The following is a 57,671-nucleotide window of genomic DNA, read 5'->3' on the forward strand; positions in this document are numbered from 1 at the left end:
CCAATTCAACTTGATTAATGTTCTCTGCGTTATAAACGTTTTCATCAATTCCAGGTACTGGGGCGAAACCACGTATCTGCGGAAAGAAATAACCTCTTGAAAAATTCGCATAAAGATTCGTGGTCTCCGTCAGCTCGTACAAACCAGCTAAAGAAACTGCCCAATCGGAGGCACTCACACTGCTCCTTAAAAAATTACCGTTTTCGGCCTGTACGTCACTTAGCTCAGTAGTGAGTTCAGGGTTATCGTAAACGGTTTCTGTAGACACTTGCCCTCTATTGATTTCACCATCTGTGGTTTCCCATCGAAAACCAACATCAAAACGCCATCTATCAAATACCATTTCGTCTGATATATATAGCGCAACTTTATTTTGAGACAAAAAGTTGTTGGCAGTTTGACCGATACGATTGTAGATACCTCCATCAGAATAGATTACATTACTCCCATCAGCGGCGGTATAGCTCAGATTCACCAATCTAGGATTGTTGTTGAATTCAGTTAATGCTCTGAATTGATAATTGACATCCTCGGCTTCGGTTCTTGCGATGAAAGAACCTACGGTAATGTTGTGACTTCCGCCGTTAGAAGTATTGATGGTTTTGATCAATGAAGCTTCACCAGAATAATCGGTCATTGGTCTTAAACGATCTACATGTAGATTGTCTACCACCAAATCAGATCCGTTTATTTGTCCACCAGCGCCTCCTTGATAGGTCGCCGAAAAGCCTTGATTGTCAGGAGCTATACTTGCAATATAATTATCTAAAGTAATAGGGTTTCCATTAGCGCCATTTCCACCCACGTACAATGCAAAATTATGATCGTAATTAGCATACCGCACTTTTGCCTTAAACCGCAGATCATCGGTAAAACTATAATTAAAATCTCCCATAAGATAACCACCAGTGGTAGAAACTCCATCAGCAATTGGGCTTTTGTAAACACCTCCTGGTGTGTTGAAAGAGACGTTAGCCAAATCCCCTGTTAACAATTGAGAAACAGGTTCTCCGTCGTTTCCAGCGATTCGTTCTCTAGTTCCACCTGCTAATGGCAATGGAAGGAAAAATTGTGCATTGTCATTTATAAATTGTCCGTGCAATGTAAACGATCCTTTCTCAAATTTCTTTTTGATATTCCCTCTAAATTGGACACCACGTGTGGTCAAACCTGTTTCAACAGGACCTCTGTCATGTCGTACAAAACCTGTGAAGGCATAAAAAGTATTGGAATCTTCGCCTCCAAGTCTACCCCCACTGTAAAAATCAGTTTTCAACCTGCCTTGGTTGGCAACTTCCATATTTAGGATATTCCCCGGATCGGTATCCCCTGTCTTACTGGTGTAATTTATTATGCCTGCCACAGAACCTGCCCCGTAGAGTATCGCTGACCCTCCTCTTACAAATTCAACTCCTTTAAATCCGATATCAGGTCGTGCGTACACGTCATGCGCGGATGAATTGAGACCAAATGTGCTCATCAAAGGCATGCCATCGTATTGTAATGGATTGAATACATACTGGCCACCAGAAGGAAGACCTCTAACAAATATATTAGTGGCGGTTTCACCACCACCACCTTCTGCTGTAATACCGGGAACACTACGAAGGATATCAGCCTGACTGTTTGCCGATAATTTTGTGATTTCCTTCATCTTGACAGAACTTATGGATAATGGTGCCTGCTTCTGTGAACGAAAAGTACTGGATGCAGTAAGTACGACTTCATCTAATTGTTGTCCTCCTTCTTGAAGAACAAAATCGACCGTTACAGAAGACCCAGCTAACCTGACTATTTTTTCAATAGCACTGAAACCGATGTACGAAGCCCTTAAGACCTGTTCTCCACCAAGGTCTGTTGTAAGCGAGAAAACGCCATCAAAGTCAGATGTTGTACCTGTTGTGGTTCCTTTAATTACAATGTTTACACCAGGAAGGGGTGCTCCAGCCTGATCCTTTACCGTACCTGTAATTTCTGTTTGGGAAAAACCCATACCAACCATTAAAAGAAAGGTTAGCAATAGAATAGTTTTTTTCATGTTAGTTGATTAAAGATTTCGTAATAAATTGAGAATTTGTTAATTATTGATTAAATCTATGTGAATATGAAAATCGTTTAACAAAAAAAACATCAAAAAGTTATGCAAACGTTTGTTCAAACGTTTGCAATTTCTTTTTTAACATTTTACATTTACCTCGTTTAATTGGAATACTACCTGAAGTGAGCAAAAATAAACCCGCAACGTTAAAGCTGTTAGCGCAAGAACTAGGATTGTCAATCTCAACCGTTTCTAGGGCTCTGGCAAATCACCCTGACATCAGTGATAAAACCAAGGAAAAGGTAAATCAGCTGGCAAAGGACTTTGATTATGCACCTAATATTTTCGCAAGAGGGCTAAGATCACATAAGAGCCATATTTTAGGAGTCATCGTTCCTAATATTTCGCATTTGTTCACATCTACGATTCTCAAAGGTGTACTTGATGAAGCGGAAGATTTGGGTTATAAAGTGATTGTTTCAGATTCCAAGTACTCAGAGGCAAAACAAACCGAAATGCTGCATACCATGCAGCAGTTCGGCGTGGATGGCATTCTTTTATCATTGGCTAGAAAAACCGTCTCGGTCGATAATATTCTAAAATTCTCAAAACGGCTCCCGTTAGTACTATTCGATAAGGTTTCAGATAAAGTACCATGCACACAGGTCGTGATTAATGAGGAAGAAGCTGCCTTTAATGCCGTAGATCATCTCATTCAGACAGGAAAGAGAAAAATCGCTATTATCAAAGAAACTGAAAACTCGTTTAATTCTGAGATGCGTTTTGCAGGTTATTTGAGAGCCTTGCGAGAAAACAATATTGACCTAGATGAAAAAATGGTAATCAGTACCGAGGATATTTCGATTGAAAATGGAAAAAGGTCTGCACATCTTCTATTAAGTCTGAAAAACAGACCGGACGGGATATTTGCAATTACCGACGGTGCAGCCATTGGAGCAATTAAAGCATTACATAAGTTCAAGGTGAAAATTCCAGAAGAAATAGCCGTCGTCGGATTCAGCAATTCCATGCATTCAACCATAATTCATCCAGCGCTTACTACAGTCAATCAACCAGGCCAGAAAATTGGTCGCACAGCAGTTAAATACTTAATAGATGAAATTAATAGCACTGATATGAATACTACAACCAGAACAGTGGAAATAAAAACCAATTTGATTGTACGGGAGTCAACTTTAAAAGCCTAAAATAATTGTCCAGTCAAAAGAACATTTTATAAGACTAGATTCAATTCTCATTTGACATGAATTCAGTCTATTTATGTTAAATTTTATCTGAAAAGTAGGAAATTTACAAAAGTGTGCACAAAGTGTGCATTATGAAAAAAAGAAAAGCCCTCACGTCCGTGAAGGCCTGTGTTTATTGGTGGAGAATACCGGAGTCGAACCGGTGACCTCTTGCCTGCCAGGCAAGCGCTCTAGCCAGCTGAGCTAATCCCCCGTTTGGCATGCGGCAAAGAAACTACTTTTACCATAAGTATCAAAATACATCTTAATCTTTCTTCGCGCTAAGAATAAGTACGGGAATGGGTGCCGAAAATTCAGACTTTGGAATAGTGCTTTTCTCCCATAACTTTTTAAAAAAACCTCGTTTTCTTCTAAAAACACATAGTAAATCCGGATGCTTGGATTGAAAATGTTCCAAAACGCCCATATAAGTGGTAGCATTTTCAGTAAGCGTAAGTTGCTCGCTAATATCCATCAAAGCGGTATTTATCTTTAAATCATCGTCTGAATATCCCGGAGTCTTGACCAATAATAAATTCACCTTGGAACGGTGTTTATTGATTATCGTCACCAACGGATCCAAAATTCTTTTTCGCTTTAATATTCCGGACTTGAACGCGACGAGCACATTCTTAAAACTTACATATGTAGTGCCTTTGGGAACAACCAATGTTGGAATATCCGTTTGTTTGATAATACGCCCGGAGGAATAGCCTAAATACAACTCCTCCTGAATATCATGGCTTCTCGGGGCCAGAACGATCAGGTCGATCCCAATCTCTTTATCTATTTCCTTTAGGCCATCTACCAATTCGCCATTGTAGGTCGCAATTTTTATATCATGATTCTTTGCCTCTATTTTATTGATGATGGCTTTTAAACGTTCTTTTCCACTTTCTGCCACTTTGTTGGAAACGTTTGATAATGTTCCCGTTTTCCCGTAGGCGTTGAAAACTTCCATCACAAAAATTTTTGCTCCAAAGTCTTGGGCAAAGTCAACCGCATACTGTAATGTTTCGTGGGCATCCGAAGATGTCCCGATGGGAACAAGAATATTTGTCATAATAATAGTGTTGATTATTCCTCTAAATTTACAACTTAATTAAATCCGTTCAATGATTCAGCCTGCAAAGATATCCGAAATAAGCGATATTCTTATAATGACAAATGCCTGTAGATTGTTTATGGAATCCAATAACATATTTCAATGGACAATCGAATATCCTTCCGAAAATCACTTCATCAATGATATAGAACGAAACGAATTGTACACCTTAAAAAACAACGATCTAATCATTGGATGTATCGTTATTTCCACTTTTATGGATGCCGAGTATAAGACCGTCCAATGGTTAACGCCCAATGAAAACAACATCTATATTCATCGTTTGGCCGTACACCCTTCTTTCCAAGGGCTGGGTTGTGCACAGCAATTAATGGCTTTTGGGGAAGAATACGCAGTCAACAATCGGTTTACATCCATCCGTCTGGATACGTTTAGTCAGAACAAACGCAACCAAAAGTTTTATGAAATGAGGGGATATCAAAAACTTGATGATATTTATTTTCCCGAGCAGAGTCAACATCCTTTTCACTGTTATGAACTTGTACTGTAACGCCCAATGACTTCTAAAACGCCCATTACTTTTAGAACCGTGAACAAATTGGCCATTCCTGCGACGATTGCCGGAATTGCCGAGCCTTTATTATCCATAACGGACACGGCTATCGTGGGAAATATTCCTGTTGACGGATTGGAATCGCTGGCCGCTGCCGGGATTGTAGGGTCATTTTTGTCCATGCTCATCTGGATTTTAGGGCAGACCAGAAGTGCCATATCCGCTATCATTTCCCAATACTTGGGCGCAGGAAAATTGGAGGAAGTCAAAACGCTACCGGCACAAGCTATCTTTTTGAACATCAGTCTTAGTATCCTAATTCTAGTATCCACCATTTTTATCGTGGAAGAAATTTTTCAGCTGCTCAACGCCTCGGGAAAAATATTGGAATATTGTGTGAGCTATTATTCCATAAGGGTCTGGGGGTTTCCCTTAACTTTATTTGCCTTTGCCGTTATGGGAATTTTTAGGGGATTACAGAATACCTATTGGCCCATGCTCATTGCCATAGTTGGAGCATTGCTCAACATTATTTTGGATTTTGCGTTCGTGTACGGTATTGACGGATTTCTTGAGCCGTTATATTTAGAGGGTGCAGCATGGGCAAGTCTCATCGCACAAGGAACAATGGCATTAATGGCTTTTATTTTATTGGTATTAAAAACGGACATCAGTCTAAAATTGCAATTTCCAATACATCCAGAATTGAAACGATTGATTTTCATGAGCCTTAATCTCTTCGTGCGGGCATTGGCCTTGAATACCGCATTGATTCTTGCCGTTCGTGAAGCTACGGCCTATGGTGACGCATACATAGGTGCACATACCATTGCTATAAATATTTGGTTGTTTTCCTCATTTTTTATCGATGGGTATGGTGCCGCCGGAAATATTATGGGAGGAAGGTTACTCGGGGCAAAAGACTATAACGGCTTATGGAATTTGGCCAAAAAAATAGTACAGTACGGATTTACAATCAGTCTTGTCCTAATGTTTTTTGGATTTATCTTCTACTACCCACTTGGTAGATTGTTCAGTAAGGAAGAAATTGTCCTTCATACTTTTTATGGGATGTTCTACATATTGATTTTAGGGATTCCAATGAACGTTACGGCATTTGTTTTAGATGGTCTTTTTAAAGGTCTCGGAGAAATGAGATATCTTAGGAACACATTACTTGTGGCAACTTTCTTGGGTTTTGTGCCGACACTTTTTTTAGGAAAATTCATGAATTGGGGATTGATAGGGATATGGCTTGCCTTTACCGTGTGGATGATTATTAGAGGGGGAGCATTGGTCATTGAATTCAGAAGAAAATTCAAACCTCTATTGCAAAAAACCTAACTTTACCCGTATTATCCAAAAGTCTATTGACCATTTTATTGATCTAGTTCACTAACAACTAAATACCAACAACTCGCATCATGGGAACAATTAGGGAAAATGGAAGTTTATATACTAAAATCGATGGTAAAGTTGCCGTTGTGGAGTTTGGCCATCCGGCAAGTAATTCTTTCGTCAGCGAGCTATTGGACAGACTAGCGGAGGAAATAAAATCACTCTCCGATAATGATACTATCTCCGTAATTATATTGAAGTCCGAAGGTGACCGTGCATTTTGTGCCGGAGCTTCCTTTTCTGAATTAATGGCCGTTTCCAATTTAGCGGAAGGCAAAGTATTTTTTAGCGGTTTTGCCAATGTCATTAATGCGATGCGCAACTGTAAAAAAGTAATTGTAGGTCGTGTTCAAGGAAAAACCGTTGGCGGTGGTGTAGGACTTGCCGCCGCTTGTGATTATGTTTTTGCCTCGGTAAATGCCGCTATACGCCTCTCCGAATTGACCATTGGGATAGCACCTTTGGTCATAGCTCCTGCTGTGGAACGTAAAATAGGAACAGCAGGAATCTCCGAACTGTCCCTAGCTCCGACCGAATGGAAAAGTGCCTATTGGGCCCAAGAAAAGGGATTGTTTTCCAAGGTATTCGATGATATAAAGGAGCTGGACAAAGAACTGGATTTCTTTGTGCAAAAATTAGCGAGTTACAATCCCGAGGGACTGTCCGAGTGGAAAAAAGTGCTTTGGAACAACACGGACCATTGGGATACCTTGTTGACGGAACGTGCCGCCATTACCGGAAAACTGGTATTGTCGGAATTTACTAGAAATGCCCTGGTTAAATTCAAAAAATGATCCTTCGCTTATGAAATCGATTTTTGTTCTGTTGGTGCTTTCCGTTTTTATGGCCAAGGCTCAGGAAATTGAAAAGGCTTTACAAGAAATCCGCCAAGAATATCATAACATCGAATCCAATCTAAGCGATTATACTACTAAAACTATTTCGGTGGACCATCAATCTACCGAGGGCGGCTATGCAACGGCTTATTTGCAGGACAATCAAATAAAAGCCATAAAAGCAGGTTTTGCAGGGGAAACCGGTAAAAATTTTTATGATTTTTATTATAATCAGGAAGGTCTCCTTTTTGTTTTGGCGACAAGGCATCAATACAATCGCCCATTTTATTGGGATGCAGAGGCGGCAAAAGAATCCGGTGATAATGAAGTTTTTGACGAGGCGAAAACAAAGATTGTAGAACAATGCTATTATTTCAAAAACGATGTGTTAATTCATGGACTGGATAACGACAAAAAGAAAGTGAATCTAGAAGAAGAAAAAATGCTTTCTGGGCAAAAGGAGCTTTTAGAACTTTCCGAGACCTTAAAGAAGGACATTGCTAAATACTAATCAAGTCCACTTTTCGTTCTAGAATAAAATAAAATTTCAGATGAATATTCTCAACTTTTTAAATGGTGATCTGGTATTTCCCATTTTAGCACTCTTCGTAGTGGTTATCTACTTTGTGAATAGAGTACGAACAAGACGCAAGTTTAAGCGTTAGGCCAAAATGTCTAAAAACAGGGCACTTATGTGGATTCTCTTTTATGGCTTCCTTTTTTCACTTGGGGCTTTCTTGGCCTATAGTGCTTTTAATGATTATCAAAAAACCCGGTCGCTTTTGGAAAAGGGGATAAAAACGACCGCTACGGTTACTTCTTTTATCACTTCTCAGGGTGATAATGGCACTATGTACAATCCTATTTTTGAATTCAAGGATCGCGCTCAAAATACCCAAACTTTTGAAAGTGGCATTAGTTCCAGCCCGCCGGCCTATAACGTTGGGGATAAAGTCAAGATTGTCTACGACCGTAACCATCCGGAAAAGGCAAAAACGATATCCTTTTGGGGATTATACCGCTGGAGCGTTATTCTTTTAATGATCGCTTCGCCCTTACTGGTGATCGGTGGTTCCTATTTACTTTATGTGAGCGGATAAGCCTCCTCGATCTAACATACTACGTTGTTATTTCATTTCAAGAAATACTACCTTTACGGCCTAATGAACAACAAAATGGCCAATATTAGAATTACAAAACAGTTCAGCTTTGAGACGGGACATGCACTTTACGGTTATGACGGTAAATGTAGAAATGTTCATGGCCATAGTTATAAACTTTCGGTAACGGTAATTGGGATTCCCATTAGGGATACGGCCAATGTGAAACTGGGAATGGTCATAGATTTTGGTGATCTCAAGAAAATCGTAAAAGAAGAAATCGTAAACAAATTTGACCACGCTACCGTTTTCAATAAAAATACCCCTCACGTAGAATTGGCCAAAGAGCTAACGGAACGCGGACATAATGTAATTCTGGCCGATTATCAGCCCACGAGCGAAAATATGGTCATAGATTTTGCCGCGAAGATCAAAGCTAGACTTCCTGAAAATATTCTCCTACATTCCCTGAAATTACAGGAAACGGAAACATCTTTCGCCGAGTGGTTCGCTTCGGACAATTAAAACAATCATTTCTTAACTTTTTAGTTTACAGCATATTGGAAAACTATAGTTATCTTAAAGCCTCTTTAAAAAGCACCCTATGGTAAAGCATCATATTTATTGGTGGAACTTGGAAAATCTGTTCGATATTGAAAATTCCCCACGTCGTAGCTCTTTTTTGAACGATAAGCTCAAATCGGAATTAAAGGACTGGAACATCAATATACTCAATCAAAAACTGGATAATCTCGTTACCATCATCTCAAAGTTCAATTCCGATAATGGCCCGGATATTTTGGGTGTCTGCGAAGTGGAGAACGAATTTGTGATCGAGCAGTTGATTGCCAAAATGAATGCTTCGCTCAACAGGGCGTACGGTTTTGTGATTTCAGAGAGTGAGGACAAACGTGGCATCGACACCGCGCTAATTTATGATACCGCTTTATATGGCCCGGACCAGACTACGTTTAGCCTCAGAATCATCAAAAGAAATAGCACACGAGATTTGTTTCAGGTACATCTGAACACTGCCAATGGGAACAAATTGATTTTGGTACTCAACCATTGGCCATCGCGTTCCGGTGGCGAATTGAACAGCGAGCCTTTTCGCATTATGGTCGCGGAAAATCTTGCCTATTGGATAGAGCGTATTCATGAAGAACAGGAAAATCCGTCTATTGTTTTGATGGGCGATTTTAACGACAATCCTTTTAATCGTTCTATAAATGAATACCTTATGGCCAAGAACAATAGGGCTTTGGTCAAAAGCAATAGGGTGAAATTAAGGTATCTCTATAATTTAATGTATCGGTTTTTAGATGCGCAATTGGGCACTTTCGTTTTTAATAGTACCCTGAATATTTTGGACCAGTTCATAGTTTCCAAAACCATACTGTCCGAAAAAACGGAGTATCCCTTTAAAATAAGTACGGTAGATATCATAGCTTATCCGGAGTTGGTCAAAGGCACCTATAAAAAACCGGTCCGGTACGGACGGCCCAACGCTTCCAATTTCAATCCTGATGGATACAGTGACCATTTACCTATAGCTTTGGTCCTGAACGAGAAGGAATAAGGAAATCAAAAATGTTATGTGAAGTATTGCTTATATAAATTGATGCCAGTTGGAACGTAATAAAAATCAAATTTAGCAACCTTTGATATTTCCTATCTTTACAGGAAGATGACGCGTATTGATATTCCAAAGGGCAAGAAAGTATATTTTGCAAGTGACAATCATTTGGGGGCGCCTACCATGGCGGAAAGCTTCCCGAGGGAAAAGAAATTTGTGGCGTGGTTAGATGAAATCAAGACCGATGCCTGTGCCCTATTTCTGCTTGGGGATTTGTTCGATTTTTGGTTTGAATATAAGACGGTAGTTCCTAAGGGCTTTACTAGAACCCTTGGGAAATTGGCTGAAATCTCCGATGCCGGTATTCCAATTTTCTATTTTGTAGGCAACCATGATCTTTGGATGAACGGTTATTTTGAAGAGGAACTTAATATTCCCGTATTTCATAAACCCCAACAATACGATATAAACGGCACTTCGTTTTTTATTGGCCATGGCGATGGTCTGGGCCCACACGATAAAGGGTATAAACGCATGAAAAAACTGTTTACCAATCCCATTGCCAAATGGTTTTTCAGATGGATGCACCCGGATATAGGGGTTAAAGTGGCGCAATACTTTTCAGTAAAGAATAAGTTGATTTCCGGAGATGACGATGAGAAGTTTTTGGGAGAAGACAAAGAGTGGTTGGTGCAGTACGCCAAACGAAAGCTAGAAACGCAACATTATGACCATTTTATCTTTGGTCATAGACATTTGCCTTTGGAAATAGACCTCAACGGTAAGTCCACCTACACTAATCTAGGCGATTGGATACACTACTATACTTATGCCGTTTTTGATGGTGAAAGATTGAATCTCCTTGAATATGGAGATTCTTAGCATAATTCTTCCTAAAAATCCTTTATAAAAACCGATAAACATATTGTAATACTTTTCTTACAACAATTATTAAGCAATTCACAACAATAATTTCTCAAAACTGTATTCCGGTTATATCTTTACAGTGTTATTAAGTTTTAGTGTTGAACCCCAAATCTTGACACATACCTACAATTAATGAGACTTAAAAACCCAAATCTTAAGTACCTACATTACAAAACTGCCCTTCCCCCAGAAGGGCTTTTTTGATTTAATATCTTAAAATTAGTTTTAATCGGTCTCATGCTCGGCAACATCCTTGGATAAGTCCAATCTTCTAAAAGTAGGTGAGACCAAGGCAGTTGCTCCAACGGTGAGCAATGTCATGGCACCGCCAAATACTACCGCCGTAACCGTTCCCATTAATTTTGCGGTTACCCCGCTCTCAAAAGCGCCTAACTCGTTAGAGGAGCCTACGAACATGGAATTTACGGACGCCACCCTTCCCCGCATATTGTCGGGGGTTTTTAGCTGCAATATCGTTTGCCGTATAATCATGGAGACACCATCTACGGCTCCACTTAAGAACAACGCAATAACGGACAGCCAAAAATAGGTAGAAAGGCCAAAAACAATAATACAAAGGCCAAAACCGAACACGGCCCAGAGTAATTTTTTACCCGCATTTTTATGTAATGGAAATCTAGTAGAACCTAGCATGGTAATAGAAGCCCCAACCGCCGGTGCCGCCCGTAACACCCCAAAACCTTCTGACCCTACCTGTAAAATATCCTGCGCAAAAATGGGCAATAGAGCCACTGCTCCTCCAAAAAGTACGGCGATCATATCCAAGGTCAAAGCCCCAAAAACCGCTTTAGATCTAAACACAAAATTGAGACCTTCTTTTAAACTCTGAAATACAGGTTCGCCTATTTTCGGATTCAAAATAGGTTTTTTTCCAATCTGGAAAAGAGCCAATAATGCTATGATCGAAAATCCAAAAATAACGCACATGGACCAATGCACTCCAATCCAGCTTATAGAAAATCCGGCCAATGCAGGACCTAAAACAGAGGCCATTTGCCAAGTAGAACTGCTCCATGTAGCAGCATTAGGGTAAATTTTCTTTGGAACCAACAGTGCGATCAAAGAAAAAATTGTGGGTCCTAAAAAGGCACGCACCAAACCTCCCAGAAAAACCAAAAAGTATATAGCGTACAAAATGTTTGTAACACTTGTTTGTGAAACAAGTTTTGGCGAACTCAATAAAAAGAGGCCAAGACTAATCACTGAAAAGCCTAAAATACATTTTACCAAGAGGTTCCGTTTTTCTTTTTGATCTACTACATGTCCCGCAAAAAGTGCCATTCCTACCGCTGGAATAACTTCCATAAGACCGATAATACCCAATGATAGTGGGTCTTTGGTCAAAGAATATACCTGCCACTCTATCACGATGAATTGCATGGACCAAGCAAAGACCATCGCAAAGCGTACCACCAAGAAAATATTGAATTGCTTAAAACGAAGCGCTGCGTAAGGGTCAAGTTCTCTTGCCATTTTCTAGAGGATTATCTCAATTTGGTTCTTTTCCGAGGTATGGATTAATTCCAAATCGGCAACCCAAATAGCCAAATGCTCTATCCTCATTTAATATCCTTTATTTTCAATTGAAGGCTAACATTTCCCTGCCATTCATTTTCGTCCAGATTAAAAACGGCGCTAAAAGGCTTTCTACTGGTCACCAAAGAAAGTTTATCGCCCAAATTAAAACCGATACCGTTAATTTTATGACTATCGTTTTGGGTAACGGCTACCTTTAGATGTGTCTCTTCTTGACCAACACCCTTGGCGTATCCTGAATCAACCAAGTTTTCTGCCATAAAGACGGGTGTCATATTGCCTGGGCCAAAAGGTGCGAACTGCTTTAGAATTCGCATGAATTTAGGGGCAATATCTTTTAGTTCGATGATGGTATCTACCGTAATTTCTGGACTGAGCAACTCCGGGTCTATCGTTTCCTGTACCACTTTTTCAAACTGATGTTTAAAATTATGATACTGATTTTCGGCTAACGTAAGCCCGGCAGCATATTTATGTCCTCCAAATTGTTCTATATAATCGGAACACCCCTCCAAAGCATTATAGACATCAAAACCTTTTACGGAACGAGCCGAAGCGGCCAATTTATCACCGCTTTTGGTAAAAACTAAGGTGGGCCGGTAATACGTTTCCGTTAAACGCGAAGCCACTATCCCGATAACGCCCTTGTGCCAAGTATCTTTATACACTACCGAAGTAAAACCTTCTTCCTCTTTATTTTCCTGAATTTGAACCAAGGCTTCTTGGGTGATTTCTTGGTCCAATCCTCTCCTGTCCGTATTGAATTTTTCAATTTCAGCAGCAAATTTTTGGGCTTGTTCTAAATTGGTTTCCGTAAGTAAATTGACCGCATGTTGGCCATGTTTCATTCTACCTGCCGCATTGATTCTTGGCGCAATGATGAATACCACATCGGTAATCGTAAGGCAAGTCTTTTTGATTTGATTAATAATCGCTTTAAATCCTATTCTGGGCTGTTCATTGATAACTTGTAGGCCATAAAAAGCCAGTATTCTATTCTCTCCGGTTATTGGAACAATATCCGCTCCAATCGCAGTAGCCACTAAATCAAGGTACTGTACGAGGTCATGGATGGTCTCTTCTTTTTTAGAGCCTAAAGCTTGAATCAATTTAAAACCGACTCCACAACCGCATAATTCATCATATGGATAATCGCAATCCGACCGTTTTGGGTCTAAAACCGCAACGGCATCCGGTAAATTTTCGCCCGGTCTATGGTGGTCGCAAATAATAAAATCAATATTTTTTCCCTTGGCGTATTTTACTTTATCGATGGCCTTTACCCCGCAATCCAAAGCAATGATCAAAGAGAAATCATTGTCCTCAGCAAAATCGATTCCCTTATAGGAAACCCCATATCCCTCCTCATAGCGGTCCGGGATGTAGGTGGCCACATTGGGGTAATAACTCAACAGATAGGAAGACATTAAAGCAACGGCGGTGGTCCCATCCACATCATAATCCCCAAAAACCAAAATGTTTTCATTATTGGTAATGGCAGAATCTATTCGATTTACCGCCACATCCATATCCTTCATCAAAAAAGGGTCGTGCAAATCTTCCAATTGTGGACGAAAGAATTTTTTGGCCTCCTCATAGGTAGTAATGCCTCTCTGAAGGAGCAGATGCGCCACCAAATCATTAACGTTCAGCTCCGCAGCTAATCGGTCAATCTCTCGTTGTTCGGGTTTTGGTTTTATGGTCCAGCGCATGCAAATAAAATACAAATTCAAATGTCAAACTCAAATACAAGATCGACATCTTTCTACTTTTTGTTTTTGATAATTGTTGCTATTATTTTTATTAACTGTTCAGCTTCATCTAAAAGTTGGACTCTTTCAGAATGCTTCCCATACTATATTTTTGAAAGAATTTTTAGATTGATTCGAGATTCTTTCAACTCTTTTAACGAAATCGTCGCTTTATTTTTAAAGTCCCTATCTGTTTGTGCACCTTGCATTTCACCAAAATTCAAAGCAGAACTTCCGGCCGAACGCAATAATTGATGTCCATAATATTGACCCGTAAAATCACTTGGCATAGCTTTACAGAACAAAGCAACATCAGCTGCAAAATCGACCAATCTCTCCTCTAAGTCATACCGTTTATTCTGCACCGATCTCAGTTTGTATTTGTTATTTGAATTTGTGTTTGACTTTTAAGAATGATGAAACACCGTCTCAATCTTCAGCTCCGCAAACTTTCTGAACATTTCCATGACGCCACAATAGGTTTCTATGGACAGGTCTACTGCTCGTTGTAATTTTTTCTCGGCCAAATTTTTTCCGTGAAAGTGATACTCAATAGTAACCTTGTCATAGTATCGAGGGTGCTCATCTGTTAGGTTGGCAATGGTTTCAATATGAAAATCATCAACATCTAATTTCATCTTTTTAATGAGCGAGGCAATATCCAATCCGGAACAACCTGCCAGAGAAGAGAGCATGAGGGCCTTAGGTCTAAAACCGCTACCGTCTCCACCATCTTCCTTGGCAATGTCTATGGTTAAATTATGTCCTGAGGGATTGCTGCTTTCAAAGGCCATGTTGCCTAGCCATTTCGTTGAAATATGATTTGTAGTCGCCATAAATTTTCGTTTCTTGTAAGCGATAAATGTACGATAATTTGATACCTCATAAAAGCTTAGCCTTTTACGATTTCGTACTTCTTATTTCTAACTTCAAACCTTTAAAATATGCCTTTAGTAAATCCGCTTGACCCAAGCCACAGCCCCGAGACCGCCGAACTTGCAAAATTCTTCAACGAGACGTTGGGTTTCTGCCCCAATTCCATATTGACCATGCAGCACAGACCTGCCATTTCCAAGGCCTTTATCAACCTGAACAAAGCGGTGATGGCCAATGAAGGGAGGGTTACCTCGGCCTTAAAAAGAATGATCGCTTGGGTAAGCAGTAACGCCACCGGCTGCCGTTATTGCCAAGCACATGCCATCCGAGCTGCGGAACGCTATGGTGCGGAACAAAAACAATTGGATAATATTTGGGAATACCGCACACACGATGCCTTTTCGGAAGCGGAACGAGCAGCACTGGATTTTTCCTTGGCGGCATCCCAAGTACCGAATACCGTTGATTCCAAAATCAAGGAGCGGCTCCATACGTACTGGAACGATGGAGAAATTGTGGAAATGCTAGGTGTTATCTCCCTTTTTGGATACCTAAACCGATGGAACGATTCCATGGGCACCAATATAGAAGAGGGCGCTGTAGAAAGTGGAAATCAATACTTAGGTAAATATGGTTGGGAAAAAGGAAAACATGATGGGTCCGTTTATTAGTTTATAGTTGTTCGTTTCTAGTATTCAGGTGATTTTACATAAATTATCAAATTAGAAGCAATCTGTTTAAATTTGGATTTTTAGATTGCTGGATTTTTTAGAACGATTTGCTTCTTGATATTTAGATTTAGAATCCTACCTCTTGGTGAGGTTTTAGGTTTACAGCTTTTTGCTATTATGTAACAATCCTTTGTAATCACTTATTTTATTAGTGCTAAGGGAAATTTGTCGAATTAGTGTCCTTTTAAAATATTTCTTAATATATTGATATTCAGTCATTTGATTCGATTTCCGTAAAATGACAACGTAATTAAAGATTCATCAAGAACATAGTTAAATTATTGGAAATCATATAATTATGTGTTAAAATATTGAATTTATTTATGTCCTTTGAAGTTTAATTATTTTTCATTTGGTTTGATACCTATTACTTCTTGCCAATGATTGAAATTAAAATTCTACCAAAATTTAAGGGTAAATATATTTACAAATCAATTTGTTTGATAATATTCAAGGTAGTCCTCCCCTTAATAATAACCGCTATATTATTCCTAATTTTCTCTCCTGAAAGAATTATAAAAATTATACATGCTATTTATCCTTGACCCTTCTTTTGGCCCATCTAGTTATATCAATGTTTTGCTTAAGCAACGAATACTAATTCTTTTATTTTTTGAATATTTTTTAGTAAACCCATACTTCTCTTTTTCTTGATACAAATCAAGGTTTGTTCTAGTAAAATCCTCGAACTTTGGAATATCAAAAACTAACGGTTATGGCAAACTTGGTGATTACTCCAGAAAATCAGATTCAACGGCTCAATACGATTCTTAACACCATCGAAAAATTAAAATTACATAGTCCTGATGAGCTTTTATACCGCCCCAATCCAAAATCATGGTCCGTTATTGAAGTTATTGAACATCTAAGCGTGGCCTATGAAATTTATGTAGATAAAATCGATGGTGCCTTAAAAGCACTCCCTGAAAAAACCGGTGAGCTTACAACATTTACCTCAAATTGGTGGCAAAGCTTTATCATTAGCGGAGTGAAACCAAAAGGCGGCAAGCGTAAGTTGAAGATTAAAACCTTAAAAAAGTTCGAGCCGCTCTTGGTATTGAAAAAGTTGGATGCCGCGGCTATCACAGCTATCTTTGACCGATTTGAAAAATTACAACTTCATCTAAAAAATGCCATTCTCGAAAGCCGAACGAAAGATGTTCGGAAAATAAGGATTAACTCCGGAATTGGTCAGATCGTGAAGTTTTACCTTCCTGAAAGTTACGAGTTTCTCATTGCCCATATGGAACGGCATATGCTTCAGATTACCGAGATTCTGAAACAGAAATGAATTAATTGCTTTTTCATTCGCTTTAGAGGTTTTCAATTTTGCGTGACAGATTCGGTAACGACATTCCTTTATAGTAGGTCGATATCAGTATAGCAACCCAAAAAGATACAAAGGAATGATATTCAAACTTCCTATTTCCATATCGTCCCGAACAACATAAGCATTTTTTAACCCTTTAATCTGTTTCGTATCCTTTCCTTTCCCACCAATTTCAAAGATGTGTTTTCTATCGATCATAAAATCACCTTTTTCTGCAAGATGGATTTCGTGATTATCCAAATTTTTAAATTGATTGGCAAAAAATGTCTCCCGCATAGTTCCCACTTCATTAGAATTCTTACTTAACGCACCTATCAGATTTGTATTGTTTAAATATAATTTTTCTGATTTGGTAAATGCCCCGATACCCTTGGTAGGCTTAAATAATTCTATGACCAAATCTGCCCTATCCAATAATTTTATTGAATTCAACAAAAAATCCCTGGACATGCCCAAACGTTTGCTGAGTTTTGAAACGTTAGGAGAAAAAGGAGCCGATTGCGCTATGGCCACCAAAAGTTTTTTTATTTTTCTACTCTCCGAATAGGGAATATTCTCTATTGCATTCAAATCTATTTCCAATATGAGATTTATAGTCTGTAATAGTTTTCGTAAGTATCCGTTTGTTCCTTCCAAAAAGTAAGGATAACAACCGTATTCTAGATATTCCTTAAAATCCTTTAGTGGACTTTGCAGGTCCTGTTTTACTTTTTTTGCTATTTCTTTATGATTATGAAGCAATTCTTTTAAGCTTAAGTTGGGCAGACTATGGCCTTTTGTCAAAAAAATGAATTCCCTGAACGAAAGTTCTTTTAAATGATAGTTTACAACCCTTCTGCTTAAATCGGATTTTCCTTTATAAATTTCCAGCATTGATGAAGAGGTGAACACTGTTTTGAGATTGGGAAATTGGTCATGGATTAATTTTAGCTCTCTAGACCATTGGGGATATTTATGAACTTCATCTAAAAAAAGATGAGTGCCTCCTTGAAGTGCGAATTCTTTTGCCAAGCTAACTAAAGTATTATCTAAAAAGTAAAGGCTATCCAGTGAAGCATAAAGCGGTATGGCTTCCTTTGGTAATTTAAATTTTATATATTGATGTAGCAAGGTTGTCTTACCTGAACCTCTTGCTCCTTTAATTGCAATGAGCCTATTGTTCCAATCTATTTTAGTTAATAGATAACGCTGTTTTACTCCAACATGCTCTAGAAGTTGTTCCTGAATTGAGAATAATTCTTCCATTTTGATGGATTTTATTCTTCAAATATGTGAAATTGCCTTTCATCATCGACAAAAAAATCAAATACTGTCTTTTGTTATCGACAAAAATATAAATAATTGTCTTTTATCGTCGACAATTTAATCAATTATAATATTTTAAAAGTGCTACCAAAAGACTAATTTTAATTTGCTTTACTTAAGATTTCAGCTACCTTTTCTTGTAATTCGGACACCACATTGGTTTCAAACCATGGGTTTTTAGTACGCCAAAAACGATTCACCGGTGAAGGATGCGGCAATGGGAAGAACTTGGGAAGAAATTCATGATAGGCCGCAATATTCTCGGTCAAATTCTTTTTGGAATCCTCTTTTAAGTAACGGTCTTGTGCATACTTTCCAATAAGGAGTATCAATTTTACGTTCTTCAATTCGTTCCATACTAAATCATGCCATAATGGAGCACATTCTTTTCTCGGTGGTAAATCACCTGTTTTGGCCTTTCCAGGGTAGCAGAATCCCATAGGCAAAATCCCAAAATTATCCGGGTTATAGAACTCTTCATCGGTTACACCGAGCCATTCCCTTAATTTTTTTCCGCTCGGATCATCCCAAGCCTTATTGTGCTCATGTGCTTTTCTTCCAGGAGCCTGACTCAACAAAATGATTTTAGAATGTACCGTTCCAGCAATAATAGGCCTGGGACCCAAAGGCAAGTACTCCTTGCAAACAGTGCATGTCCTTATTTCAGTTAGGAGCTTCTTCATGGTTGGAAAAATGCATGTTTTATTTTGGGATTAGTGCTTCTGTTTCAAATTGCAAGCCTTCAAAACCAGTTTGCATAAAATTCCGAATATTTTGATGGTCCTTGCCCTTGGGGTCTTTTAATACATCATTAAAATAAAACGTTCCAAAACATGCTAACGTTTCGGCTTTGGAAAAATCCTGCAGTTTTGCAAAAGCGAACAATTTGCAGGAACCCGAATTTTCACCTGCAACATTGTGCACCGTGCCATTGGTGAAGGTGGTCGGCGAGAAATTATAGTTGTTGTCTATCACCGCCATAGTTTCTGAAAATTCAATTGAATTTGGGTCATTCTCCAGTTTGTTCTTAAAATTTTTTAGTGTCATTATAGCCGTTTTTATTCCGAAAAATCCGATGCGTTGCTTTCTATCAATTTCAAAGTTAAGAAACAACTAGTTTTAACAAATAGATGGTCAGCATTCCCCAAAAAGTACCGGTCGCCATACTTAATATTGCCAAGACAATGGCATGCGGCATCCATTTTTTTTCGTAAGCCGCGGTGACAGCCGGGGCAGTAGCTATACCTCCAACATTAGCCATACTAGCTATTGGTACCCATGCCATATTCACATTCAATAGTTTGGCCACAAGTATCATCAATAAAAAATGACCGAATAACCAGAGTACTAAAAATCCAAAGAAATAGACATCGAACCCCAAGGTATCAAAACGGAGTTTTAAACCTAGGACTGCCATGACTACAAGTATTAAAACGGCCCCCGCTTTTAAGGAAAATTTATAATTCCAACGAGGGATATAATTTCCCAAGAACAGCCCAAGAACAGACAACGCCACCACCTTGAACACGAAGCTCTTCAGTATAGCATTAATTCCAAAAACAAGACCGGTCAAAACAATGATCGTAACCCATATTGGGATTGCTTTTTGTTTCTCTTGCCTAATTTCTTCAGGGAGTTCTTTATCGCTTATATTGAACCATTTATTTAATGTGTTGCTTTTTTTAATGCCTTGGAACATCAAAATTGTCCAAACATTGACTAAAATATTATCCATCACCAAAACCGATAAAAAAATAGCTTCGGGACATTCTACTATCTCCTTTAACACCAATTGACTTGTACTACCCCCAATCCAACTACCAACGATTGGCGGAACGCCTTTCCAAAATTCTTTTAAAATTAAAGTGTTTGAAACAAAATTTGTCTCAGAAAAAACCGAAACAAAAACAACAGGGAAAACTGCAATAAAAACAGACCCGGCCATAAAGACTAAAATTGGCCTATACCCTATTGCTTTTAACTGTCCCAAAGACAAGCTTGCCATAACCGATACTATGGCCAAAGGGATAAAATAATCTTTGCTAAAATCATGAATAGCAGCTTGGGAGAAATCTTCCGAAAAAAGATAGGATAAGAACGCCGGAATTAGATAGGCCAAAAGTATTGCCGGCACCCAATCAAAAACAGATTTAATATGTTTGTTTTCCCATCGGTCCAAATAATAGACCAAAGAAACAGTAACTAGAACTATTAGCCATGGCACCATCATTTATGTAAGATGCCAAGACGAATTATTTGTGCTCTCAAAATTGCAACAGAATCAGTGTTTTTAGGAGCAACCATAACATTTTCCAGAGCTTTGCACCAGCCGAACACGAGTTCAAAAGAATATGCAAGTATTTTTATAGGAAGACTATTTTGTAAATAAGCACTTGAAAAAACAATAGTTTTCATGGAAAGGAATTAGCCATTTAAATATAGTCTTTATTTCAACTTTATACGTAACAAACCAAAAAAAGCCCTATAAAATGACCCTGATATTCAACCCGCTAAAAAGTTAAGATGGATCAAGTTTATTTATTGCCCCCGACTATAATCACAATTTCTCCTTTAGGTGGTGTATTGGTGAAATGTTCCAAAACCTCAGCAGTGGTTCCCCTTATCGTTTCTTCGTATAATTTGGTCAATTCCCTTGAAACGGAAACAGGCCTATCCTCCCCAAAATACTCTACAAAATGTCCCAACGTTTTAAGAAGCTTGTGCGGCGATTCATAAAAAATTAGCGTTCGTGTTTCCTCGGCCAGCATTTTTAATCGGGTTTGGCGGCCTTTTTTTATCGGGAGAAATCCTTCAAAAACAAATTTATCATTTGGGAGTCCACTATTTACCAATGCCGGCACAAAAGCTGTAGCACCAGGGAGACATTCTACATGAATATCATGTTCCACACAGGATCTTGTCAATAAAAATCCGGGATCTGAAATTGCAGGCGTACCCGCATCGGAAATTAAAGCTATAGTCGTTCCCCCTTTTAATTTCTGAATCAATACATCGACCGTTTTATGCTCATTATGCATATGATGGCTTTGCATGGGGGTATTGATGTTAAAATGTTGTAACAATTTTCTACTGGTACGGGTGTCTTCGGCCAAAATAAAGTCTACTTCCTTTAGAATCCTAATGGCTCTCAGGGTCATGTCTTCCAAATTTCCTATAGGCGTTGGTACCAAGTATAGTTTTCCCATTAAACTAGAACTTAATGATTTATGATTTTACCGAAAATATAGGATATCACCAATGCTATAAAAGCAATGATGGAATAAAGTTCCCCACCATCTTCCGCTACTTTATGTGCAGTAAAAGCCAGCGTGGTATCAAAAAAGAATCCTGCATAGGCCCATTCTTTCAAGGGCTTGGAGAAATTACCCCAAATGGCAACCAACCCCAATATCTTGGCGATGGCCAAAGGGTACACCAAATAAGTGGGATAATCATACCCCTCAAAAATACCGACAACTACGTCCGGGCTTGAAAGATAAAAATATGCGGAATACAACATTACATAAGTCAATACGGCAGTCGCTAAATAAAAGATGATCTTTTTAAAATCCATTTTGTCATTTTATAAGGTCAAAGATATGTTCAAAATTGTCGCTTGAAACAAAAAAACCCAACATTACTGTTGGGTTTTGATTTTATTTCCTGTTTCATCTAAGCAAATCTACGCTCTATTAATTCCATAAATCGGGCTTCGTATTCCTCTTTGCCTTCCCAATTGTTATAGTCGGGCTTTACCATATTTTCTATAAAAGAAATAGATCGTTCGTGAGTATCAATAGTATTGAGTTGAGACAATACACGGTTATAATCCGCCGTGCTATCACTGAATAAATGCTTCACGAAAGCCAATCTATTGTTCAAGTCTACCTTTAGATCTTTCTTGCCCAAACTATCGTTGAGCGATTTGGGAACTTCCGTCTTGGAAACTCCATTGCCATTCGTAGGCATGAAAAGTTCCTTATCATTCTTCATCAAATTGGGTTGCGCCATAAAATCCTTTAGTACATCCTCCAAATTCTCATCATTCGGCATCTCGGAAACCATATCCTTTATAGTGTCCATTCCAGGTATCATGATATCTTCATTGTGTGGATTGCTTTCCGGAACAGAGGAGTTCTCCCTCATAACGGCGGTTGCCATTTCCTCAAATTTCGCCGCAATTGCACTTTTGGAAACATCAACCTCCAAATCGTTCAGCTCTTCCTCAATAAACTTAAGCACGGCCAATTTCTCATATAACTTTTTTGCCGACTCGTACAGATCAGCTATAGAATCCGTATCTCGCGCGGTAATGATTTCGGTAGATAACTTCCGCAACTCTTCTTTCAACTTTCTCTTCATACCCTACAAATTAGTCTTTTCTATTCTATTGCGATACCTTTTTTTAATAACTTTAGCATTCTATAAACTAGAACGAAAAAACCTCATAATTTCGTCTAAAATTACAAAATGTTTCTCGAAAATACCGTTAATCCCAAAGAACAGTTCGGCTGGATAGAAGTCATTGCCGGCTCTATGTTTTCCGGGAAGACAGAGGAACTGATCCGTAGGTTAAGGCGTGCAAAATTTGCCAAACTAAAGGTCGAGATCTTTAAGCCTATGGTGGACAAACGTTACCATGACGAAATGGTCGTCTCCCACGATGCGAACGAAATTAGGTCCACTCCGGTACCGGCAGCTGCCAATATTCGGATATTAGGCGACACATGTGATGTCATAGGGATTGATGAGGCGCAGTTTTTTGATGACGAAATCGTGACCGTTTGTAATGATTTGGCGAACAAGGGCGTTAGGGTCATTGTTGCAGGATTGGATATGGATTTTAAAGGAAACCCTTTTGGGCCCATGCCAGCACTCATGGCAACTGCGGAATATGTGACCAAAGTACATGCCATATGCACCAGGACAGGAAATTTGGCCAATTACAGCTATCGTAAATCGAACAATGCGGATTTGGTCATGCTTGGGGAAACGGAAGAATATGAGCCACTGAGCAGAGGTGCTTTCTACAAAGCGATGATAAAGGAAAAAGTAAAAAAAATAGAAGTTTCTTCAGAAGAAATCATCGCCCCTAAAAAGAAATCAGATGCCTAAAGCCCAAGAAACGATTCTTGAAATAAATTTGGGCGCACTGGAACATAACTACCACTATTTAAGGTCCAAATTAAAGCCTAATACCAAGTTTTTGGCCGTTGTGAAGGCATTTGCCTATGGCAGCGATGCAGAAAACATAGCATTAAAGCTACAGGAGCTAGGGGTTGATTATTTTGCCGTGGCCTATGTGCGGGAAGGTGTTGCGCTGCGCGATGCGGGAATAACTAAACCCATTTTGGTGCTGCACCCGCAGACCATTAATTTTGATACGTTGATTGAACGTTATCTAGAACCTAGTATTTATTCTCCCAAGATTTTGAACGAATTTTTAGCAACTGCGAAAAAACACGGACAAAAAAATTATCCGGTGCACTTAAAATTCAATACCGGTCTAAACCGACTCGGTTTTTGGGAGAACGATGTGGAGTTTATCGCGGAAAAATTGAACGGGAGAAACGAAATAAAAATCACTTCTATTTTTTCACATTTAGCGGCCTCGGAAGATTTGAATGAAAAGAATTTCACTCAAAAACAAATTGAAACTTTCGAAAAAATTGCACAGGAGGTCGATAAAAAATTAGGCTATGCACCTTTCAGGCATTTATTGAATACGTCTGGAATCATCAATTACACCAATGCTCAATATGATATGGTCAGAAGTGGAATCGGATTGTACGGCTACGGTAACGAGGCCAAAGTTGATGCGGAGTTAAGACCGGTAGCTTCTTTGAAAACCATCATATCTCAGATACACAAAATAGAACCCGGGGAAACAGTGGGTTACAACCGGGCGTATACTTCAAAAGGTTATCACGTAACGGCAACCCTCCCGTTGGGTCACGCAGATGGCATAGGCAGACAATATGGCAATGAAAAAACGCATGTCTCGGTCAATGGGAAAGAGGCTCCGATCATCGGTAATGTCTGTATGGATATGATTATGATAGACATTACCAATATTGACTGTGAAGAAGGGGACGAAGTACTCATCTTTGGACCTGAACTTAGTGCTACAAAGTTTGCAGAAACGGCAGATACTATTTCCTATGAAATCCTGACCGGGATTTCACAACGCATTAAGCGAACTTTAATAGAGTAACTGTTTATCTACTACCCTTTTAGAACGAAGCTATTTTTTTCTTACATTGCATACTGTATTAACCAACAAAACACTATATCATGTTAAAAGAATTTAAGGAATTTGCAATGAAAGGAAACCTGGTGGATATCGCCGTTGGTTTCGTTATGGGTGCTGCTTTTAATAAAGTGGTCGCATCTTTTACTGGGGGAATCGTTTCTCCATTGATCGGTCTGCTCTTTAATGCAAACTTTAACGATTTAAAATACATCTTACAAGAAGGAACTATGAATGAAGCTGGAGAAAAAGTAGGCGAAGTTGCCGTATTGTATGGTGAATTTTTAACCAACGTTATCGACTTTATTATCGTAGCCTTTGTAATGTTCATGATTGTCAAAGGAGTGAATAGCATGAAGAAAAAAGAAGAGGAGGCACCAGCTGAACCGGCAGGACCAACACAAGAAGAGTTACTTATGGAAATTAGGGACGCTCTTAAAAAATAAGTTGTCCAAAAGGACAGCACCGCTGCACTGCAGTTTATTTTAATCTTAAAACCGTCAACCTGGTTACGCTAACCAGGTTGACGGTTCTTCTTTTAATTTACGACCTTGAAATGAAATAACAGTTTTAATTGTTATAAATATAACTTTTTGTTTTATTTTTAATATCGATGCTTCTTTTTGATGATAGTTTCCAAATTGCGACCTACCTTTGCCCTTTCAAATTAGAATAAAATGAAAGTAGCAGTTGTTGGCGCCACCGGAATGGTAGGCGAAGTTATGTTAAAAGTATTGGCTGAACGTAATTTTCCTATCACGGAACTTTTATTGGTCGCCTCCGAACGTTCCGTTGGCAAAAAATTAGCATATAAGGGAGAAGATTATACCATCATCGGTTTGGCAGATGCCGTAGCAGCTAAACCGCATATTGCCATTTTTTCTGCTGGAGGGGATACCTCTTTGGAATGGGCCCCTAAGTTTGCCGAAGTTGGTACAACTGTAGTAGATAATTCCTCCGCTTGGCGTATGGATCCCTCCAAAAAATTGGTCGTTCCCGAAATAAATGCCGATGGATTAACAGCAACGGACAAAATCATTGCTAACCCTAATTGTTCCACTATACAATTGGTGATGGCTCTGGCGCCATTACACAAGAAATATAAAATGAAGCGCGTAGTAATTTCAACCTACCAATCCGTATCCGGAACGGGGGTAAAAGCGGTGCGCCAATTGGAAAATGAAATTGCCGGGATAGATGGAGAAATGGCATATCCATATCCTATAGGTCGAAATGCGCTGCCCCACTGTGATGTTTTTCTAGAAAATGGGTACACCAAAGAAGAAATGAAGTTGGCCCGTGAACCACAAAAAATATTGGACGACCGTACTTTTTCCGTTTCCGCTACGGCAGTACGTATTCCTACGGCAGGAGGGCATTCGGAATCCGTGAATGTGGAGTTCTTGAATGATTTTGAATTGAACGAGGTCCGTAAAATTCTAAACGACACACCTGGCGTGACCGTACAGGACAATCCGGACACAAATACGTACCCCATGCCCATTTACGCGCATGATAAAGATGAGGTATTCGTAGGGCGTATCCGCAGGGATGAGACACAGCGCAATACGCTGAATATGTGGATTGTATCGGACAACCTTAGAAAAGGGGCTGCGACCAATGCCGTACAGATTGCGGAATATTTGGTCGACAAAAAATTGGTTTAGCACTAAAACATGATAGCTAGAATTTGGCGTGGGAGAACCAAACTAGAAAACGAGGAAGAATACACTCGTTTTATGAAAACTCGGGCGATTCCCGATTATCAGAAAACTTCCGGTTTTGTAAAGCTTAGTTTTTTAAAACAATTAAAAAAGAACGAAGCACATTTCACCTTGATTACATATTGGGAAAATCTTGAGGTAATCAAAAATTTTGCCGGGGAAGATTTTGAAAAGGCCAAGTATTATCCGGAGGACAATCTTTTTCTTTTAGCGTTTGAAGAGTATGTGGAGCACCATCTTGTTTTTGTCGATATCTGATGTACATCAATAGTACCCAAAAGAATGTTAAAACCTTCAAAATATCATTATTTTGAAGGTTTTTTAGTCTTATTTTTAGCCTGACTAATTACTACATAATGAGAAGATTAACTACCGCCCTATTCGTGGCACTTGCAGTCATTGCATGCAAAACAGAAACAAAAAGAGAACCTATCGCAGTGAATTATCCTACTACAGCAAAAGTTGATACCGTTGACACTTATTTTGGAACAGAAGTAAAAGATCCCTACCGCTGGTTGGAGGACGATATGAGCCCCGAAACGGAAGCATGGGTGAAAGAGCAGAACAAAACTACTTTTGGGTATTTGGAAAACATTCCCTTTCGCGAGAATTTAAAAAATAGACTGGAAGAACTATGGAACTATGAAAAATTAGGTTCCCCTTTCAAAGAAGGGGATTACACTTATTTCTATAAAAATGATGGACTCCAAAACCAATATGTGGTTTATCGTAAAAAAGGAGATGGTGAGGCGGAAGTCTTCTTGGACCCCAATACTTTTTCTGAGGACGGCACCACATCTTTGGCAGGCTTAAATTTTACCAAGGACGGTTCTCTGGCAACTTATATGATTTCCGAAGGTGGAAGCGATTGGCGCAAGGCAATCATCATGAATACCGAAACCATGGAAATTGTAGAGGATACACTTGTGGACATAAAATTCAGTGGTATTTCTTGGAAAGGAAACGAGGGTTTCTTCTATTCTAGTTATGACAAGCCTAAAGGAAGTGAGCTTTCTGCTAAGACGGACCAACACAAATTATACTATCACAAATTGGGCACACCACAAAGTGAGGACGAGCTTATATACGGAGGGACACCAGAAGAAAAACATAGATATGTGGGCGGTTCGGTTACGGAAGACAATAGATATCTCTTTGTCTTTCCTAGAATTTCTACCTCGGGGAACAAGTTATTGATGAAGGACTTGTCAAAACCGAAGTCCGATTTTGTGACCATCTTGGACAACGCGGATACGGACACCTATCCGGTAGAGACAAAAGGTTCCAAATTGTTTTTAATGACCAATATGGATGCTCCCAACCAAAAAGTCGTAACCGTAGATGCCGCAAATCCTACCCCTGAAAATTGGCAGGACTTAATTCCGGAAACAGAAAATGTATTGACCATTGGCACCGGTGGAGGCTATTTCTTTGCAGAATATATGGTAGATGCCATTTCCAAGGTATATCAATACGATTACGACGGTAAAATGGTCCGCGAGGTAAAACTACCTGGTTTAGGAAGCGCAAGTGGTTTTGGCGGTAAAAAAGAGGATAAGGAATTTTATTTTTCCTTCACCAATTATAACACTCCGGGTTCATCCTACAAATACAATGTAGAAACCGGGGACTATGAGCAATACTGGAAACCGGAAATAGATTTTAATCCAGAAGATTATGAATCAAATCAGGTTTTTTACACTTCTAAAGACGGTACCAAGGTACCTATGATCATCACCCATAAAAAAGGAGTAGAACTCAACGGTAAAAATCCAACGATTTTATACGGTTATGGAGGGTTCAATATAAGTCTTACCCCATCTTTTAGCATAGGCAATGCGGTCTGGATGGAGCAAGGCGGTATTTATGCCGTACCCAATTTAAGAGGTGGTGGAGAATATGGCAAAAAATGGCATGATGCCGGTACCAAGACCCAAAAACAAAACGTATTCGATGATTTTATCGCTGCCGCGGAATATCTTATTGAAAATAAATACACATCCAAAGAGTATTTGGCCATACGCGGCGGATCCAACGGTGGTCTATTGGTAGGGGCTACCATGACACAAAGACCTGACCTAATGCAAGTAGCACTGCCCGCCGTTGGCGTTTTGGACATGCTGCGGTATCATACGTTCACCTCTGGAGCTGGTTGGGCATATGATTACGGAACTTCGGAAGAAAGTGAGGAAATGTTCAATTATATAAAAGGCTATTCTCCCTTGCATAATGTCAAGGAAGGTACGGAGTATCCGGCTACCTTGGTGACCACTGGAGACCATGATGATCGCGTGGTTCCCGCACACAGTTTTAAGTTTGCTGCAGAACTTCAAGAAAAACAGGCCGGTGAAAATCCTACGCTCATTCGTATTGAAACCAATGCAGGTCACGGAGCAGGAACTCCGGTAAGCAAAACCATCGAACAGTTTGCCGATATTTTTGGTTTCACGCTTTATAATATGGGCTTTAGTGAATTACCCAATCAAGCCGTATTAAAAGAGTTTAAGGACTAAACAATAGTCCGGTGATTTCATGGGTTTAACAATGCAGTGTGTAGATAAACTGTTCTATCTTTTTTGTAGGTAAGTGATAAATGGTATATGTACCACAATATGATGGACATCATGATCATCTCTCCTCCATCTTCAATCATACCGAACAAAAAGTTGAGCTTGCTACTTGAGCTTAAAATTTGATGTAACATATCGAATCCGACACCGAACAAGAGAAAAAAGAAAATTAAAATGGATAAGTCAATAGAGTTTCTTTTGAACATTTTGTCTCCTTTTAAGAAAGAAGCTACAAAGGCAATTATTATTATAAAACCTATCAAACCGGTATACAAAAGTTCACCTATATCCTCTGCTCTAAGGCCAAACATAGAATTGAAATTAAATTTTTCGCTAAGAAAAATCCCTGCATTTTCGTGAATCCCGATAGAATCGTCTACAAAAAGTATTAAAAAGAAAAAAGCCCATGATATGAACTGAAATCGCTTAGCTGCGTGAATTATTTTGATTAAAAGAACAATAATCAACAAATATTTTACATATTGGAAAAATTCAGGAATACTTTGATCAACAGTGATCAATAAAAAACCGTAGTCTGTCCAATTTGAAATAATTTCCAAGTAAAACAGAAATCCAATAAATAAATGTATTACAAGAAATAGAAAGTCCATCAATAAAAAGCCAAGAAGCAATTTATTTGAAGGCTTAAAAGAAAAATATTTAAGTGTCTTAAACATATTTATAAAAGTACTCTTCTACTATCTCATCCGGTGTCATAAAACAGTCAAAAATTAACATTATCAAGTTTTCTTCAATTAATTCTTAACTAACTATCATTAATCAAGTTGATTAAATCTGAGTGTAACATTGTTTGAGCACCACGTTTCTTATCAAATTGATTACACTTAAGAAATAAGGGCAATATGGTCTAATTCATAAGAAGATAATAATAGTTCTCAATTTTATAAATAAATAAAGCTAAAATTCGTTATTCAACATATAATACGATTTCCTAATAACTATGCTCCGTATAGAAAATGTCTCCTTTGCCTATGATGATGTTCCCGTATTGGAAAACATTGACCTCAGAATTCAGCGAAGGGAACATGTGGCCATCATTGGAGAAAGCGGTTGCGGCAAAAGTACCTTGCTGAAAATAATTTATGGCTTGATGGATTTAGAACAGGGAGAAGTTTTCTGGGAAGACGAACCCATTTTAGGGCCTGCCTATAATCTGGTCCCCGGTGCTCCCTTTATCAAATATCTTTCCCAAGATTTTGATTTAATGCCTTTTATTACCGTTCGTGAGAATATTAGCCAATATCTCTCTGTTTTCTATCCGAAAGAACTGGAAGAAAGAACAGCGGAACTACTGGAAATGATCGAACTCGCCGATTTTGCAGATAAAAAAGTGAAAACCTTAAGTGGTGGCCAACAACAACGGGTAGCACTTGCAAGGGTCTTGGCGCAAAAACCGGAAATATTATTATTGGACGAACCTTTTGGCCATATCGATAATTTTTTAAAGAACAGTCTAAGGCGCAACATCTTTAGCTATCTGAAGGAAAATGGAATCACCTGTATCATAGCCACACACGACTATCAGGATGTACTCCCTTTTACAGATAGGATTTTTGTCCTCAGGGACCGTAAAATCATGGTAAAGGGAAAACCTATGGAATTGTACAAAAATCCAAAGGAACTGTACATTGCTTCGCTTTTTGGAGAGGCCAATAGTATTTCTATCGATGTCCTAAAATCATACGCCAATACCAAAAGGAGGATTATTGTCTATGCCCACGAGTTTCGCGTATCGGAAACTTCGGGTATTCCCGTGACCGTTAAAAAATCTTACCCCATGGGAAGTCATTTTTTGACGGAAGGTGTCATGGAAGATGGTGAAACCATTTTTTTTAATGCCCCTACAGAACTTTCCGCAGATAAAGAACTCTTCTTGAATGTATCCCTGGAGACCATTAACCAAAGGATTCAAACCAATCGAATTACATAAAGTGTAAGAACTTCTCTTGTTAACTTCAAAGTATCAAAAATCCATTTTGATCAACTTTCTTTTTGCACGAAAACTTCAGAATATTTATGCCTATTATATCTTACTATTGACCATCCATCCAATACCGTATCTATCAGTACACCTGCCAAAATAGCCCCATTCCCGTTCTCTGAAATCATGATGAACCTGACCTCCTTTAGACAGTTCTTCGAAAAAACTTTCTCCTTTTTCAACACTATCCGCATCTATGCTCATTTGTATTTGGTTTCCACTATTCAGGGGCGTATCCGGTGCCACGTCATATGCCATTATATGAATTCCTTTTCCTTGAAGTTCAGCATGCTGTAATTTATTTCTATAAGAGGAAGGGACATCAATTTTTTTATCCTCATAGGTTTGCCTATTCTTAATATCGGCATTGAATAGTTTTCCATAAAAATTCAATGCTTCTTGGCAGTTGCCATTAAAGGAAAGATATGCTTGTACTTTCATAATACTTGTTATTTTGAGATTAATTTCTTTTTTGTTCGCGTAATTCTAATTTTATAATTGCCTACAAGGGAAGTTGGATTTAAGTAGTATCAAACGCTCTGTATTTTGCCATCATGAACATAAAAATTCCGTAGCATATAAGTCCAAGAGCAACTATCCCCACCAACCAAGGGCCTTCCGAGTTTTGTCCTAAAAAATCAAACGCTTCTTGAGTACCGCTTGCAGATTGCAAAGAACCAGCAGTGCTAGCGGCTCTCAGAAAAAAATAGGAAATAATAGCAACAACAATACCCCTAGCAATAAGCCCTGCGTAACCAAAGTTTTTGATTGCTTTCCGAATATTTCTTTTTGATAGACTACTTGAATCAAATTTTTTGATAAAGTCACCCTTATAGGCTTTTTTAAATTGGAAGATTGCCTTTAAAACCAATCCTATTCCAATAGCGTAAAACACATATTCCGTAATTTCAGAAGGGATAAAAGAACTATTACCCGCGCCGTTTCCTGACTGACCGAGAATAGTATAAAATGCATATATCCCTAAAGAAAAATATAATAATCCACTAAGAAAAAAACCTATTCTTTTACCTAGCCCGGAAGTATCCGAACCAATGTTCTCAGGATCTTTTATGCTTTGGAAAAAACGCCAAAAAGCATAGCATATGAGTCCTGTACCTATTAAACCTAACAGAACATTACCAAAACTCTGCTCTTTTAAAAATGCCAATACACCCATCTTGCCCTGTGCCTTACCGCCAAGTCCAAAGGCAGCTCCAAACGCAAGAAAACCGGTCAATGCATAGACTACACCTTTGGAAAAATACCCTATTTTGGCTATTCTTTTTATTTGATTTTTCATGAAGTCGATTCTATTGGTCTAAGATAATTTTGATTCGCCATATATATTTGTTCTATTCATTAAATCTGTAAGCCATTTACTTTTCAGGATAAAACCTGAAATATTTAGACTAATCTCAAAACTTTTGCGTTATAGGTGTTATAATTTTTAAAACCTACGTTATGAAGCGTTTGCATTTGGTTCTTACTTTGGTAGTTTTTACACTATTATTGTTACCCGTATTCCTAAAATAGGAGAGGAACTTTCTACCGTTCCATTCCCCAAAAAACTATTAGTGATGTGTTTTCCTATTTTTGTCTAAAACAATATTGTTTTGGATAAGGATACTATACAACAAGAACTTCAATTTAAGGCTGTTAGAAGTAGCGGTCCCGGAGGGCAGCATGCCAATAAGGTATCCTCAAAAGTGGCGCTATCGTTTGATGTTCAAAATTCTCTTGGATTATCCCCAATAGAGAAAGAAAGACTGTTTCAAAAACTTGGTTTCAAACTGAGCAAGGAAAATACTCTGGTATTGCAGTGCGATATTCATCGAAGTCAACATAAAAATAAAGAGGAAGTTATAAAAAGATTCTTCAGGCTATTGAAAAAGTCGCTTCAGGTTCCCAAAAAAAGAAAACCGACAAAACCTTCAAAATCGGCTATTGAGAAAAGACTGAAATCCAAAAAAAGGGCAGCGCTCAAAAAAGTCAATCGGGCGAAACCAAAACTCGACTAAACTTGCATTTTTAGACATATATAAAACTATCCGAAATTCAATATTTGAAATGCTTTTTGATTAAAGTTGAATGTATCGCCTTTGCGTTTACCCAATAACAATTTCCCAATAGGGGTTGCCACGGAGATACAGAAAAAAGACTCCTGATTTACTTTACCTGCTCCCGCAGAAATAGCAATATAATAATTGCCTTGGTCGGTAAAAACGAAACTTCCCAAACCTACGGTTTCCGAAGTGGTGTTCAAAGGAACTTTGGATAGGAGTTGTTTCATTTTTTCTGCCTCGGCCAACTGTACGCCCAGTTTCTCACGCTCTAATTGAATCATGGCCCTTCCCGTTTCGTGTTTATCGCCGGCACTGCTCTTGGTTTCAGAAGTCAGTGCATTTTCTATTTCGGTAATCTGTGTTCGTATTCTTAAAATTCTAGCGTTTACAAACTCATTACAAAACGCGAAAGCTACTTTTTTTAATTCAATAAAAGATTTTTCATTCTTCAAGATGGTACAAATCTGCCAGTTTATAAATAAGGAATTTACCATTTTATCGTTAGAATCGCCTTGAGATATCTTTGTGAGTTTTAATTTTTGGAATTACAAAATAATTACAAATCAAATTGGTGTGCCAACTTTTGTCCCACATGGGTACCGACGGCGATACCCATACCTCCTAAACGCACCCCACAGGCCACGTTTGTTGAAATTGTCTTCACAATTGGTTTTTTCTGTGCACCTACTCCCATGATACCCGACCATTTTTGATCTATCACAAACGGAATATCCGGTAGGATAACGGTACTCAAAAGCTCATGAAGTTTGTTTTGTATGATTTTAGTATTCCCGAACTCAGTGGTTTCTTCTGTTTTAAAATCGAGGTTTCTCCCGCCGCCCAATAAAATACGATTGTCGATATTTCTAAAATAGTAGTAGCCTTGGTCCAAATGAAAAGTGCCTTGTACGTGCAATTTTGGAATGGGTTTCGTAATGATTACCTGTGCACGGGCCGGTTGAACCGGCTCCGGTATTAATTTTGAAGCGAAACCATTGGTAGCGATATAGAGTTTTTTGGTTTTCAGTTCAAACCTATTCGTTTTAATATGTACCCCATCCTGTACTTCTGAAAATGCGACTACCGTAATTCCGTTCAGAATATAAATATTTTGTTTTTGGACCAATCGCATTAAAGCATCCATCATCTTGCCAGTATCTATTTGGCCTTCATGCCGATGGGTAATATAGTGTTTTTCAACATTTTTAAATCCATAAGCATTTGATGTCCTCGCAAAGGTGTTTTTACCAAAAACCGGTTCAAGCATTTCGTTTACCTGAGCTAAATTTTCAAGGCATTTTTGATACAAATGATCATGGTCTTTCAAAAAAAGTTCATGTCCGCCCAGTTGCCGGTAATCCAAAACTGTATCTCCTACCGATTTCCGCAACGTTTGGATTCCGGTCACTCTGTCTTTTACCAAATTTATGACCTCTTGTTCGCTGTGGTGTTCCGAATCGTTCAACACTTCGGAAATACTACCGAAACAGGCAAAACCTGCATTTTTGGTGCTTGCTCCCTGAGGAAAGATTCCTTTTTCCAGAATCAAAATTTTAGCTTTCGGATATTTTTTGCGCAATTCCAAAGCACAATTAAGTCCTACGATACCGCTTCCCACAATGGTAAAATCAATAGCATTTAACCACGTTTTATACTCCCAATAGCTTAGGTTCATGGTTTTGTTATTGGATTTTGTTGGTGTTAATCCCCATTATATTCCTCCTTCCAAACAGCTAAAGCTTCCTCTCGAAGTATCTGTATCATATGAAACTCTGTTCTCCTTTTTACAGGGTTCATATCAAAATAAGAAGCGGAATAGGCATATCCAAAATTTTGGGCATCCTCCGCCGAAGCTGCATAATAAATGGCCTTGAACTTTGCCCAATGGCATGCGCCCAAGCACATCATACAAGGTTCGCAACTGGTGTACAACGTACATTCTTTTAAATTGTCCTTTCCTATTTCTTCGCAGGCTTGCTGTATAGCCCTTAATTCCGCATGCTGTGTAAGATCATCATCCCCTTTTACCTCGTTGTGCACTTCTGCTACAATCTCTTCATTTCTCACGATAACCGCTCCAAAAGCACCGCCCGATTCGGCATCGCGACCTTCCCTGGCTTTTGCTATGGCAATCTTCATGTAATGTTCATGTGGCATATATTGTTATAAATATTCATTGGAAAATGCCCACTGCACTTCTCCGTTGTATTTTCGAAGTTAAGGAATAGCTGGGTTTTATTTAGAAAAGTGATGGGCAATGGGATATGAATATTTTCTGCGGGACAACAATCTATTCTCTTTCTTCTAGCCAGCTAGTTATGGCATCCAAAAAACCATCACATCTCGCATAGGGTAATTTATCATCTTCAAACTCATAGAACCCACCGGTTTTACATTGATGCAAATTGTGATTGCCCTTTGGAAATGTTTTTATGGTCAATTGTTTATTAGAAGCCAATGTCCTTTCATATAGTTTTTTGGTTTGTTTCCAATCTACGTGCATGTCCTTTTCGCCAAATATTGCCAACACGGGAATATCAACTTTTGATAACATCTTTTCAAAGTCTTCCACATATAACGGTAGCTTGGATTCTTTGTCCAGTTTCGCCTCTTTTAAGACTTTTTGGTACTCATAATAGCCCTTTTCTTTGATGCCTCCATTGTTGAACCTAAGCCAAAATTCATTTTTTTGAAGCGTTGGCGTAGCCGCTAAATACTCTTCGTAACTTTTCCCGTTTCGAGATAATAGAACCCCATTATGCCATTCTCCAACAATTTGGTCAACCTCATCAATAGTATGCCCGTTGATTCTTAAGTTTTGTTCCAGTAGGTATTTAAAGGTTTCGTCATCGTCTACGCCGCTTACCGAAATCCAAAGGTCTATATCTTTATACCGATCAATCACAATAGGGTTGATCCATCCCGCTCTGCTTATTCCCCACAATCCAATTTTTTCCGAGCCTCCTACATGTTTTTCTTTTAACATGGAAATGGCCGCGATTGCTTCCAAAGCACTGTTCTGTACGGTTTGATTGTAGTTAAAAGTACCTTCACTTTTGCCACAGCCCATTTTATCCCACATGTAAGTGGCATATCCAGCATTAATCACCGCCTGCCTTACGTCGTACCACCATTCTTGGGCAATAGCATTCGTCTGCCCTGAACCATGGACAATAAGTATAATACCCTTGGGTACTCTATTCTTTGGGGTATTCAATACTCCATTTAAATTGACCCCTTCAAATTCAAAATCCAATAACTGCTTCTCTAGCTGTGCCTCACCATGGAATACAAGAAGTGAGAAAAATAACAATACAAGAACTCTATACATTTTATTGTTTTTTTAAAGATGCTACTGCTTGTATTTTGTTACAGTTTGCTGGGTTTTACAATGAAAGTTGATTCAAGGATAATCCGAATAAATTTGCAATTGGTGTTGTTCCGACCATTTTTAAGAAAGGAAGTCAGAATATATAATCATTAGTATTTACACTATATCAGAACTGAGACATCAGATTCCTTTTCTGTTTTAGGGATAGCAGCGGCATCCTTTTTTGTCTTTCGACTCCACTTAGAGAGTAGTAAAGGCTTGATATTGGATTTAGGTTTTTTTAAAGCTTCAAAGAAGACACAAAAGATATAGCGAATAGCCCGGCTTTTGCCTTTGGCAAAAGAAAACCATAAAAAAACTCCGGCTGATTACCGGAGTTCTATATTATACTTTTGGTTCTGGATCCATCTTCCAATCGTTCATAAAGGCCGTGGTATAATTCCCTGCCAAGTAATCTGGGTGATCCATCAATTGTCTATGGAAGGGAATCGTAGTTTTGATACCCTCTATCACAAATTCATCCAAGGCCCTTTTCATTTTATTGATCGCCTCTTCCCTTGTTTGTGCAGTGGTAATCAATTTAGCGATCATGGAATCATAGTTCGGCGGAATGGTATAGCCACTGTACACATGTGTATCCATACGAATGCCATGGCCTCCCGGTGTATGTAAGGTGGTTATCTTGCCCGGCGAAGGTCTAAAGTTGTTATACGGGTCTTCCGCATTGATACGGCATTCTATAGAGTGTAGTTTAGGCACATAGTTTTTTCCGGAAATAGGAACTCCTGCGGCCACCAATATCTGCTCGCGAATCAAATCATAGTCGATTACCTGCTCCGTTATGGGATGCTCCACCTGAATACGGGTATTCATCTCCATGAAATAGAACTTCCTATGCTTGTCCACCAAAAATTCTACCGTACCGGCACCTTCATATTTTATGTACTCCGCGGCCTTTACGGCTGCTTTCCCCATGGCGTCACGCAACTTGTCCGTCATGAAGGGAGATGGTGTTTCTTCCGTGAGTTTTTGATGCCTACGCTGCACCGAGCAATCCCTTTCCGATAAATGACAGGCCTTTCCATATTGGTCGCCCACTACTTGAATTTCAATATGTCTAGGTTCTTCAATCAGTTTTTCCATATACATACCTCCATTTCCAAAAGCCGCCGTTGCTTCCTGTACGGCACTTTCAAAATGGTCCTGCATTTCTTCTTCTGACCAAACGGCACGCATTCCTTTACCGCCACCACCGGCAGTTGCCTTTATCATTACGGGATATCCCATTTTTTTGGCGGTCTTCTTGGCATCGGCCACATCTTTTAAGAGTCCGTCCGAACCCGGAACACAAGGTACTCCGGCCGCTTTCATGGTCGCTTTGGCCGTGGCCTTGTCTCCCATGCGATCTATCTGCTCTCCAGAGGCTCCTATAAATTTAATGTCATGCTCGGCACATATCTTTGAAAACTTGGAATTTTCCGAAAGAAAACCATAGCCGGGATGAATGGCATCTGCATTCGTAATCTCCGCCGCGGCGATGATATTGGGTATTTTGAGGTACGACTCGCTACTGGCCGCCGGCCCTATACAAACGGCCTCGTCCGCAAACCTAACGTGTAGACTTTCTTCATCTGCCTTGGAATACACGGCAACGGTCTTGATCCCCATCTCCTTGCAGGTACGGATAACCCTTAATGCTATCTCACCTCTATTGGCAATCAGTATTTTTTTAAACATATTCTTCTTAGTTTAAAGCGTTTATGGTTTAGTAGTCTATTGTTTTAATGCTATTTCATTAAACGTTAAACTGAAAACTTCCAAACTTAAAATTATGATGGGTCTACCAAAAAGAGCGGTTGGTCAAATTCTACAGGAGAGGAATCGTCTACCAATACCTTTACGATTTTACCTGATACTTCTGATTCTATATCGTTGAACAATTTCATGGCTTCGATTACACAAAGTACATCTCCCGCAGAAATGGTATCCCCTACCTCTACAAAAACAGGTTTGTCAGGAGATGGTTTTCTATAAAACGTACCAATAATGGGTGATTTTATCGTAATGTATTTAGCATCATCGTCTGCACCGCTATCCGCTGTAGTGGCGGGACTGTCAGAAGTCGCGGGAGTCTCCGCTACCGGGGCTGGAGCAACGGGCGCCATGGGGGTCTGTGCCATTGGAATGGACTGTACGTAAGTGGTTTCAGATGTGCCCGTAGCGCCTGTACGAATAGTAATTTTAAGATCATCCGTTTCCAGTTTTACTTCACTTGCTCCGGATTTCGCCACAAATTTGATGAGGCTTTGAATTTCTTTAATATCCATAGTTTCAAAAGTGTTTTTAAGTAGTCATTAGTTTAATTAATATGCCCATTTCAAATAAATGGAACCCCAGGTAAATCCTCCACCGAACGCGGCAAAAACCAAATTATCCCCTTTTTTTAATTGGCTCTCATAATCGCTAAGCAATAGTGGTAACGTACCAGAAGTGGTATTTCCGTAACGCTGTATGTTCATCATTACTTTAGAGCTGTCCAAGCCCATTCTTTTGGCCGTAGCATCAATAATTCTTTTGTTAGCTTGATGTGGCACCAGCCAAGAAACATCTTCATCCGTTAAGTTGTTTCGTTTCATGATGCGCTCGGCGACATCTGCCATATTGGATACGGCAAACTTGAAAACGGTTTTGCCATCCTGAAATATAAAATGTTTTTTATTTTTTACGCTTTCTTCGGTAGCCGGCATCAAGGAACCACCACCTTCCATACCCAAAAACTGTCTTCCGGAACCGTCTGCTCTTAAATATTCATCTTGTAGTCCCAGACCTTCGGTATTGGGTTCGAACAGGACGGCCCCAGCGCCATCACCAAAGATGATACAGGTGGTACGGTCCGTGTAATCCAAGATTGAGGACATTTTATCCGCTCCTATCAACAGTACTTTTTTGTAACGGCCGGATTCTATTTGACTGGCCACAGAGGACATTCCAAAAAGAAAACTGGAACATGCCGCCAACAAATCATAGGCAAACGCATTTACCGCCCCGATTTCCGAAGCTACGAAAGCCGCTGTCGAGGCCACCAAACTATCCGGGGTAGCCGTAGCAACTACTACTAAATCTATTTCTTCCGGATTTACATTCCCTTTTTCCAAGAGTTGGCGTGCAGCTTTTATGGCCAAATATGAAGTTCCTTCGCCTTCTTCTTTCTTTAAAACCCTTCGTTCTTTGATTCCCGTTCGGGTAGTTATCCATTCATCATTGGTATCGACCATGCCTTCAAGCATCTTATTGGTCAGGACGAATTGGGGAACATATCCTCCTACAGCGGTTATAGCTGCCGTTATCTTGGTCATACGTTTAGTTTGTTTTCGTATAAAAAACTTGAAAAACACGCAAAAAGCAGTGAAAATTAATGATTTTCATCGACTTTTAATTAAAAATGGTCTTTTTTGTATCGGTATACAAAAAAAGCAAAAGACAAAAAGTGCCAATGATATCAAAAAAAACTCCCTGCTTTTTTCAAAGTGGGAGTCCCTAATTCTTGATATAAGGTATTTTAAGCTTCTGCTTCCTCGGTTTTATCTACCAAAACCTGACCTCTGTAGTACAATTTACCTTCGTGCCAATGTGCCCTGTGGTACAAGTGCATTTCACCAGTAGTGCTATCTGTAGCCAATGTTGGCGCTACCGCTTTGTAATGTGTTCTTCTTTTATCTCTCCTAGTTTTGGAGATTTTTCTTTTAGGATGTGCCATTTATACCTTATTTATCCGTTAATAGTTTTTTTAACTCGTCCCAACGGGGGTCGTTTTCTTTATTCTCTGTTTTTGTTTCTTTTGGTTCCAGTTCTCTCAACTTATCCAGAATGGGCGATTGTAACGTGCCATCTTCTATGCCGGGATGGATTCGTTTTTGTGGAACGGCCAACACCAACATTTCATAAATGTACTGAGCAATGTTTACCTGATGTTCCCCATGCGGGAGAATGAGTATTTCATCATTTTCGTCATTGTAATCCTCTCCAAATTTCACGATCAACTCAAGATTTGCGGCTATTTCTTGATCGTAAGGCTCACTGGTAATATCACAATCTACATTTACCGTGCCTGAAGCTTCAAATTCAAGCTCCATCATGGTACTTGTTTTGTTCAACAGTACCGTTACATCAATATTGGTACTATTAAATTCATCGTATCCAAAAGAATCAAAGAACGTGTTTTCTATTTCGTACTTAAATTCGTGTTTCCCTTGCTTTAATCCTGAGAAAGGAATGTTGAACTCCTTTTGCTTCATTATCTACAACACTTATTTTAATACTGTTGCCTCATTGGGAACGATAAACCGTTTCCGTTAAGGCGGGTGCAAAGATAGTTTTTTTTTAATAAAACCCAATAGTTATCAACATTTTATGCCAATAACTTTAGGGAAGTCCAAAAGTCCCCAAATTATCTTTTTACACGCTGTTTTTTTAACACATTTTCGGTGAGTTCAAGATACTCCGTTCTATTCTTAAATATATTGAGGCCCGTAAAAACGGCTTCCTTAAAAGAACCGTAATCCGCTTTTCCCTGTCCCGCTATTTCGTAAGCGGTACCATGGTCCGGAGAAGTCCTGACCCTATTCAATCCAGCCGTAAAATTCACTCCTTGTCCAAAAGATAAGGTCTTAAAAGGAATTAATCCTTGGTCGTGGTAAGCCGCTAGGATTGCATCGAACTTTTTATAGCCATCGGAACCAAAAAAACTGTCCGCCGGATATGGCCCATATACCAAATGGCCTAGTTCCGCCAATTCTTTAATGACCGGCTTTAACACTTCATCGTCCTCTTTGCCAATAACGCCATTATCTCCACTATGTGGATTAATGCCCAACAGGGCTATTCTCGGTTTTCTGATGCCAAAATCCATCGTCAAGGATTTTTCAACAGTCTTTACTTTATCACGAACCAATCTTGGAATAATGGTCTTGGACACATCCTTTACCGCCACGTGATCCGTAAGCAAGCCTACTTTTAAACTATCCGTTACCATAAACATTAGGCTCTCGCCTTCTAATTGCTCCGCTAAATAGTCGGTGTGGCCCGGAAAACTGAACCCTTCCGATTGTATATTGTTCTTATTGATGGGTGCTGTGACCAATACGTCTATCGTTTCGTTTTTCAATGCCGTAACCGCGGCTTTTAAAGATTTTATTGCATAACTGCCGCCCTCTTCGGTAGCTTCCCCAAATTGAATGTTCGGCACTTCTTTCCAAACATTTACAATATTCAATTTGCCATCAATGGCCTTGGAAGCATCCTGAACCCCGTTAAAGGCAATATTTATATTCAAGGCTTTCATTTGGTGGGAAATAGTCTTGTTGGAAGCAAAAATAATAGGCGTACAGAAATCCAGCATTCGAGCATCCTCAAACGTTTTTAAGGCTATCTCGCATCCTATCCCGTTCAAATCGCCAATAGAAATTCCTAGTTTTATTTTCCTTTTTTCCTCCATGATATCGGTTACCTTTGTAGTCCAATTTAATTGACAAAACTACTTAATTTAAGCGACACATGTTCACGGGTATTATTGAAACATTGGGCAAGGTTACTGCCTTGGAAAAGAAAGCGGGAAATTTGGATATCGGTATTACTTCTAGCATCACTTCGGAACTTAAAATAGACCAGAGCGTAGCCCACAACGGCGTTTGTCTTACCGTAGTTAAAATTGATGGGGATACCTATACCGTTACCGCTATTGACGAAACCTTGCAAAAGACCAGTTTGGGAGACTTACAAGTGGGCGACAGCATAAATTTGGAGCGCGCCATGATTCTAGGATCTAGGCTGGACGGACATATTGTACAGGGTCATGTGGATCAAACGGGGCGTTGTACCAGTGTTACTGAAACAGATGGCAGCTGGATTTTCTCTTTTGAGTACGATGCCTCACAAGGAAATCCTACCATAGAAAAAGGCTCCATTACCATTGACGGTACAAGTTTGACCGTTGTAAATTCCGGCATCAACACCTTTAGTGTGGCCATTATTCCCTATACCTATGAGAACACGCGCTTTAACACCTATAAAACAGGAACAATAGTGAATCTAGAGTTCGATGTTATTGGAAAATATGTGGCAAAATTAATGGGAGCTTCCCCCGGCTTCTCCAAAGGAGTGGAGTAGTCTCTCCCTGTTCAAGAGCGTAATCATAATATTTACATTAGCTGGAGGTAAATGGCTACCTTCAATTGAATTTCTTAGCTAGGAAATTTTAAAAAGAAAAGGTAATATTGTTCAATCAAGCAGAAAAAATAAAGATTTCCGCTGTTAATTATACAAAATATAGAAATTGGTGCTTTTAACAAAGCATTTTGTTCGCAAAACCATTCTCAATTAAAATATTATGAAGAACATATTCCTATTTATTACAGCTATTTTTTTGATGAATTTTGGGACAGCGCAGCAATCCAGAAATCCTACCTTTGAAGACGTTATTTCCTTACGTTCCGCATCCAACGCGGTCATTTCACCAAATGGCGAGCATATTGTATTTACATCGCAGACTGCGGATTGGGAAAATAACCGCTATGATACGGAACTGTGGATTTCAAAGAACGGCCAGCCACCTTTCCAATTGACAAATAATCCAAAAAACAACAGTTCCTCTCCCAAATGGTCCCCAGATGGTAAATGGATAGCCTTTCTATCGAACAGATTAAAAAAAACGCAGTTACATGTCATCGGTTCCGAGGGTGGGGAGTCTTTTCAAATTACGGATACAGAAAATAACATCTCCAGTTTTGAGTGGTCCCATGACGGCAGTAAAATTGCGTTTCTCCAAGCTGAGGACAAATCAAAGGAAGAAAAAAAGAAAGAGGACAAGTACGGAGGTTATGCGGTAGAAGATGGGGAATATAGAATGAATCAGCTATGGGTCATAAATTTTAATCCCGGCCAATTATATAATAAATCGTTGCCCGAGCAAATCAAGGACTCGGTGACCATGCAAGAAAAAAAGGCCAAACTATTGGTCGGTAGTACCAAGTTCTCCATCAATAATTTTAAATGGTCCCCGGATGGCGGAAAAATCGCCTTCGGTCATCAACCGGACCCTTCCAGGGTAGCATTCCTAAAAGAGGACATTTCCATCTATGATGTTTCTTCCGGATCCCATAAGATCCTGATCAACAATCCCAGCACGGACAATTTGGTAGACTGGTCCCCAGATGGCAGAACAATTCTTTACCAAACGAACTTAACGGACGATACCTCCAATTTCTATCGTAACAACAAGCTCTTTAGAATAAATAGTGATGGCTCCGGCAACGTACAACTGGCAAAAGATTTTGATGAAAACCTTTCCCAGATAAAATGGAACGCCAACGGTATATTTGCAATTGCATGGCAAAAAACCAAGAGACCTTTGGTAAAGATTCACCCAAAAAACGGAAGTACTTCGTTACTAACATCCGGTCTAGAAAGGATTTTCAGCTACTCGTTCTCTAAAGATGGCAAAAAAGTAGCTTTTACCGGAGTCAATGACACAGACCTGGCAGAGGTCTATCTGGCCAATTACCCGCTGAAGGGAAACAAGTCAATAAGCAATTTCACAAAACAGATTAAAAATTGGTCGGTAGCCAAAAGTGAGGTTATTTCATGGAAAAGTGAAGATGGTGCAATTATAGAAGGTGTTTTGCACAAGCCCGAAGATTACGACCCCAATAAAAAATACCCCTTACTGGTCATCATTCACGGCGGACCGACAGGAATATCCACTCCGAGTGCAACACCTTCTTATGTATATCCCATGATACAATGGCTTAACAAGGGAGCATTGCTATTGAGGCCCAACTATAGGGGCTCTGCGGGATACGGTGAAAAATTCAGGTCCCTAAATGTTGAAAATCTTGGTGTTGGAGATGCTTGGGATGTGCTTTCCGGGGTCAAATACCTAGAGGATATGGGTATTGTAGACGGCGACAAGGTTGCATCAATGGGTTGGAGCCAAGGGGGGTACATATCTGCCTTTTTGACCACTAATTCGGATAAATTTAAGGCGATTTCCGTTGGAGCAGGAATTTCCAATTGGACAACCTACTATGTAAGCACGGATATACACCCGTTTACCAGACAATATCTTAAAGCTACCCCATGGTCCAATAAGGCCATTTATGAAAAAACCTCGCCCATGACCAATATAAACAATGCATCCACCCCTACTCTAATACAACATGGCGAGTTTGACCGCAGAGTGCCCACGGCCAATGCATATGAATTATACCAAGGCTTACAAGATGTTGGTGTGGAGACGAAACTGATCATATACAAAGGCTTTGGACACGGAATTGACAAACCAAGGGAAAGATTGGCCGCCACTTGGCACAACTGGCAATGGTTCGGTAAATATATTTGGGATGAAACCATTGAGATACCCAAAGAGTAGAGGGATTGCTTTCATGGATTTTAAATAGAACAGCTTATAATTAGATTACATCTTAAATTTTATAAGGTTGATTGCAATCCTTAGCTAGAACAACAATAAAAACCCAACACTATTTTTAGGAGTCTTCATTATGAAAAAATGTATAGTCTATTTACTCATGGTGTTCTGTTACAGCTGTGCAGAAAAAAACACTGCTAAACCAATAAATTTTAATAGTGATGGGGTTGCTCTAGATTTGGCCACCTATCGCAGTTCACAGGTGAAAAATGTTGTATACAACCTAACGTTCTCCATACCAAAAGAAAAAGAAGCTCCCATAGCTTCCCGGTTGACTTTGGAAGCGGATGTAAATGACTTGTCCCATCCTTTGTACCTGGATTTTAAAGAAGAAAAAAGTGCCTTGCAAAAGATAATGGTAAACGGCAAGAAAATCGCAATTGTCCATGAAAACGAACACCTAGTTGTACCTGTAGATGCATTGCATTTGGGCAGGAATAGCATTACCATCAAATTTACCGCAGGTGAACTGTCTTTAAATAGAAACCATGATTATTTATATACCCTGTTGGTGCCGGATCGTGCAAGAACCGTTTTTCCTTGCTTTGACCAGCCCAATATCAAAGCTGTCTATTTAGTGACTATAGATGCCCCCAAAGATTGGGAAGTGCTTTCCGGTGCTCCTTTGGCTTCAACAAAAAGTAACGAAGAATCTATCACATATAATTTTGAACCTTCCGATAAAATGAGCACCTATTTATTCTCTTTTGTCGCAGGAAAATTTAAAAAAACGGAATCCCAGGACACAGGGCGCATTATGAATATGTTGTTCCGTGAAACCAACGAAGAAAAAATAACCGCAAGTACCGGTGCTATTTTTGAGCTACATCAATCCTCATTGGATTTTTTAGAGGCCTATACGGACTATGATTTTCCCTTTAAAAAATTCGATTTTGCCACCATTCCAGGATTTCAATATGGCGGCATGGAACATACGGGAGCCATACAATATAGGGAGTCCAGTTTGTTTCTGGATAACAGTGCAACCCGTTCACAGGAGTTGGCAAGAGCCAAACTTATAGCCCATGAGACTGCGCACATGTGGTTTGGCAATTTGGTAACCATGGATTGGTTCAACGATGTATGGATGAAAGAGGTTTTTGCAAACTTTATGGCAGATAAAATTGTAAACCCGGTCTTTACAGATGTAGACCACGACCTACAATTCTTGACCTCGCATTATCCAAGAGCCTACGGAGTGGACCGTACAAGGGGTACAAACCCCATACGCCAAGATTTGGACAATCTAAAGAATGCCGGATCATTGTATGGCAGTATCATTTACAACAAAGCGCCTATTATGATGCGGCAGTTGGAACTCGCTCTAGGGAAAGAAAAATTTAAACAAGGTATCCGTGAATACATTAAAACTTATGCCAATGGCAATGCAGATTGGAACGGACTAGTAGAAATTTTAGATACGAAAACAGAACTTGACCTTAAAAAATGGAGTGCCGTTTGGGTAAATTCCTCGGGACGGCCCTTGTTTAAGGAGAACATACAATATGACGATACTAAAAAAATTGAACAGTTCACCCTTACGCAGATGGCGGAAGACGGTTCGGAAAAGTACTGGCCACAATCTTTTACCATTGATTTGGTCTACAAGGATAGTACCACAACCATTCCAGTAACGAGTAATACAAAGCACTTACAGGTCACGAAAGCCATAGGTCTCCCGCAACCATTGCACATATTATATAATTCCGATGGTTATGGTTATGGAGTGTTCCCTGTGGAAGAAGGTGCTGTAGCGCAGATAAATAATATAGAAAATAGTGCTTCTAGAGCACACGCTTATTTAAATACCTATGAAAACACTCGCAACGGCACAATAGCGAACACCGTAGCTTTTGACAATCTCCTAAATGGCATAGCAACGGAATCCAATGAATTTATTCTTCGTATGATTGCCGGACAGACTACCGATCTGTACTGGAACTCTTTTACGGAAACACAACGCAAATCCTATCAGCAAAATCTAGAAAGGACACTATATAAAAGGTTGAAGCGGCCCGAAACCAAAAACATTAAAAAAACACTTTACAATGCATACAGCTCCATAGCGCACTCAAAAACCGGAACTGAGGTCCTGTACCGTATTTGGAACAAAGAAGAACCCATAGACAACCTTGTTTTAAATAAGGACGATTACACTGATCTTGCACAATCGCTCGCATTGTTTGGACACCCAAAAGCAAAAGCTATTTTAGCCGAAGCCAAATCCAAATTGACCAATCCCGATAAAATACAGCGTTTTGATTTTATAATGCCTGCCCTGAACGCCGACCCTGCAGTTAGGGCAGCTTATTTTGAGTCCTTTAAAAATCCCGAGAACAGAGAAAAAGAAAGTTGGGTGCAGACGGCCTGTTCCTACATCCACCACCCATTACGGCAAAAAGAAAGCATTGAAAATGTGGAGCTGAGTTTGGAACTATTGGAAGAAATCCAGGAAACCGGGGATATCTTTTTCCCATTGGGATGGTTGAACAGTACCATTGGCAGATATACTTCCAAAGAAGCATATGATATGGTCAAAAACTATATTGCCTCGCGCCCAGAGCTTGATAAGAATCTAAAGCAAAAGCTGTTACAGGCAACAGATAACCTGTATAGAAGGCAGAAAATTCTATAATCGGTCAACCACCATATACTTGCTCAAAAATTTACCCCCTTATAGGAACTTCCTGAAATTTCTTTTGGTTTATTTCTGATTTTAGACCTTGATGAATATCTTCTTACGGTACAAGAAATAGGCCAGTCCACAATAAAAAGCAACAACGCTCAATCCATAGAGCAACGAGGATATTTCCATGGATATAAAATCATGCACATAAATCTTTTGGAACAACCATCCGTGCAAGGAAGTATCCCCAACCGGAATCTGCCCCATAACCTTACTGATAAAGCTCGATAAAAAGTAAATGATGATGGCGTTAGACCCTACATACCTGAACAAACTGCCAAATTGAATTTTCCTGACATCCGTGAGATAATAGATCAAGGCCAAGATCAAATTGGCCCATCCAGCGGTAACCAATACAAAACTGCTTGTCCATAAGGCTTTGTTTATCGGAAAAATGATATCCCACAAATGACCGATGATTAAAAAACTTCCTCCAATACCCATTAGAAGCGTTGCTTTCTTTTCCTGTTTGGACGTTAGAATGAGTCCGGTGAAAATACCCAACAAAGAACTGGCTATGGACGGGATGGTACTCAAAAACCCTTCCGGATCATAATCCGCCTTGTAGTTGTGTGTTCCAAAAATCTTTACATCCAACCAATTGGCCAAATTGTTGGGTGCGCGGTCCAAAGTAGATTCAATTCCGTTTATGGGAACCAAAGTCATTAACAACCAGTATCCGACCAAAAGGGATAGGGCGACCCAAATTAAAGTTTTCCATTTCAGATTGATGAATAAAATAGAGGCAAAGAAGAATACGACCCCAATACGCTGCAATACTCCCGGAAATCGGATATCAGTCCAGTTTTTCAAAAAGGGAAACGTAACCGTAAAAGCCCCTAGGAAAAGTCCCAATCCAATTAATTTTAAGGTCCTGACGCTTATTTTCTTATAAGTATCATTATTGACCATTTTATTTTGATAGGAAAACACGATAGATGTACCCACAATGAAGAGAAAAAAGGGAAATACCAAATCCGTGGGGGTGTAGCCATGCCATTTTGCATGAAGTAACGGAGCATACACATTGCTCCAAGTTCCGGGCGTATTGACCAATACCATTAAAATAATGGTAGCGCCCCTAAAAATATCAACGGAAAGTATTCTGTTTTTCATCTCAAATAATTATTTAAAACTATTCCCCCTTGACAATGCCGTAAATAGCTCTTTACAAAAGATTGCCCTTTAACCTGTTCCAAGCCTTGACCAACAGAAATCCCGAGATGGCGGCCATTCCACTTAAAGCAAGTGCGGAAGTAGTTTTTCCATAAATCCAATAGCCCGTAGCGAACATAATGGAGTATATTAATATAACACCCAATAGCATAGCGGTAATCCCAGAAGGTACGCTCCATTTTTCAGAGGTAGTTACAATTTCTTCATTATCCCCATTGGCCTTAGAGACCACTTTTGACCAACCCGGTCCTCCCGGTTGTATTTTTCTGTAAAAAGAACGCAACGTGGCATCGGATTCCGGTTTTGTCATAAAGGTCACGGCCACCCAAATTGCGGTCGTCACAACTACGACAAAAGGATAGTTGGCCCACTCGGGGAGCAATCCTGAAACAGGGTCGAACAGTGTGTCTCCTAGACTCGTTTTAACCAATACTATAGAAATAATCCCAGAAGCGAACATCGCCGTAATTTCACTCCAAGCATTTATACGCCACCAAAACCACCTCAAAATAAAGACCAGCCCCGTTCCGGCGCCAAAGGTGACCAAAAGGTCAAATACCTCAAAGGCATTCTGTAGCGTAAGTGCCAATAATGCACTTAATACCATCAATACCACGGTAGACAGACGGCCAACGGCTACCATTTGTTTTTCGGTCGCATTTGGATTGATCTGCTGTTTGTAGAAATCAAAAACAATATAGGAAGAACCCCAGTTTAACTGGGTAGAAATAGTACTCATATATGCGGCGACCAAAGAGGCCAATACCACCCCCAAAAGTCCACTGGGCAGTTTTGTAAGCATAGCCGAGTACGCCAGATCATGTCCCAATTTATTTTCGGCAACATCGGGAAAGGCCTGAGCTATACTGGCAATATCGGGATATACGACCAAAGAGGCCAAAGCGACCAATATCCATGGCCAAGGACGTAAGGCATAGTGCATGATATTAAAGAAAAAAGTGGCTCCGATCGCATGGTTCTCGTCTTTTGCCGCCAACATCCTTTGGGCAATATAACCGCCACCGCCAGGTTCCGCCCCGGGATACCATGAGCTCCACCATTGTACGGCAATAGGGATTATAAATAAGGTGATCAACACGTTGGTGTTATCAAAATCAGGTAGGATATTCAGTTTGTCTACTACATTTTCATTTGTCATTAAGGCTTCCAATCCGCCCACTTCAGGAATATTCACCAAATAAAATGCCGCACCAATAGCACCTGCCATGGCCACAAAAAATAAAAGAAAATCGGTATATACCACCCCTTTGAATCCTCCGAGTGCACTAAAGACCACGGTAATCAATCCAGCACCGACCACAGTTTCCCACGGTTCCAGGCCCAACATAATCCCCCCTATTTTAATGGCAGCCAACGTAACCGAAGCCATGGTGATAATATTAAAAAGAGCTCCAAGATAAATAGACCTGAATTTTCTTAAAAAGCTTGCAGGCTTTCCACCGTAACGCATTTCATAAAATTCCAAATCTGTATTTACGTTGGATTTTCGCCATAGTTTGGCATAGACAAAAACGGTCAGCATGCCCGTCAATAAAAAACACCACCAAACCCAGTTACCGGAAACTCCTGTGGTCCGTACAATATCCGTTACAAGGTTAGGAGTGTCCGTAGAAAAAGTGGTAGCTACCATAGAAAGCCCCAAAAGCCACCAAGGCATGGTCCTTCCCGATAGAAAAAATTCCGAAGAGTTCTTCCCCGATTTTTTGGAAACATAAATTCCTATTCCTAAGACAAGGGAGAAGAAAACGACAATAAAACTATAGTCCAGCGTACTGAGTTCCATAAAATGGTTTTTGGTTGTTTACTAAAGGTATGTTTTTTTAGAATATTTTTACCTTTCAATCGCTCAACGTTAGCCATGCTCCCACTAATAACATTAGAACTTACAACTACAGCATGGATATTGAGTTTTTTGGCGGCATTTGTCATAGGGCTCTCCAAAGCGGGCATAAAAGGTATAGCTGTCATTAACGTAACTTTTATGGCCTTGGCTTTCGGAGCCAAGGAATCTACAGGATTGGTGGTGCCCTTGCTCGTTATTGCCGATATTTTTGCCGTTATCTATTACAATAGGCATACACAGTGGAAATATGTTTTTAAAGTACTTCCTTGGATGATTATTGGGATTATTATAGGGGTTTTCATTGGAAAGGATTTGCCGGAAAAAATCTTTAAAATAGGAATGGCCATCATTATCATGGGCACGGTTTTTATGATGTTCTGGTGGGACCGGAAAAAAAGTAAAAATGTGCCTACACATTGGTTATTTGCAAGTTCTGTTGGAACTTTGGCAGGGATTACCACAATGGTGGGTAATCTGGCCGGTGCCTTTGCCAATATTTATTTTTTGGCGATGCGTTTGCCCAAAAATCAATTTATTGGTACGGCGGCCTGGCTTTTTCTAATTGTCAATATCATTAAGCTTCCTTTTCATATTTTTTCTTGGAATACGATTTCTGCCGATACCTTGCTATTCAATCTTAAACTGATTCCTGGAATATTCCTTGGCTTTTTTGTCGGAATACGACTTATAAAACTGATCAAGGAAGATTTCTTTAGAAAAATGATTCTTGTTCTTACTGCAGTAGGTGCTATAATCATCATGTTCAAATAAGTCTCGCAGCTCACGGGGCCGTCATAAACTGTTTGCGATATTTATAGGGCGATGTTTTATGTATCTGATTGAATTTTTTGAAGAAAAAAGGAAGCGAATCATATCCACAGGCAAAACCGATCTGCGATACCGTGTCATCTGTATGTACCAACATTCGCGCTGCCATATTGATGCGATATTCGTTAAGGAAAACAAAAAAAGGACGGCCCATCATTTTACTGAAAAATCGGGAAAATGACTGCTCGGACATGCTCACTAATTGAGCCAATTCCTTTAAAAAAACCTTTCTCCTAAAATTGACCGCTATAAACTCATGGATTTTGGCCATCCGCTTCTCATGCTCGGAAGGGATGTCATCTATGAAACTTGTTTCGGATAACGTTTTTTGCTCACACCCTGCCAATTTTCCCAAAAGTGATAACAATGAAATGTAACATTCCTGACCGGAACATTCTGGAATTTCCCGTAACGCAGGAATCAAGGGTTTTACCTCCTCTTTATTAAAAAGAATTCCTTTGGATGCATTTCTCAACAGACCAAAAATAGTTTGTAACTCCGGCACTTTTGGAAAAACGCCCTTGTTCCATTGAATTATGATTGATTTTGAAGCCCCGCCGGACTGCGGACTGTTCTTCCAACAATGCGGAAGATTGGAGCGCAACAATACCAATTCCCCAGGTTCATAAGGCCCCACGTAATCCCCTACAAACTTGGTGCCAACGCTTTCCTCTATATAGGTGAGCTCATGTTGTGGGTGCAAATGCCAAGGTGTCTCAAAATTTTCGGCCTCATAGGCAAAGCCTAAAATAGTTTTTTCTTGACCTAACGGAATCGATTCTAAAATCGCTTTCATGTCAATAAAATTATTTATTCTGTCTTTTTATACTTAAAAAAATGAATTTAATGATTAAATAGTTTATAAATAGGTCATAAACGATGATTTTTTCAATCTGGGATATTCCCATTTTTGTAAAAGGCTTTCCATAATCAAACTAGAACTATGAAAAAAAGTGAAATGCCAGATGCTTTTGAAAACGCTCGGACAGCAAAAGGCTATGCAAAAATTGATGATCAGGATGACCCCGTGGTAATATTGTTGCGTCATAAAGATGTGCGCAAAACGGCCCACAATTACAAAACCTTTTCCTCCGCGGCAAAACCCGGCCGTATCGTAGTTCCTTCAGAAGTTCATATTAGGGAAACACGGCAACTTCCTTTTGAAGTAGATCCACCACTTCACGGAGAATATCGTACCATCATAGAACCTTGGTTCAAGAGGCCATTACAACCGGAATATCAAGCACAATTAACAATGCAGATCGATGCGCTTCTAGAAAAAATACTTTCCGAAAACAGTGTCGAGGTCATCCGCGATTTTGCTCTTCCATTACAATCCAGAGCGCTCACTTTACTCTTGAATATTCCATACGAGGAAGCAGAAACTTGGATTTCTTGGGGTACCCATGTATTCAGGAGCGAGGACACAGCATTGGATGGCGATAAGGCCAATATCTTATACGATTATATTGACGAACAGATTGAAAAGGCAATCGCCAAGCCCGGGGAGGATGTTTATTCCGTGCTGTTGGCGTCTGATTTTCAAGGAAGAAAACTGACCAAAGAAGAAGTTAAGGGCGTTATGGTATTGACTTTTGCGGGTGGCCGTGATACCGTAATCAACGCTGTAACCAATTCCATTGCCTATTTTGCGGAACATCCCCAATCTTTGGAACGTTTACGAAAAGAGCCCGATATCATTGGAAATACCGTGGAAGAATTAATGCGTTATTTTTCTCCCTTGACACATATGGGCAGGGTAGTACAAGAAGACACATATGTATGTGAACATGCCATAAAAGCGAATACACGGGTTTCCCTATGCTGGGCATCTGCCAATAGGGATGCCAATGTATTTGAAAAACCGAACGAGGTGCTTTTAGATCGAAAAATGAATCCACACGTTGCTTTCGGGTTCAGTCATCATAATTGTTTGGGGGCTACCCATGCGCGTCAAATTATGCGGATTTTGCTAAAAACAATGTCCGAAAAAATAGCTTCTATCCAGATTTTGGATGCTAAGGAAAACATAGAAGAACTGGATGGTTTCAATAGAAAAGTTGGTTACGATACACTTTCCGTCACTTTTAATCCTATAAAATTATAGATTGATATGGCAAAAATTACATTTGTTACAAATAACAACGAAACCATTACCGTTGAAGGCACTTCCGGTTCTGTTATGTCTCTGGCCGTTGAAAATAACATTGCAGGAATCGATGGCGATTGTGGCGGTGTTTGTTCCTGTGCCACATGTCACGTTCATGTAGCTCCCGAAGATTTGGAAAAAACAGGAAAGGCCAGTGAAATAGAAACCGATATGCTAGAATTGGACGATAATGCCAACGAGTTCAGCCGTTTGTCCTGTCAGTTAGAAATTACGGAAGCTTTGGATGGTATCATTTTAAAAGTAGCCAAATAATTTACCTTCTATTTTGAAAGAACGCTCCGTTAAAGAGAAAATATGTGCCATTGTTGGAGCAAGCCATGCAGGAGTAAATCTTGCCTTTTATTTACGACGGGAAGGTTTTGAAGGTGAAATCATCCTTTTTGACAAAGATGCCATGCTACCATACCATAGACCTCCGCTGTCAAAAACCTATTTGGCCAATGAAGAGGCTTTGGAGAAAAATTTATTAAAATCCGTAGAGAGCTATGAAAAAGAGCGGATTCAACTACGATTGGGCATAGTCGTTACCGCTATTTCTCGAAAAGACACCTATCTGGTCTTGGAAGATGACCAAAAACAACATTATGATTTTTTAGTTTTAGCTACGGGGGCAAGACCGTTGTTTCCACCTATTCCCAATATCCAAAACATAAAAAACATTTTTCCGTTACGTACGGCCCATGACATTATTAATATCCGACAAGCCTTAACACAAAACAATAGTCCAAAAGTAGTTATTATCGGTGGGGGTTACATTGGTTTGGAAACAGCTGCTTCACTGACAAAATTAGGGGCAAAAGTAACCATCCTAGAGCGGGAAAAAAGGGTTCTTGCCCGGGTCACCACTGCGGAAATGTCTTCTTTTTTCACAAAGCTTCATACAGAAAACGGAGTTGAGGTACATACGGAGAAAAATGTTATTGGCCTAAGTACTAACAACGATATGATTACGGTAGCATGTAGCGATACAACTACTTTAGAAGCCCATATCGTTATCGTAGGGATAGGCATTAAGGTCAATACGGAGTTGGCCGAGGCGGCAGGGCTAGAGACAGGAAATGGTATTCACGTAAATTCATCAACGGTTACCAAAGACCCAAAAGTCTATGCTATAGGGGATTGTACCTTCCACCACAATCCGCACTATGATAAATATGTAAGATTGGAATCGGTACAAAACGCTGTGGATCAAGCCAAAGTAGCTGCCGCAAAAATTTGTGACAAGGAAGTTATTTATGATGCCATTCCCTGGTTCTGGTCAGACCAATATGATACAAAATTACAAATAGTGGGGCTTTCCGAAGGATATGACAATTATATCCTAAGAAAAGAGCAAGAAAAAGAGAACTGTTTTTCCATTTGGTATTTCAAGGGAACGGAGTTATTGGCGGTAGATGCCATAAACAATGCCAAAGCCTATGTCATTGGAACAAAATTCATAAAAGAAAAGCGGGAAATAGACCTTAAAAAACTAAAGGACATTTCCATACCTTTAAAGCCTACTACCCTTTTAGTAGATTGAAATAAAAAGTATGTCCATAATATCAAAAAGCGCCATAGCTACAGGAGGTGGTCATTTTAACATTGAATCTGTTGTGCTTTCTGACCCACGACCCGATGAAGTAATCGTTAAAATGAAAGCGGCCGGTGTATGTCATACCGATTATGATTCTCTTTCTTGGGGAAAACCTATTGTCATGGGGCATGAAGGAGCCGGTATCGTTGAAAAAGTGGGGTACCAAGTAGCGCATTTTACAAAAGGTGATCAGGTTATCCTGAACTGGGCCACGCCTTGCTTGCAGTGTTTTCAATGCCAGGAAGGTAATCAGCATATCTGTGAAAATCATTCTCCTGTTGTGGCCGGGAGCAATGGTCATACGCCCGGACATGCGCATTTGAATGGTACGCGATGGAACGGCAAACCCATAGAGCGTTCCTTTAATTTAGGTTCGTTGAGCGAGTACGTGTTGGTCAAGGAATCCGCACTTGTAAGGGTAAACGAGAAAGACCTGAATTTTTCGGCAGCCAGTATTGTCAGTTGTGGAGTTATGACGGGTTATGGCTCCGTGGTGAATGCAGCGAAGATGAAAGCAGGTTGCTCCTCAGTCGTTTTGGGATGCGGTGGTGTTGGGCTTAATGTTATCAATGCTTGTAAAATTTCTGGAGCAGCAAAGATTATCGCTGTGGACATCAATCCCAACAAATTGGAACTGGCCAAAAAGTTCGGTGCTACGGATGCGTTCTTGGCAGATAAAACGGATGCTGGACTATTAAGAATCGCAGAAGATATAAAACTCTTTTTAGGTGGTCGCGGAGCAGATTACGCCTTTGAATGTACCGCAGTTCCAGCACTAGGTGCCGCGCCACTGGCCATGATACGAAATGCAGGCACGGCGGTGCAAGTCAGTGGAATCGAAGAAGAAATCACGATTGATATGCGACTCTTTGAGTGGGATAAGATATACATGAATCCCCTATATGGAAAATGTAGACCGCAAATAGACTTTCCAAAATTGATGCAGCTTTATAAAAAAGGTGATTTGAAACTTGACGAAATGATTACTCAAGAATATTCATTGGATAAGTTACAACAAGCTTTTGATGATATGTTGGAAGGTAAAAATGCCAAAGGTGTCATTGTTTTTGATTGATGGTTAATATACTAGTCCCATGAGCAGTTTTAGAACCGTAGAATTATCCGACCCGGCCTATGAAAAAGACGGGTTGCGCTTTATGACCCTTAAAACGCCACATTTAAAAGGACGAGGGGATATTTGCCTCTTTGTTCCTAAGCTTGGCAAATCACTTCAAAATTTACCCATTTACATACTTTTACATGGCGTTTATGGCAGTGCATGGGCATGGGCCTTAAAAGGAGGTGCCCATCATATGGCACAGAAGTTAATGCAAGATGGCACGATTTCCCCGGCCATTATTGCGATGCCTTCGGATGGACTTTGGGGAGATGGCTCCGGCTATATTTCCCATACCGAAAAGGACTTTGAGCAATGGATTGTTTCAGATGTCCCTACCGCCATCAAAGAAAATATTCCTGAAGCCAGTGACGAATCCATTCTCTGTATTGGCGGACTCTCCATGGGCGGATATGGTGCATTACGGTTAGGGGCCAAACATCCTCATTTGTTCAAGGCAATTTCCGCGCACAGTGCCATCACCCAATTTTCGGAAATGGCTTTCTTTGTAGAAGAACCACTTGATTTATTTCCCGTTGACGACCATGAAAAAAATATTATCGATATCATCAAAAAAAACCGTGACAAACTTCCCCCGTTACGTTTTGATTGTGGCGTAGCCGATGAATTGATCAATGGAAATAAAATTTTGTACCAACAGCTAAAAGAACTTGAAGTACCACATACATATACCGAATTTGAGGGTGGTCATGAATGGTCCTATTGGCAAAAACAATTGGAACACACTTTAGTCTTTTTTAATATGCATGCCAAATAAATTTTGAAAACATGCAAATTCATGAGTTTACAATGACTACCTCTTTATCTTAAAAAATTGTTAATTAAGTGTTTTTTATTTATATTCATCTCGCCATTAACCATTTGAGATTATGAATACTTCGGAAAAAAAATTTGATTCTAAGACTATTTTAGACTTAATCCTTGTAGGGCTTTTTGTTATTGGCCTAATAGTTTACTGGCAATATTCCCATGTCATAGATAACGAAGTTGCCGAGGTTTTGTCTCAATCTGCTAGAAATATGAGTAATAGCGTCGCAGAATTGGAATCTGCCGGCAAATAGCATCTTTCTAAAAAAATAAAGGTATTTTTTTGCTAAACAAACTTAGTGCGGCAACTTATTTTTCAACAGGCCATAGAGGAAAGTTCCTAAAATAGAAGCAGCAATCACCACAAGAATAGGAACATAGCCCGCCCCCACCAACGTGAACATGGGTCCCGGACAGGCTCCTGCCAATGCCCAGCCCAATCCAAAAATAATACCCCCTATCATATAACGGGCAACGCTTTTTGCCTTAGGGGGAAACATGATTTTTTCACCGTAAAAAGAAGATACTTTCAATCTTTTGATCAGTTGGACCATTACAATGCCTATAACCAATGCGGAACCTATAATACCGTACATATGAAAGGCGTCAAATTGAAACATTTCATAAATGCGAAACCAAGAAGCGGCCTCAGATTTAAACATGGTGATTCCAAAAATGATTCCTATTAATAAATAGCCAAAAGTTCTCATATT

The 57,671-nt window shown here is 39.6% G+C and carries 59 protein-coding genes and 1 tRNA gene (1 of these 60 only partly in view); 29 read left to right on the top strand and 31 right to left on the bottom strand.

The window, feature by feature from the left end; genetic code table 11:
- Positions 1-2,038, bottom strand: the 5' portion of a protein-coding gene (locus ACKWBX_RS14100) for a TonB-dependent receptor (RefSeq protein ID WP_413969348.1). Its footprint begins 638 nt before the window's first position; only the first 2,038 of its 2,676 coding nucleotides appear in the window; its start codon is at positions 2,036-2,038; its stop codon lies off the left edge, out of view.
- Positions 2,039-2,220: 182 nt separating this feature from the next.
- Here ACKWBX_RS14100 and ACKWBX_RS14105 point away from each other — a divergent pair, with 182 nt between their 5' ends.
- The gene (locus ACKWBX_RS14105) at positions 2,221-3,246 is read left to right on the top strand and encodes a LacI family DNA-binding transcriptional regulator (RefSeq protein ID WP_413969349.1); all 1,026 of its coding nucleotides are present in this window, start codon (positions 2,221-2,223) and stop codon (positions 3,244-3,246) included.
- A gap of 176 nt (positions 3,247-3,422) precedes the next feature.
- On the opposite strand, the gene ACKWBX_RS14110 is transcribed toward ACKWBX_RS14105, so the two are convergent.
- Together ACKWBX_RS14110 and ACKWBX_RS14115 are read right to left on the bottom strand one after the other, a co-directional pair.
- A tRNA-Ala gene (locus tag ACKWBX_RS14110) sits at positions 3,423-3,499 on the bottom strand.
- Between the two features lie 51 nt (positions 3,500-3,550).
- Positions 3,551-4,348, bottom strand: a complete 798-nt coding sequence (locus ACKWBX_RS14115; protein WP_413969350.1) for a universal stress protein — start codon at positions 4,346-4,348, stop codon at positions 3,551-3,553.
- A 52-nt stretch (positions 4,349-4,400) separates the two neighbouring features.
- On the opposite strand from ACKWBX_RS14115, the gene ACKWBX_RS14120 reads away from it, so the two are divergent.
- From ACKWBX_RS14120 to ACKWBX_RS14155, 8 genes are all read left to right on the top strand, one after another.
- Complete coding sequence (locus ACKWBX_RS14120; protein WP_413969351.1) at positions 4,401-4,901, top strand: GNAT family N-acetyltransferase; 501 nt, start codon at positions 4,401-4,403, stop codon at positions 4,899-4,901.
- A 6-nt stretch (positions 4,902-4,907) separates the two neighbouring features.
- On the top strand, positions 4,908-6,248 hold the full coding sequence (locus tag ACKWBX_RS14125) for an MATE family efflux transporter (RefSeq protein ID WP_413969352.1): 1,341 nt from the start codon (positions 4,908-4,910) through the stop codon (positions 6,246-6,248).
- A gap of 80 nt (positions 6,249-6,328) precedes the next feature.
- On the top strand, positions 6,329-7,096 hold the full coding sequence (locus tag ACKWBX_RS14130) for an enoyl-CoA hydratase/isomerase family protein (protein WP_413969353.1): 768 nt from the start codon (positions 6,329-6,331) through the stop codon (positions 7,094-7,096).
- Positions 7,097-7,106: 10 nt separating this feature from the next.
- Entirely contained in the window at positions 7,107-7,649 is a 543-nt protein-coding gene (locus tag ACKWBX_RS14135) for a hypothetical protein (RefSeq protein WP_413969354.1), read from the top strand.
- Between the two features lie 181 nt (positions 7,650-7,830).
- Positions 7,831-8,238, top strand: a complete 408-nt coding sequence (locus ACKWBX_RS14140) for a DUF3592 domain-containing protein (RefSeq protein WP_413969355.1) — start codon at positions 7,831-7,833, stop codon at positions 8,236-8,238.
- Positions 8,239-8,313: 75 nt separating this feature from the next.
- Positions 8,314-8,763 carry a 6-pyruvoyl trahydropterin synthase family protein gene (locus ACKWBX_RS14145; protein WP_413969356.1) on the top strand — a complete coding sequence of 150 codons (450 nt, stop codon included), beginning with the start codon at positions 8,314-8,316 and terminating at the stop codon, positions 8,761-8,763.
- 79 nt (positions 8,764-8,842) lie between these two features.
- Positions 8,843-9,817, top strand: a complete 975-nt coding sequence (locus tag ACKWBX_RS14150; RefSeq protein WP_413969357.1) for an endonuclease/exonuclease/phosphatase family protein — start codon at positions 8,843-8,845, stop codon at positions 9,815-9,817.
- Positions 9,818-9,925: 108 nt separating this feature from the next.
- The gene (locus ACKWBX_RS14155) at positions 9,926-10,696 is read left to right on the top strand and encodes a UDP-2,3-diacylglucosamine diphosphatase (RefSeq protein WP_413969358.1); all 771 of its coding nucleotides are present in this window, start codon (positions 9,926-9,928) and stop codon (positions 10,694-10,696) included.
- A gap of 270 nt (positions 10,697-10,966) precedes the next feature.
- Here ACKWBX_RS14155 and ACKWBX_RS14160 read toward each other — a convergent pair whose 3' ends face one another.
- The 4 genes from ACKWBX_RS14160 to ACKWBX_RS14175 form a co-directional block, all read right to left on the bottom strand.
- A complete protein-coding gene (locus ACKWBX_RS14160) occupies positions 10,967-12,235 on the bottom strand; it encodes an MFS transporter (RefSeq protein WP_413969359.1) in 1,269 nt (422 codons plus the stop codon).
- Between the two features lie 86 nt (positions 12,236-12,321).
- Positions 12,322-14,010, bottom strand: coding sequence for a single-stranded-DNA-specific exonuclease RecJ (recJ, locus tag ACKWBX_RS14165; protein ID WP_413969360.1), 1,689 nt, complete (start codon positions 14,008-14,010; stop codon positions 12,322-12,324).
- 143 nt (positions 14,011-14,153) lie between these two features.
- Complete coding sequence (locus ACKWBX_RS14170) at positions 14,154-14,414, bottom strand: four helix bundle protein (RefSeq protein WP_413969361.1); 261 nt, start codon at positions 14,412-14,414, stop codon at positions 14,154-14,156.
- Between the two features lie 42 nt (positions 14,415-14,456).
- Complete coding sequence (locus ACKWBX_RS14175; RefSeq protein WP_413969362.1) at positions 14,457-14,885, bottom strand: OsmC family protein; 429 nt, start codon at positions 14,883-14,885, stop codon at positions 14,457-14,459.
- Positions 14,886-14,993: 108 nt separating this feature from the next.
- On the opposite strand from ACKWBX_RS14175, the gene ACKWBX_RS14180 reads away from it, so the two are divergent.
- Both ACKWBX_RS14180 and ACKWBX_RS14185 read left to right on the top strand, forming a co-directional pair.
- Positions 14,994-15,596, top strand: a complete 603-nt coding sequence (locus ACKWBX_RS14180) for a carboxymuconolactone decarboxylase family protein (RefSeq protein WP_413969363.1) — start codon at positions 14,994-14,996, stop codon at positions 15,594-15,596.
- Positions 15,597-16,371: 775 nt separating this feature from the next.
- Positions 16,372-16,947 (top strand): DinB family protein, encoded by a 576-nt coding sequence (locus ACKWBX_RS14185; RefSeq protein ID WP_413969364.1) that lies wholly within the window; start codon positions 16,372-16,374, stop codon positions 16,945-16,947.
- Between the two features lie 84 nt (positions 16,948-17,031).
- Here ACKWBX_RS14185 and ACKWBX_RS14190 read toward each other — a convergent pair whose 3' ends face one another.
- The 7 genes from ACKWBX_RS14190 to ACKWBX_RS14220 form a co-directional block, all read right to left on the bottom strand.
- Positions 17,032-18,231 (bottom strand): ATP-binding protein, encoded by a 1,200-nt coding sequence (locus tag ACKWBX_RS14190; protein WP_413969365.1) that lies wholly within the window; start codon positions 18,229-18,231, stop codon positions 17,032-17,034.
- A gap of 161 nt (positions 18,232-18,392) precedes the next feature.
- A complete protein-coding gene (locus ACKWBX_RS14195; protein WP_413969366.1) occupies positions 18,393-18,974 on the bottom strand; it encodes a uracil-DNA glycosylase family protein in 582 nt (193 codons plus the stop codon).
- A gap of 19 nt (positions 18,975-18,993) precedes the next feature.
- Entirely contained in the window at positions 18,994-19,338 is a 345-nt protein-coding gene (locus tag ACKWBX_RS14200; RefSeq protein WP_413969367.1) for a HopJ type III effector protein, read from the bottom strand.
- 55 nt (positions 19,339-19,393) lie between these two features.
- Positions 19,394-20,521 carry a DUF819 family protein gene (locus ACKWBX_RS14205; RefSeq protein ID WP_413969368.1) on the bottom strand — a complete coding sequence of 376 codons (1,128 nt, stop codon included), beginning with the start codon at positions 20,519-20,521 and terminating at the stop codon, positions 19,394-19,396.
- A gap of 304 nt (positions 20,522-20,825) precedes the next feature.
- A complete protein-coding gene (rsmI, locus tag ACKWBX_RS14210) occupies positions 20,826-21,497 on the bottom strand; it encodes a 16S rRNA (cytidine(1402)-2'-O)-methyltransferase (RefSeq protein ID WP_413969369.1) in 672 nt (223 codons plus the stop codon).
- A gap of 11 nt (positions 21,498-21,508) precedes the next feature.
- Positions 21,509-21,865 carry a DoxX family protein gene (locus tag ACKWBX_RS14215; protein WP_413969370.1) on the bottom strand — a complete coding sequence of 119 codons (357 nt, stop codon included), beginning with the start codon at positions 21,863-21,865 and terminating at the stop codon, positions 21,509-21,511.
- Positions 21,866-21,963: 98 nt separating this feature from the next.
- On the bottom strand, positions 21,964-22,653 hold the full coding sequence (locus tag ACKWBX_RS14220) for a hypothetical protein (RefSeq protein ID WP_413969371.1): 690 nt from the start codon (positions 22,651-22,653) through the stop codon (positions 21,964-21,966).
- Between the two features lie 108 nt (positions 22,654-22,761).
- On the opposite strand from ACKWBX_RS14220, the gene ACKWBX_RS14225 reads away from it, so the two are divergent.
- The 6 genes from ACKWBX_RS14225 to ACKWBX_RS14250 all read left to right on the top strand — a co-directional run bounded on the left by ACKWBX_RS14225 (position 22,762) and on the right by ACKWBX_RS14250 (position 28,778).
- Positions 22,762-23,406 carry a thymidine kinase gene (locus tag ACKWBX_RS14225; protein ID WP_413969372.1) on the top strand — a complete coding sequence of 215 codons (645 nt, stop codon included), beginning with the start codon at positions 22,762-22,764 and terminating at the stop codon, positions 23,404-23,406.
- On the top strand, positions 23,399-24,505 hold the full coding sequence (gene alr, locus ACKWBX_RS14230) for an alanine racemase (protein ID WP_413969373.1): 1,107 nt from the start codon (positions 23,399-23,401) through the stop codon (positions 24,503-24,505). The genes ACKWBX_RS14225 and alr overlap by 8 nt, the downstream gene beginning before the upstream one ends.
- An 80-nt stretch (positions 24,506-24,585) precedes the next feature.
- Positions 24,586-24,987, top strand: a complete 402-nt coding sequence (mscL, locus tag ACKWBX_RS14235; RefSeq protein WP_413969374.1) for a large-conductance mechanosensitive channel protein MscL — start codon at positions 24,586-24,588, stop codon at positions 24,985-24,987.
- Between the two features lie 231 nt (positions 24,988-25,218).
- Entirely contained in the window at positions 25,219-26,208 is a 990-nt protein-coding gene (locus ACKWBX_RS14240; protein ID WP_413969375.1) for an aspartate-semialdehyde dehydrogenase, read from the top strand.
- A 9-nt stretch (positions 26,209-26,217) separates the two neighbouring features.
- Positions 26,218-26,523: an antibiotic biosynthesis monooxygenase gene (locus ACKWBX_RS14245; RefSeq protein ID WP_413969376.1), complete on the top strand. Its 306-nt coding sequence runs from the start codon at positions 26,218-26,220 to the stop codon at positions 26,521-26,523.
- A gap of 98 nt (positions 26,524-26,621) precedes the next feature.
- A complete protein-coding gene (locus tag ACKWBX_RS14250; RefSeq protein ID WP_413969377.1) occupies positions 26,622-28,778 on the top strand; it encodes a prolyl oligopeptidase family serine peptidase in 2,157 nt (718 codons plus the stop codon).
- A gap of 17 nt (positions 28,779-28,795) precedes the next feature.
- On the opposite strand, the gene ACKWBX_RS14255 is transcribed toward ACKWBX_RS14250, so the two are convergent.
- Entirely contained in the window at positions 28,796-29,395 is a 600-nt protein-coding gene (locus ACKWBX_RS14255; protein ID WP_413969378.1) for a hypothetical protein, read from the bottom strand.
- 401 nt (positions 29,396-29,796) lie between these two features.
- Between ACKWBX_RS14255 and ACKWBX_RS14260 the strand changes: the two genes are divergently transcribed.
- Entirely contained in the window at positions 29,797-30,786 is a 990-nt protein-coding gene (locus tag ACKWBX_RS14260; RefSeq protein ID WP_413969379.1) for an ABC transporter ATP-binding protein, read from the top strand.
- A 93-nt stretch (positions 30,787-30,879) separates the two neighbouring features.
- Here ACKWBX_RS14260 and ACKWBX_RS14265 read toward each other — a convergent pair whose 3' ends face one another.
- Both ACKWBX_RS14265 and ACKWBX_RS14270 read right to left on the bottom strand, forming a co-directional pair.
- A complete protein-coding gene (locus ACKWBX_RS14265; protein WP_413969380.1) occupies positions 30,880-31,278 on the bottom strand; it encodes a VOC family protein in 399 nt (132 codons plus the stop codon).
- Between the two features lie 79 nt (positions 31,279-31,357).
- Entirely contained in the window at positions 31,358-32,137 is a 780-nt protein-coding gene (locus tag ACKWBX_RS14270; protein ID WP_413969381.1) for a DUF1206 domain-containing protein, read from the bottom strand.
- A 313-nt stretch (positions 32,138-32,450) separates the two neighbouring features.
- On the opposite strand from ACKWBX_RS14270, the gene arfB reads away from it, so the two are divergent.
- Positions 32,451-32,855 (top strand): alternative ribosome rescue aminoacyl-tRNA hydrolase ArfB, encoded by a 405-nt coding sequence (gene arfB / locus ACKWBX_RS14275; RefSeq protein ID WP_413969382.1) that lies wholly within the window; start codon positions 32,451-32,453, stop codon positions 32,853-32,855.
- Positions 32,856-32,881: 26 nt separating this feature from the next.
- Here arfB and ACKWBX_RS14280 read toward each other — a convergent pair whose 3' ends face one another.
- From ACKWBX_RS14280 to pdxA, 10 genes are all read right to left on the bottom strand, one after another.
- Positions 32,882-33,394, bottom strand: coding sequence for a 3-oxoacyl-ACP synthase (locus tag ACKWBX_RS14280; RefSeq protein WP_413969383.1), 513 nt, complete (start codon positions 33,392-33,394; stop codon positions 32,882-32,884).
- A gap of 62 nt (positions 33,395-33,456) precedes the next feature.
- Positions 33,457-34,575, bottom strand: a complete 1,119-nt coding sequence (locus ACKWBX_RS14285) for an NAD(P)/FAD-dependent oxidoreductase (protein ID WP_413969384.1) — start codon at positions 34,573-34,575, stop codon at positions 33,457-33,459.
- Positions 34,576-34,601: 26 nt separating this feature from the next.
- Positions 34,602-35,057: a nucleoside deaminase gene (locus ACKWBX_RS14290; protein WP_413969385.1), complete on the bottom strand. Its 456-nt coding sequence runs from the start codon at positions 35,055-35,057 to the stop codon at positions 34,602-34,604.
- 133 nt (positions 35,058-35,190) lie between these two features.
- Positions 35,191-36,231, bottom strand: a complete 1,041-nt coding sequence (locus ACKWBX_RS14295) for an alpha/beta hydrolase family protein (RefSeq protein WP_413969386.1) — start codon at positions 36,229-36,231, stop codon at positions 35,191-35,193.
- A 384-nt stretch (positions 36,232-36,615) separates the two neighbouring features.
- Positions 36,616-37,968, bottom strand: a complete 1,353-nt coding sequence (accC, locus tag ACKWBX_RS14300) for an acetyl-CoA carboxylase biotin carboxylase subunit (protein WP_413969387.1) — start codon at positions 37,966-37,968, stop codon at positions 36,616-36,618.
- Between the two features lie 92 nt (positions 37,969-38,060).
- Entirely contained in the window at positions 38,061-38,558 is a 498-nt protein-coding gene (gene accB, locus ACKWBX_RS14305) for an acetyl-CoA carboxylase biotin carboxyl carrier protein (RefSeq protein WP_413969388.1), read from the bottom strand.
- Positions 38,559-38,594: 36 nt separating this feature from the next.
- Complete coding sequence (locus ACKWBX_RS14310; RefSeq protein ID WP_413969389.1) at positions 38,595-39,587, bottom strand: beta-ketoacyl-ACP synthase III; 993 nt, start codon at positions 39,585-39,587, stop codon at positions 38,595-38,597.
- Between the two features lie 203 nt (positions 39,588-39,790).
- Positions 39,791-39,988 carry a 50S ribosomal protein L32 gene (gene rpmF, locus ACKWBX_RS14315; RefSeq protein WP_099572176.1) on the bottom strand — a complete coding sequence of 66 codons (198 nt, stop codon included), beginning with the start codon at positions 39,986-39,988 and terminating at the stop codon, positions 39,791-39,793.
- A 7-nt stretch (positions 39,989-39,995) separates the two neighbouring features.
- Positions 39,996-40,526, bottom strand: coding sequence for a YceD family protein (locus ACKWBX_RS14320; RefSeq protein WP_413969390.1), 531 nt, complete (start codon positions 40,524-40,526; stop codon positions 39,996-39,998).
- Positions 40,527-40,678: 152 nt separating this feature from the next.
- The gene (gene pdxA / locus ACKWBX_RS14325) at positions 40,679-41,725 is read right to left on the bottom strand and encodes a 4-hydroxythreonine-4-phosphate dehydrogenase PdxA (protein WP_413969391.1); all 1,047 of its coding nucleotides are present in this window, start codon (positions 41,723-41,725) and stop codon (positions 40,679-40,681) included.
- 59 nt (positions 41,726-41,784) lie between these two features.
- Between pdxA and ACKWBX_RS14330 the strand changes: the two genes are divergently transcribed.
- The 3 genes from ACKWBX_RS14330 to ACKWBX_RS14340 all read left to right on the top strand — a co-directional run bounded on the left by ACKWBX_RS14330 (position 41,785) and on the right by ACKWBX_RS14340 (position 47,348).
- The gene (locus ACKWBX_RS14330) at positions 41,785-42,396 is read left to right on the top strand and encodes a riboflavin synthase (RefSeq protein ID WP_413969392.1); all 612 of its coding nucleotides are present in this window, start codon (positions 41,785-41,787) and stop codon (positions 42,394-42,396) included.
- A gap of 220 nt (positions 42,397-42,616) precedes the next feature.
- Positions 42,617-44,656, top strand: a complete 2,040-nt coding sequence (locus ACKWBX_RS14335; RefSeq protein WP_413969393.1) for a S9 family peptidase — start codon at positions 42,617-42,619, stop codon at positions 44,654-44,656.
- Between the two features lie 130 nt (positions 44,657-44,786).
- Positions 44,787-47,348, top strand: a complete 2,562-nt coding sequence (locus ACKWBX_RS14340; protein WP_413969394.1) for a M1 family metallopeptidase — start codon at positions 44,787-44,789, stop codon at positions 47,346-47,348.
- Positions 47,349-47,429: 81 nt separating this feature from the next.
- Here the strand turns inward: ACKWBX_RS14340 and ACKWBX_RS14345 are convergent, their stop codons facing one another.
- On the bottom strand, positions 47,430-48,515 hold the full coding sequence (locus ACKWBX_RS14345) for an acyltransferase family protein (protein ID WP_413969395.1): 1,086 nt from the start codon (positions 48,513-48,515) through the stop codon (positions 47,430-47,432).
- A 52-nt stretch (positions 48,516-48,567) separates the two neighbouring features.
- Positions 48,568-50,379, bottom strand: a complete 1,812-nt coding sequence (locus ACKWBX_RS14350; RefSeq protein ID WP_413969396.1) for a sodium:solute symporter family protein — start codon at positions 50,377-50,379, stop codon at positions 48,568-48,570.
- A 75-nt stretch (positions 50,380-50,454) separates the two neighbouring features.
- Here ACKWBX_RS14350 and ACKWBX_RS14355 point away from each other — a divergent pair, with 75 nt between their 5' ends.
- Positions 50,455-51,210 carry a sulfite exporter TauE/SafE family protein gene (locus tag ACKWBX_RS14355; protein WP_413969397.1) on the top strand — a complete coding sequence of 252 codons (756 nt, stop codon included), beginning with the start codon at positions 50,455-50,457 and terminating at the stop codon, positions 51,208-51,210.
- A 10-nt stretch (positions 51,211-51,220) separates the two neighbouring features.
- On the opposite strand, the gene ACKWBX_RS14360 is transcribed toward ACKWBX_RS14355, so the two are convergent.
- The gene (locus tag ACKWBX_RS14360) at positions 51,221-52,063 is read right to left on the bottom strand and encodes an AraC family transcriptional regulator (RefSeq protein ID WP_413969398.1); all 843 of its coding nucleotides are present in this window, start codon (positions 52,061-52,063) and stop codon (positions 51,221-51,223) included.
- Between the two features lie 147 nt (positions 52,064-52,210).
- Here ACKWBX_RS14360 and ACKWBX_RS14365 point away from each other — a divergent pair, with 147 nt between their 5' ends.
- The 6 genes from ACKWBX_RS14365 (at position 52,211) to ACKWBX_RS14390 (ending at position 57,212) form a co-directional block, all read left to right on the top strand.
- Complete coding sequence (locus ACKWBX_RS14365) at positions 52,211-53,374, top strand: cytochrome P450 (protein ID WP_413969399.1); 1,164 nt, start codon at positions 52,211-52,213, stop codon at positions 53,372-53,374.
- Between the two features lie 6 nt (positions 53,375-53,380).
- The gene (locus ACKWBX_RS14370; RefSeq protein WP_413969400.1) at positions 53,381-53,689 is read left to right on the top strand and encodes a 2Fe-2S iron-sulfur cluster-binding protein; all 309 of its coding nucleotides are present in this window, start codon (positions 53,381-53,383) and stop codon (positions 53,687-53,689) included.
- Positions 53,690-53,702: 13 nt separating this feature from the next.
- Positions 53,703-54,959 carry an NAD(P)/FAD-dependent oxidoreductase gene (locus tag ACKWBX_RS14375; RefSeq protein WP_413969401.1) on the top strand — a complete coding sequence of 419 codons (1,257 nt, stop codon included), beginning with the start codon at positions 53,703-53,705 and terminating at the stop codon, positions 54,957-54,959.
- 10 nt (positions 54,960-54,969) lie between these two features.
- Positions 54,970-56,088 (top strand): Zn-dependent alcohol dehydrogenase, encoded by a 1,119-nt coding sequence (locus ACKWBX_RS14380; RefSeq protein ID WP_413969402.1) that lies wholly within the window; start codon positions 54,970-54,972, stop codon positions 56,086-56,088.
- Positions 56,089-56,107: 19 nt separating this feature from the next.
- Positions 56,108-56,908 (top strand): alpha/beta hydrolase, encoded by an 801-nt coding sequence (locus ACKWBX_RS14385; protein WP_413969403.1) that lies wholly within the window; start codon positions 56,108-56,110, stop codon positions 56,906-56,908.
- A 112-nt stretch (positions 56,909-57,020) separates the two neighbouring features.
- Entirely contained in the window at positions 57,021-57,212 is a 192-nt protein-coding gene (locus ACKWBX_RS14390; RefSeq protein ID WP_413969404.1) for a hypothetical protein, read from the top strand.
- 42 nt (positions 57,213-57,254) lie between these two features.
- Here the strand turns inward: ACKWBX_RS14390 and ACKWBX_RS14395 are convergent, their stop codons facing one another.
- Positions 57,255-57,668 carry a DUF6691 family protein gene (locus ACKWBX_RS14395; protein WP_413969405.1) on the bottom strand — a complete coding sequence of 138 codons (414 nt, stop codon included), beginning with the start codon at positions 57,666-57,668 and terminating at the stop codon, positions 57,255-57,257.
- Between the last annotated feature and the right edge of the window lie 3 nt (positions 57,669-57,671).

This window comes from Maribacter algae (assembly GCF_047345745.1).
Lineage (GTDB): Bacteria > Bacteroidota > Bacteroidia > Flavobacteriales > Flavobacteriaceae > Maribacter.

Bases quoted from the DNA above. Each gene is read 5' to 3' on its own strand.
- ACKWBX_RS14115 (WP_413969350.1), bottom strand. From the start codon at position 4,348: ATGACAAATATTCTTGTTCCCATCGGGACATCTTCGGATGCCCACGAA.
- ACKWBX_RS14120 (WP_413969351.1), top strand. From the start codon at position 4,401: ATGATTCAGCCTGCAAAGATATCCGAAATAAGCGATATTCTTATAATG.
- ACKWBX_RS14125 (WP_413969352.1), top strand. From the start codon at position 4,908: ATGACTTCTAAAACGCCCATTACTTTTAGAACCGTGAACAAATTGGCC.
- ACKWBX_RS14130 (WP_413969353.1), top strand. From the start codon at position 6,329: ATGGGAACAATTAGGGAAAATGGAAGTTTATATACTAAAATCGATGGT.
- ACKWBX_RS14135 (WP_413969354.1), top strand. From the start codon at position 7,107: ATGAAATCGATTTTTGTTCTGTTGGTGCTTTCCGTTTTTATGGCCAAG.
- ACKWBX_RS14140 (WP_413969355.1), top strand. From the start codon at position 7,831: ATGTGGATTCTCTTTTATGGCTTCCTTTTTTCACTTGGGGCTTTCTTG.
- ACKWBX_RS14145 (WP_413969356.1), top strand. From the start codon at position 8,314: ATGGCCAATATTAGAATTACAAAACAGTTCAGCTTTGAGACGGGACAT.
- ACKWBX_RS14150 (WP_413969357.1), top strand. From the start codon at position 8,843: ATGGTAAAGCATCATATTTATTGGTGGAACTTGGAAAATCTGTTCGAT.
- ACKWBX_RS14155 (WP_413969358.1), top strand. From the start codon at position 9,926: ATGACGCGTATTGATATTCCAAAGGGCAAGAAAGTATATTTTGCAAGT.
- ACKWBX_RS14160 (WP_413969359.1), bottom strand. From the start codon at position 12,235: ATGGCAAGAGAACTTGACCCTTACGCAGCGCTTCGTTTTAAGCAATTC.
- recJ (WP_413969360.1), bottom strand. From the start codon at position 14,010: ATGCGCTGGACCATAAAACCAAAACCCGAACAACGAGAGATTGACCGA.
- ACKWBX_RS14175 (WP_413969362.1), bottom strand. From the start codon at position 14,885: ATGGCGACTACAAATCATATTTCAACGAAATGGCTAGGCAACATGGCC.
- ACKWBX_RS14180 (WP_413969363.1), top strand. From the start codon at position 14,994: ATGCCTTTAGTAAATCCGCTTGACCCAAGCCACAGCCCCGAGACCGCC.
- ACKWBX_RS14185 (WP_413969364.1), top strand. From the start codon at position 16,372: ATGGCAAACTTGGTGATTACTCCAGAAAATCAGATTCAACGGCTCAAT.
- ACKWBX_RS14190 (WP_413969365.1), bottom strand. From the start codon at position 18,231: ATGGAAGAATTATTCTCAATTCAGGAACAACTTCTAGAGCATGTTGGA.
- ACKWBX_RS14195 (WP_413969366.1), bottom strand. From the start codon at position 18,974: ATGAAGAAGCTCCTAACTGAAATAAGGACATGCACTGTTTGCAAGGAG.
- ACKWBX_RS14200 (WP_413969367.1), bottom strand. From the start codon at position 19,338: ATGACACTAAAAAATTTTAAGAACAAACTGGAGAATGACCCAAATTCA.
- ACKWBX_RS14205 (WP_413969368.1), bottom strand. From the start codon at position 20,521: ATGATGGTGCCATGGCTAATAGTTCTAGTTACTGTTTCTTTGGTCTAT.
- rsmI (WP_413969369.1), bottom strand. From the start codon at position 21,497: ATGGGAAAACTATACTTGGTACCAACGCCTATAGGAAATTTGGAAGAC.
- ACKWBX_RS14215 (WP_413969370.1), bottom strand. From the start codon at position 21,865: ATGGATTTTAAAAAGATCATCTTTTATTTAGCGACTGCCGTATTGACT.
- ACKWBX_RS14220 (WP_413969371.1), bottom strand. From the start codon at position 22,653: ATGAAGAGAAAGTTGAAAGAAGAGTTGCGGAAGTTATCTACCGAAATC.
- ACKWBX_RS14225 (WP_413969372.1), top strand. From the start codon at position 22,762: ATGTTTCTCGAAAATACCGTTAATCCCAAAGAACAGTTCGGCTGGATA.
- alr (WP_413969373.1), top strand. From the start codon at position 23,399: ATGCCTAAAGCCCAAGAAACGATTCTTGAAATAAATTTGGGCGCACTG.
- mscL (WP_413969374.1), top strand. From the start codon at position 24,586: ATGTTAAAAGAATTTAAGGAATTTGCAATGAAAGGAAACCTGGTGGAT.
- ACKWBX_RS14240 (WP_413969375.1), top strand. From the start codon at position 25,219: ATGAAAGTAGCAGTTGTTGGCGCCACCGGAATGGTAGGCGAAGTTATG.
- ACKWBX_RS14245 (WP_413969376.1), top strand. From the start codon at position 26,218: ATGATAGCTAGAATTTGGCGTGGGAGAACCAAACTAGAAAACGAGGAA.
- ACKWBX_RS14250 (WP_413969377.1), top strand. From the start codon at position 26,622: ATGAGAAGATTAACTACCGCCCTATTCGTGGCACTTGCAGTCATTGCA.
- ACKWBX_RS14260 (WP_413969379.1), top strand. From the start codon at position 29,797: ATGCTCCGTATAGAAAATGTCTCCTTTGCCTATGATGATGTTCCCGTA.
- ACKWBX_RS14265 (WP_413969380.1), bottom strand. From the start codon at position 31,278: ATGAAAGTACAAGCATATCTTTCCTTTAATGGCAACTGCCAAGAAGCA.
- ACKWBX_RS14270 (WP_413969381.1), bottom strand. From the start codon at position 32,137: ATGAAAAATCAAATAAAAAGAATAGCCAAAATAGGGTATTTTTCCAAA.
- ACKWBX_RS14280 (WP_413969383.1), bottom strand. From the start codon at position 33,394: ATGGTAAATTCCTTATTTATAAACTGGCAGATTTGTACCATCTTGAAG.
- ACKWBX_RS14285 (WP_413969384.1), bottom strand. From the start codon at position 34,575: ATGAACCTAAGCTATTGGGAGTATAAAACGTGGTTAAATGCTATTGAT.
- ACKWBX_RS14290 (WP_413969385.1), bottom strand. From the start codon at position 35,057: ATGCCACATGAACATTACATGAAGATTGCCATAGCAAAAGCCAGGGAA.
- ACKWBX_RS14295 (WP_413969386.1), bottom strand. From the start codon at position 36,231: ATGTATAGAGTTCTTGTATTGTTATTTTTCTCACTTCTTGTATTCCAT.
- accC (WP_413969387.1), bottom strand. From the start codon at position 37,968: ATGTTTAAAAAAATACTGATTGCCAATAGAGGTGAGATAGCATTAAGG.
- accB (WP_413969388.1), bottom strand. From the start codon at position 38,558: ATGGATATTAAAGAAATTCAAAGCCTCATCAAATTTGTGGCGAAATCC.
- ACKWBX_RS14310 (WP_413969389.1), bottom strand. From the start codon at position 39,587: ATGACCAAGATAACGGCAGCTATAACCGCTGTAGGAGGATATGTTCCC.
- rpmF (WP_099572176.1), bottom strand. From the start codon at position 39,988: ATGGCACATCCTAAAAGAAAAATCTCCAAAACTAGGAGAGATAAAAGA.
- ACKWBX_RS14320 (WP_413969390.1), bottom strand. From the start codon at position 40,526: ATGAAGCAAAAGGAGTTCAACATTCCTTTCTCAGGATTAAAGCAAGGG.
- pdxA (WP_413969391.1), bottom strand. From the start codon at position 41,725: ATGGAGGAAAAAAGGAAAATAAAACTAGGAATTTCTATTGGCGATTTG.
- ACKWBX_RS14330 (WP_413969392.1), top strand. From the start codon at position 41,785: ATGTTCACGGGTATTATTGAAACATTGGGCAAGGTTACTGCCTTGGAA.
- ACKWBX_RS14335 (WP_413969393.1), top strand. From the start codon at position 42,617: ATGAAGAACATATTCCTATTTATTACAGCTATTTTTTTGATGAATTTT.
- ACKWBX_RS14340 (WP_413969394.1), top strand. From the start codon at position 44,787: ATGAAAAAATGTATAGTCTATTTACTCATGGTGTTCTGTTACAGCTGT.
- ACKWBX_RS14345 (WP_413969395.1), bottom strand. From the start codon at position 48,515: ATGAAAAACAGAATACTTTCCGTTGATATTTTTAGGGGCGCTACCATT.
- ACKWBX_RS14350 (WP_413969396.1), bottom strand. From the start codon at position 50,379: ATGGAACTCAGTACGCTGGACTATAGTTTTATTGTCGTTTTCTTCTCC.
- ACKWBX_RS14355 (WP_413969397.1), top strand. From the start codon at position 50,455: ATGCTCCCACTAATAACATTAGAACTTACAACTACAGCATGGATATTG.
- ACKWBX_RS14360 (WP_413969398.1), bottom strand. From the start codon at position 52,063: ATGAAAGCGATTTTAGAATCGATTCCGTTAGGTCAAGAAAAAACTATT.
- ACKWBX_RS14365 (WP_413969399.1), top strand. From the start codon at position 52,211: ATGAAAAAAAGTGAAATGCCAGATGCTTTTGAAAACGCTCGGACAGCA.
- ACKWBX_RS14370 (WP_413969400.1), top strand. From the start codon at position 53,381: ATGGCAAAAATTACATTTGTTACAAATAACAACGAAACCATTACCGTT.
- ACKWBX_RS14380 (WP_413969402.1), top strand. From the start codon at position 54,970: ATGTCCATAATATCAAAAAGCGCCATAGCTACAGGAGGTGGTCATTTT.
- ACKWBX_RS14385 (WP_413969403.1), top strand. From the start codon at position 56,108: ATGAGCAGTTTTAGAACCGTAGAATTATCCGACCCGGCCTATGAAAAA.
- ACKWBX_RS14390 (WP_413969404.1), top strand. From the start codon at position 57,021: ATGAATACTTCGGAAAAAAAATTTGATTCTAAGACTATTTTAGACTTA.
- ACKWBX_RS14395 (WP_413969405.1), bottom strand. From the start codon at position 57,668: ATGAGAACTTTTGGCTATTTATTAATAGGAATCATTTTTGGAATCACC.